55 protein-coding genes and 2 pseudogenes (1 of these 57 only partly in view) are annotated in these 56269 nt (G+C 62.2%); 42 read left to right on the top strand and 15 right to left on the bottom strand.

Annotated elements, in window-relative coordinates; all coding sequences use genetic code 11:
• Positions 1–13 precede the first annotated feature (13 nt).
• Positions 14–196, top strand: a pseudogene (locus AB7535_RS29270) (helix-turn-helix domain-containing protein); the annotation flags it as partial.
• A 526-nt stretch (positions 197–722) separates the two neighbouring features.
• Here AB7535_RS29270 and AB7535_RS29265 read toward each other — a convergent pair.
• Positions 723–1670: pseudogene (locus AB7535_RS29265) on the bottom strand (IS110 family transposase); the annotation flags it as partial.
• 419 nt (positions 1671–2089) lie between these two features.
• Here AB7535_RS29265 and AB7535_RS29260 point away from each other — a divergent pair.
• Complete coding sequence (locus AB7535_RS29260) at positions 2090–2299, top strand: hypothetical protein (RefSeq protein WP_439037414.1); 210 nt, start codon at positions 2090–2092, stop codon at positions 2297–2299.
• A gap of 268 nt (positions 2300–2567) precedes the next feature.
• Here AB7535_RS29260 and AB7535_RS29255 read toward each other — a convergent pair whose 3' ends face one another.
• Positions 2568–2798 carry a hypothetical protein gene (locus tag AB7535_RS29255; RefSeq protein ID WP_071913253.1) on the bottom strand — a complete coding sequence of 77 codons (231 nt, stop codon included), beginning with the start codon at positions 2796–2798 and terminating at the stop codon, positions 2568–2570.
• A gap of 1157 nt (positions 2799–3955) precedes the next feature.
• Between AB7535_RS29255 and AB7535_RS29250 the strand changes: the two genes are divergently transcribed.
• The 4 genes from AB7535_RS29250 to AB7535_RS29235 all read left to right on the top strand — a co-directional run bounded on the left by AB7535_RS29250 (position 3956) and on the right by AB7535_RS29235 (position 6838).
• A complete protein-coding gene (locus AB7535_RS29250) occupies positions 3956–4330 on the top strand; it encodes a hypothetical protein (protein ID WP_439037413.1) in 375 nt (124 codons plus the stop codon).
• 130 nt (positions 4331–4460) lie between these two features.
• Complete coding sequence (locus AB7535_RS29245; RefSeq protein ID WP_439037412.1) at positions 4461–4913, top strand: hypothetical protein; 453 nt, start codon at positions 4461–4463, stop codon at positions 4911–4913.
• A gap of 109 nt (positions 4914–5022) precedes the next feature.
• Entirely contained in the window at positions 5023–5997 is a 975-nt protein-coding gene (locus AB7535_RS29240; RefSeq protein WP_439037411.1) for a potassium channel family protein, read from the top strand.
• 160 nt (positions 5998–6157) lie between these two features.
• Positions 6158–6838 carry a helix-turn-helix domain-containing protein gene (locus AB7535_RS29235; protein ID WP_439037410.1) on the top strand — a complete coding sequence of 227 codons (681 nt, stop codon included), beginning with the start codon at positions 6158–6160 and terminating at the stop codon, positions 6836–6838.
• Positions 6839–7023: 185 nt separating this feature from the next.
• On the opposite strand, the gene AB7535_RS29230 is transcribed toward AB7535_RS29235, so the two are convergent.
• On the bottom strand, positions 7024–7416 hold the full coding sequence (locus AB7535_RS29230) for a hypothetical protein (protein WP_439037409.1): 393 nt from the start codon (positions 7414–7416) through the stop codon (positions 7024–7026).
• A 702-nt stretch (positions 7417–8118) separates the two neighbouring features.
• On the bottom strand, positions 8119–9630 hold the full coding sequence (locus AB7535_RS29225) for a phospholipase D family protein (protein ID WP_439037408.1): 1512 nt from the start codon (positions 9628–9630) through the stop codon (positions 8119–8121).
• A 396-nt stretch (positions 9631–10026) separates the two neighbouring features.
• Between AB7535_RS29225 and ppk2 the strand changes: the two genes are divergently transcribed.
• The 4 genes from ppk2 to lpxD all read left to right on the top strand — a co-directional run bounded on the left by ppk2 (position 10027) and on the right by lpxD (position 17224).
• Positions 10027–10860: a polyphosphate kinase 2 gene (gene ppk2 / locus AB7535_RS29220; RefSeq protein ID WP_439037407.1), complete on the top strand. Its 834-nt coding sequence runs from the start codon at positions 10027–10029 to the stop codon at positions 10858–10860.
• Positions 10861–11303: 443 nt separating this feature from the next.
• Positions 11304–11567 (top strand): hypothetical protein, encoded by a 264-nt coding sequence (locus AB7535_RS29215; RefSeq protein ID WP_167768340.1) that lies wholly within the window; start codon positions 11304–11306, stop codon positions 11565–11567.
• A gap of 1818 nt (positions 11568–13385) precedes the next feature.
• On the top strand, positions 13386–15788 hold the full coding sequence (locus tag AB7535_RS29210) for an autotransporter family protein (RefSeq protein WP_439037406.1): 2403 nt from the start codon (positions 13386–13388) through the stop codon (positions 15786–15788).
• 425 nt (positions 15789–16213) lie between these two features.
• A complete protein-coding gene (lpxD, locus tag AB7535_RS29205) occupies positions 16214–17224 on the top strand; it encodes a UDP-3-O-(3-hydroxymyristoyl)glucosamine N-acyltransferase (RefSeq protein ID WP_439037745.1) in 1011 nt (336 codons plus the stop codon).
• 1048 nt (positions 17225–18272) lie between these two features.
• Here the strand turns inward: lpxD and AB7535_RS29200 are convergent.
• The 3 genes from AB7535_RS29200 to AB7535_RS29190 form a co-directional block, all read right to left on the bottom strand.
• Complete coding sequence (locus tag AB7535_RS29200) at positions 18273–19115, bottom strand: Crp/Fnr family transcriptional regulator (RefSeq protein ID WP_439037405.1); 843 nt, start codon at positions 19113–19115, stop codon at positions 18273–18275.
• A gap of 584 nt (positions 19116–19699) precedes the next feature.
• Positions 19700–19924 (bottom strand): hypothetical protein, encoded by a 225-nt coding sequence (locus tag AB7535_RS29195; protein WP_439037404.1) that lies wholly within the window; start codon positions 19922–19924, stop codon positions 19700–19702.
• A gap of 927 nt (positions 19925–20851) precedes the next feature.
• Positions 20852–21139, bottom strand: a complete 288-nt coding sequence (locus AB7535_RS29190) for a hypothetical protein (protein ID WP_439037403.1) — start codon at positions 21137–21139, stop codon at positions 20852–20854.
• Between the two features lie 381 nt (positions 21140–21520).
• Here AB7535_RS29190 and AB7535_RS29185 point away from each other — a divergent pair, with 381 nt between their 5' ends.
• Together AB7535_RS29185 and AB7535_RS29180 are read left to right on the top strand one after the other, a co-directional pair.
• Positions 21521–21715 (top strand): hypothetical protein, encoded by a 195-nt coding sequence (locus AB7535_RS29185; protein ID WP_439037402.1) that lies wholly within the window; start codon positions 21521–21523, stop codon positions 21713–21715.
• Positions 21716–21961: 246 nt separating this feature from the next.
• Positions 21962–22237 carry a DUF3303 domain-containing protein gene (locus AB7535_RS29180; RefSeq protein WP_439037401.1) on the top strand — a complete coding sequence of 92 codons (276 nt, stop codon included), beginning with the start codon at positions 21962–21964 and terminating at the stop codon, positions 22235–22237.
• Positions 22238–22470: 233 nt separating this feature from the next.
• Here the strand turns inward: AB7535_RS29180 and AB7535_RS29175 are convergent, their stop codons facing one another.
• The gene (locus tag AB7535_RS29175) at positions 22471–23226 is read right to left on the bottom strand and encodes an outer membrane protein (protein WP_439037400.1); all 756 of its coding nucleotides are present in this window, start codon (positions 23224–23226) and stop codon (positions 22471–22473) included.
• 204 nt (positions 23227–23430) lie between these two features.
• The gene (locus tag AB7535_RS29170; RefSeq protein WP_439037744.1) at positions 23431–23763 is read right to left on the bottom strand and encodes a DUF1488 family protein; all 333 of its coding nucleotides are present in this window, start codon (positions 23761–23763) and stop codon (positions 23431–23433) included.
• Positions 23764–24069: 306 nt separating this feature from the next.
• On the opposite strand from AB7535_RS29170, the gene AB7535_RS29165 reads away from it, so the two are divergent.
• Positions 24070–24255: a hypothetical protein gene (locus AB7535_RS29165; RefSeq protein ID WP_439037759.1), complete on the top strand. Its 186-nt coding sequence runs from the start codon at positions 24070–24072 to the stop codon at positions 24253–24255.
• 71 nt (positions 24256–24326) lie between these two features.
• Here AB7535_RS29165 and AB7535_RS29160 read toward each other — a convergent pair whose 3' ends face one another.
• Complete coding sequence (locus AB7535_RS29160; RefSeq protein WP_439037399.1) at positions 24327–24671, bottom strand: hypothetical protein; 345 nt, start codon at positions 24669–24671, stop codon at positions 24327–24329.
• A gap of 118 nt (positions 24672–24789) precedes the next feature.
• Between AB7535_RS29160 and AB7535_RS29155 the strand changes: the two genes are divergently transcribed.
• From AB7535_RS29155 to AB7535_RS29145, 3 genes are all read left to right on the top strand, one after another.
• Positions 24790–24981 (top strand): hypothetical protein, encoded by a 192-nt coding sequence (locus AB7535_RS29155; RefSeq protein ID WP_085401624.1) that lies wholly within the window; start codon positions 24790–24792, stop codon positions 24979–24981.
• 316 nt (positions 24982–25297) lie between these two features.
• Positions 25298–25486, top strand: coding sequence for a hypothetical protein (locus AB7535_RS29150; protein ID WP_439037398.1), 189 nt, complete (start codon positions 25298–25300; stop codon positions 25484–25486).
• Positions 25483–25662 carry a hypothetical protein gene (locus AB7535_RS29145; protein ID WP_439037397.1) on the top strand — a complete coding sequence of 60 codons (180 nt, stop codon included), beginning with the start codon at positions 25483–25485 and terminating at the stop codon, positions 25660–25662. The genes AB7535_RS29150 and AB7535_RS29145 overlap by 4 nt, the downstream gene beginning before the upstream one ends.
• 1006 nt (positions 25663–26668) lie before the next feature.
• Here AB7535_RS29145 and AB7535_RS29140 read toward each other — a convergent pair.
• The 5 genes from AB7535_RS29140 to AB7535_RS29120 all read right to left on the bottom strand — a co-directional run bounded on the left by AB7535_RS29140 (position 26669) and on the right by AB7535_RS29120 (position 33409).
• Positions 26669–28075, bottom strand: coding sequence for a tyrosine-type recombinase/integrase (locus AB7535_RS29140; RefSeq protein ID WP_439037396.1), 1407 nt, complete (start codon positions 28073–28075; stop codon positions 26669–26671).
• Between the two features lie 951 nt (positions 28076–29026).
• The gene (locus AB7535_RS29135) at positions 29027–29662 is read right to left on the bottom strand and encodes a MarR family winged helix-turn-helix transcriptional regulator (protein ID WP_231143362.1); all 636 of its coding nucleotides are present in this window, start codon (positions 29660–29662) and stop codon (positions 29027–29029) included.
• 852 nt (positions 29663–30514) lie between these two features.
• A complete protein-coding gene (gene fliI, locus AB7535_RS29130; RefSeq protein ID WP_063981292.1) occupies positions 30515–31840 on the bottom strand; it encodes a flagellar protein export ATPase FliI in 1326 nt (441 codons plus the stop codon).
• A 36-nt stretch (positions 31841–31876) separates the two neighbouring features.
• On the bottom strand, positions 31877–32605 hold the full coding sequence (gene flgF / locus AB7535_RS29125) for a flagellar basal-body rod protein FlgF (RefSeq protein WP_231143361.1): 729 nt from the start codon (positions 32603–32605) through the stop codon (positions 31877–31879).
• A 3-nt stretch (positions 32606–32608) separates the two neighbouring features.
• A complete protein-coding gene (locus AB7535_RS29120) occupies positions 32609–33409 on the bottom strand; it encodes a DUF1217 domain-containing protein (protein WP_071909951.1) in 801 nt (266 codons plus the stop codon).
• Positions 33410–33551: 142 nt separating this feature from the next.
• Here AB7535_RS29120 and motA point away from each other — a divergent pair, with 142 nt between their 5' ends.
• The 26 genes from motA to AB7535_RS28990 form a co-directional block, all read left to right on the top strand.
• Entirely contained in the window at positions 33552–34448 is an 897-nt protein-coding gene (gene motA / locus AB7535_RS29115) for a flagellar motor stator protein MotA (protein ID WP_063981295.1), read from the top strand.
• Positions 34445–35386, top strand: a complete 942-nt coding sequence (locus AB7535_RS29110) for a flagellar motor switch protein FliM (RefSeq protein WP_231143360.1) — start codon at positions 34445–34447, stop codon at positions 35384–35386. The genes motA and AB7535_RS29110 overlap by 4 nt, the downstream gene beginning before the upstream one ends.
• Positions 35367–35681 carry a hypothetical protein gene (locus AB7535_RS29105; protein WP_063981296.1) on the top strand — a complete coding sequence of 105 codons (315 nt, stop codon included), beginning with the start codon at positions 35367–35369 and terminating at the stop codon, positions 35679–35681. The genes AB7535_RS29110 and AB7535_RS29105 overlap by 20 nt, the downstream gene beginning before the upstream one ends.
• 76 nt (positions 35682–35757) lie before the next feature.
• Positions 35758–36132, top strand: a complete 375-nt coding sequence (fliN, locus tag AB7535_RS29100; RefSeq protein WP_014492655.1) for a flagellar motor switch protein FliN — start codon at positions 35758–35760, stop codon at positions 36130–36132.
• 2 nt (positions 36133–36134) lie between these two features.
• Positions 36135–37175 (top strand): flagellar motor switch protein FliG, encoded by a 1041-nt coding sequence (locus AB7535_RS29095; protein WP_014492656.1) that lies wholly within the window; start codon positions 36135–36137, stop codon positions 37173–37175.
• Positions 37176–37188: 13 nt separating this feature from the next.
• Positions 37189–38274 (top strand): flagellar biosynthesis protein FlhB, encoded by a 1086-nt coding sequence (gene flhB / locus AB7535_RS29090; RefSeq protein WP_014492657.1) that lies wholly within the window; start codon positions 37189–37191, stop codon positions 38272–38274.
• Between the two features lie 85 nt (positions 38275–38359).
• Positions 38360–38740 carry a flagellar basal body rod protein FlgB gene (gene flgB / locus AB7535_RS29085; protein ID WP_014492658.1) on the top strand — a complete coding sequence of 127 codons (381 nt, stop codon included), beginning with the start codon at positions 38360–38362 and terminating at the stop codon, positions 38738–38740.
• An 11-nt stretch (positions 38741–38751) separates the two neighbouring features.
• Positions 38752–39168, top strand: a complete 417-nt coding sequence (flgC, locus tag AB7535_RS29080; protein WP_014492659.1) for a flagellar basal body rod protein FlgC — start codon at positions 38752–38754, stop codon at positions 39166–39168.
• Positions 39169–39170: 2 nt separating this feature from the next.
• The gene (locus AB7535_RS29075) at positions 39171–39500 is read left to right on the top strand and encodes a flagellar hook-basal body complex protein FliE (RefSeq protein ID WP_231143359.1); all 330 of its coding nucleotides are present in this window, start codon (positions 39171–39173) and stop codon (positions 39498–39500) included.
• A gap of 17 nt (positions 39501–39517) precedes the next feature.
• Entirely contained in the window at positions 39518–40306 is a 789-nt protein-coding gene (gene flgG / locus AB7535_RS29070; RefSeq protein ID WP_063981298.1) for a flagellar basal-body rod protein FlgG, read from the top strand.
• A gap of 35 nt (positions 40307–40341) precedes the next feature.
• Positions 40342–40797, top strand: coding sequence for a flagellar basal body P-ring formation chaperone FlgA (gene flgA, locus AB7535_RS29065; protein ID WP_063986113.1), 456 nt, complete (start codon positions 40342–40344; stop codon positions 40795–40797).
• On the top strand, positions 40794–41924 hold the full coding sequence (gene flgI, locus AB7535_RS29060) for a flagellar basal body P-ring protein FlgI (RefSeq protein ID WP_135216095.1): 1131 nt from the start codon (positions 40794–40796) through the stop codon (positions 41922–41924). The genes flgA and flgI overlap by 4 nt, the downstream gene beginning before the upstream one ends.
• A gap of 67 nt (positions 41925–41991) precedes the next feature.
• Entirely contained in the window at positions 41992–42756 is a 765-nt protein-coding gene (locus AB7535_RS29055; protein ID WP_439037395.1) for a MotE family protein, read from the top strand.
• Positions 42757–43452: a flagellar basal body L-ring protein FlgH gene (gene flgH / locus AB7535_RS29050; protein WP_028153467.1), complete on the top strand. Its 696-nt coding sequence runs from the start codon at positions 42757–42759 to the stop codon at positions 43450–43452.
• Between the two features lie 42 nt (positions 43453–43494).
• Entirely contained in the window at positions 43495–43938 is a 444-nt protein-coding gene (locus AB7535_RS29045) for a flagellar basal body-associated FliL family protein (protein WP_014492666.1), read from the top strand.
• Positions 43935–44675: a flagellar type III secretion system pore protein FliP gene (fliP, locus tag AB7535_RS29040; RefSeq protein ID WP_071909955.1), complete on the top strand. Its 741-nt coding sequence runs from the start codon at positions 43935–43937 to the stop codon at positions 44673–44675. The genes AB7535_RS29045 and fliP overlap by 4 nt, the downstream gene beginning before the upstream one ends.
• Positions 44676–44936: 261 nt before the next feature.
• On the top strand, positions 44937–45842 hold the full coding sequence (locus tag AB7535_RS29035; RefSeq protein ID WP_231143357.1) for a flagellin N-terminal helical domain-containing protein: 906 nt from the start codon (positions 44937–44939) through the stop codon (positions 45840–45842).
• A 268-nt stretch (positions 45843–46110) separates the two neighbouring features.
• On the top strand, positions 46111–47022 hold the full coding sequence (locus AB7535_RS29030) for a flagellin N-terminal helical domain-containing protein (RefSeq protein ID WP_071909959.1): 912 nt from the start codon (positions 46111–46113) through the stop codon (positions 47020–47022).
• Positions 47023–47295: 273 nt separating this feature from the next.
• Positions 47296–48204, top strand: a complete 909-nt coding sequence (locus tag AB7535_RS29025) for a flagellin N-terminal helical domain-containing protein (protein ID WP_063981304.1) — start codon at positions 47296–47298, stop codon at positions 48202–48204.
• 308 nt (positions 48205–48512) lie between these two features.
• The gene (gene fliF, locus AB7535_RS29020; protein ID WP_063981305.1) at positions 48513–50141 is read left to right on the top strand and encodes a flagellar basal-body MS-ring/collar protein FliF; all 1629 of its coding nucleotides are present in this window, start codon (positions 48513–48515) and stop codon (positions 50139–50141) included.
• Positions 50138–50833: a hypothetical protein gene (locus AB7535_RS29015; protein WP_439037394.1), complete on the top strand. Its 696-nt coding sequence runs from the start codon at positions 50138–50140 to the stop codon at positions 50831–50833. Before fliF ends, AB7535_RS29015 begins: the two co-directional genes overlap by 4 nt.
• 6 nt (positions 50834–50839) lie before the next feature.
• Positions 50840–52180 (top strand): MotB family protein, encoded by a 1341-nt coding sequence (locus AB7535_RS29010; RefSeq protein WP_231143355.1) that lies wholly within the window; start codon positions 50840–50842, stop codon positions 52178–52180.
• Positions 52177–53361, top strand: a complete 1185-nt coding sequence (locus AB7535_RS29005) for a chemotaxis protein (RefSeq protein WP_231143354.1) — start codon at positions 52177–52179, stop codon at positions 53359–53361. Before AB7535_RS29010 ends, AB7535_RS29005 begins: the two co-directional genes overlap by 4 nt.
• Positions 53358–54683: a flagellar hook-length control protein FliK gene (fliK, locus tag AB7535_RS29000; RefSeq protein WP_231143353.1), complete on the top strand. Its 1326-nt coding sequence runs from the start codon at positions 53358–53360 to the stop codon at positions 54681–54683. Before AB7535_RS29005 ends, fliK begins: the two co-directional genes overlap by 4 nt.
• On the top strand, positions 54634–55215 hold the full coding sequence (locus AB7535_RS28995) for a transglycosylase SLT domain-containing protein (protein ID WP_231143352.1): 582 nt from the start codon (positions 54634–54636) through the stop codon (positions 55213–55215). The genes fliK and AB7535_RS28995 overlap by 50 nt, the downstream gene beginning before the upstream one ends.
• Before the next feature lie 97 nt (positions 55216–55312).
• Positions 55313–56269: the 5' portion of a flagellar hook protein FlgE gene (locus AB7535_RS28990; protein ID WP_063981311.1), read on the top strand. Its footprint extends 276 nt past the window's final position; 957 of the gene's 1233 nt are visible here — the first part of the coding sequence; the start codon lies at positions 55313–55315; its stop codon lies beyond the right edge, outside the window.

The following is a 56269-nucleotide window of genomic DNA, read 5'->3' as shown; positions in this document are numbered from 1 at the left end:
CGCGGAGTTCTAGACCAACCTTCGCCGCGAGCGCCAGCTTGAAGGGATCGCCAGCGCCGAGGTGCGCGGCGTCTACAAGGGGCGCAAGGCGAGCAATCGATGCCGCGAAGATCAGGAAGATGAAGGCCGACGGCGTGGGCCGTCTGCGATTGCAAAGACGTTGAAGATCGGCCGAGCGTCAGTTTATCGCGCACTCGCGGTGAACCGCTCAGGCGTGCAGTCCACGGAGCTTGTTTCCCGCCCCCAAGGGGGAGGGAAAAATCCCTTGGAAAGCATGCTTATTTTCGGCAGAGCCCCTCACAAAGCCGACCGCCAAAACAATCTCAACTTATGTGCTTTGGGGCACGGCAGCTTCCTTGGTCTGCAACCGCTAAGGTGCGAAGAGGCACGCTCCGTCCGGCATGACGGGCGACCGAAATAATTGCGACTGGGGAGCGATTATTTTTCGACCCGCCACTAACGTTGGCTGCTGGCCAGTGTGAGGGCCTGCCAGCGGGTGGTCACGATGTCTGTTTATGAGGGTGGAGCAGAAGTCCTCAGTCATCGCCCAAACCGACGCGAATGACCGTGCGCCCCGAGGGCGCGAACTATCAGTGAGGGAGGATCTCACCCGGATAATTGTCGATTGGTCCGGAAGCTGGCAGGCGACACGGCCGGGCAACTGGCTGGGTCGGAGCCCTGCGACGAAGGCGGCCTTGGGCCGCTGAGCGATCCGATGGGCCGTGGTGCAACCGCCTCTTGGCGGCTTCGATCCAGGATTTGAGCCCGTAACGTTCCCAGTTCTTTATCCTGACCAGCACAACCCATGCCGCCTGCACGAACAGCACGCGCAGGTAGCGATTGCCGTGCCTCGAGATTTTGCCGAGGATCGTGCGGTCTCCCGTCGAGATCTGCTTGGGTACCAGTCCGAGCCAGGCGCCGAAGTCGCGGCCTTTGGAGAAGACGTCTCCAGTGCCGATCGCGGCCACCATGGCGCTCGAAATGATCGGCCCGATGCCAGGCACCGTCATCAGGCGCGAACATGCCTGATCTTGACCGGCCAGTGCTTCGATCTCGCCGGATAGGCCATCGATGCGCTGATCCAGCCGGCGCCAGTCGACTGCCAACTCCTCGATGCCACGCATCATGCGTGGCGACAGGGCATCGGTGCGCGTTGCAAGGATGGTGGGCAGTTCCGTGCGCAGAAAGCCGATCCCCTGGCGCACGGCGATCCCGCGTTCCAGCATGAAGGCGCGAATCTGGTTGATGATGCCGGTGCGTTGCGACACCAGCCGCTCGCGCACCCGATGCAGCGCCTGCAGATCCAGTTGCTCCGCGGTCTTGGTCGCCACGAACTTCATCGTCGGGCGCTGCACGGCTTCGGTAATCGCTTCGGCATCATTGAAGTCGTTCTTCTGTCCCTTGCTATAGGGGCCAACATATTTGGCCGGCATCAACCTGGCATCGTGACCAAGCGATACGAGTTTGCGGCTCAGGTGATGGGCGCCGACGCAGGCTTCCATGCCGATCAGGCAAGGCGGCATATTGGCGAGCCGCGCTTCCACTTGGCCACGCGACCACTTTTGCCGCAGCACGATGCCGCCGCGCGCATCATGGCCCACGACGTGGAACGAGTTCTTGCCGATATCAATGCCGATCACGGTGATCGCGGTATTAGGTGGCTGAGACATGGCGTTGCTCCTTGTCTTTGGCGCCCCTTGCCAGCTTCGCTTGCTGGCGGGGCAGGAGCACGGCCGGACCATCCCATTACCGGAAGCCGCGCCTACTCGTGATGGCTGTTATTTCGCCGCGCAGCAACGGCGGCTGGCCGCAAGAAAATCAACCGGGGTGTATAAAAAAGAACATCCTGCGCGACCTTTTCGTGCCCCAATGCTGCAAGCTCCGATATGGAGCCGCAGAAAGAGACGATGCACTCCTAGGCGGCTTGGTTCTCTCTGCCGGAACAGGCCCTAAGGCGACCTCAGTTGGAGCCTCTCGCGCTCTATCCTGGCGGAATAGGGCGATCTCAGGCCGACAAAACAAATAGGCACACAGACCAGACAGCTTTTGTTGGTGACACGGCTATGGTGGACAATAGGGAGTAGGTGCAATGAGAGTCTCCTCGATTGTCGGACTGCTGTTTGCAGCAGTGATGTTGGCGATCGTTCCGGTCTCGCCGCAGGTGACACCGCGCGGCGTGGAGTTAAGCGTTGATCAAGCGCAGGCCGTCACGTACCGGCGCGCCCGCGTGACTGCGCGTCGTGTCGACCGTCGCGATTACCGCTATACGCGTCGCGCCGTGCGGCGTGGTGTTTATTAACGGAGCGCGATAGGCAAAGGGTGTTGGCGCGGGCAGAGAGCCAGACCGGTTCCAGTCGTCGCAACGCGCGAGGCATGCTATGACCCCTCTACCAGCGGGCGACGCGTTCCTTACGGTCGCCATTATGAGCGCCACTTTCCTGACAGAGGTCGCTCTTTTCATCCTGATTGGAATGATCTGAAAGGAGCGCAAGTGGCGGCGGCTCCCGTTAAAGTCTCCCCAGTTGGGCATAGCGGACAAGATTGGCGCAGGTTTGGTATCCGGGCGATCAGCGCGATCGAAAGCGCTTGACGCCGGTGGTATGATTTCCGCGATGTGGCCGTACTGACAGTCCCGATGCGTCGCCATGCATGCCCGAATTGATGTCGCCATGCATGCCCGAATAGATGGAGAAGGTGGGGTCCGCGGCTAATGCCGCGGCGGGTTCCCATGCCGAGGCGGGCGTCGCAAGGAGCGCGGAAAAGACGAGCGCCGCGCCCAAAAATTTGAAGCTGGTCATGCTATCCTCTTGTTACTGGCGTGCAACCGATGCGCGTGCTGTCCATTGACATGAATGACAGTTAGGCGTTGGCATTCCCCTCGCGCAGGGGTGGCGCAATCACGCTTCGTCGATCGGCGTGATGCTGATGTCGGCAATCGGCCGCGTTTCGCAAGCCGTTGAAAAATTCTCTCCGGACTGTGAATAGAATTTTAGCCGCCGATGGCGCGTACACGCGCAACGGCGCGTGACGAGCGCGGGCCGGAATTTGTGATCGATTCCTCCGCCGACCTCGCGCAGCGGTAAACGACCATGAACAAATATTTCAATTTAAGCCGCCGGTCGCTCCACCCATTTCCAAAGCAGACGCAAAAATGTCTTGGCTTCTGTATCCAATGGAGAAACTGAAATGACCAGATTCAAAGTTCTGTCGGCTGGGCTGATCGCCGCATCCATACTGACCACGCCCCTGATGGCTCGGGAATATCGGCACGTCGCGACGAGGTCCGATGTCAGCGCCCCGCGTGGCGCTCCTGATGGGCGCGACTGCGTCCGCGCTCCGGACGTCGGCGCATATGCGTCGGACCCCTACACCAGACCCCCGTGCGAACCCACGGCGTTTAATTGATCAGTCGGCGCCGCATCGGGCTGAACGGCCCAGGCAATGAACCCGGATCGATAACGGTGTGCCCCTTGGTACTGTAATGTGGGGAGCCTGCGAATAGTTCGGGCTGGGAGCCGATTTGTCACCAGCCCGAATTCTTTAAATGACCCCACGCTGCTGCTGCCGAGCATTCCAATTCGCTGGGGTGCATTGGTCCGGTTGTGGCCCTTTTGCGAAGTGGCTGCCGACACCGAGTACGTCCGATTAGCGGTGCAGACCGGAAGTGCGCGGGCCGTAGCCAAAACGGCGCTTTTGACCCAATCATGCTGGCCGCGAGGGCAAGGCCAACGCAAAGAGGACTGCGGATCCGGTCACTCATTATCTGTCACCTTGGCAACCAGACCCTAACGAAACCTGCGTCCCGTCGTCGGGCCGAGCTTGATCTATCTCAAGTCCCTGAGCGGCGATTGGCGTTGGTTGGCTTGCCCGATCGGACAGCCAGGTCCGATGTTCGGGGGCACACAGCGCGCAACGCACGCCGAATGAAGTTGTCGCGATCAGATGGATAGCCGCAATGGATTCGCTTTTGTCGGAGGAGAAAATGAAGCGAGCCGTCCTCATGACGACCATTGTCGCTCTCGGGGTGATCCAGGGGACACGCGCCGAGCCCCAGGCCGCCCAGTGTTCGTCCTTCTACATCTCGGAAATCAATCTCGTATCGACGGCCGACGGCGAGGCCGGGCACGTTCAGACCTTTGTGGGGTTTGGCCCCTCCAAGGAAGAGGCAGAGAAGAGCGCCCTGGGATGGTGCTCGCATATCAGGTTCGATCTTGAGACGTGTTTGAATTCGGATCGCCTGACCGCTCGCAACTCTCCGTCAGGCGGAGGTGACGCCGCACTTCATCTCAAGTACATGAAGGCAGTTGCGCGCATTACCGGCTGCAATTAGAGCGCGTTCGCGAGCGATCGAACGCGCTTGATCTATATCAAGCAGCTTGTGGCCATCTTGCAGCAGGTAACAGACGACGTAGCAGGACGAACCCAGGTCAATGTTTCGGGGGCGCACCGGAGCGACCGGCATGCCACTGGCGGCATATTTCTGGAAGGTCGGAGCAGTGTTGCTCGCACTGCTCTTTTTTGCAGATTATTGGCTGCCGAGGGCCCCGACCGTCGATCAGGCGGCTGCGGACCGGCCGGCCATACTTATCCACTCAGATCGCAAATGGCCCGAGAGTATTGTCTTCGATACCCGATCGCCGGTGATCGTCGCCGCTGCGCCCGTGGCCGAGGCGACCGAGGTCGCAACATCGTCGGATGTGGCCGAACCGCCCGTTACCGTCGCACAGAGCCCGGTGGCGAATTCTTTCGCGATGCTGCCGAAGCCGGATACACGTCCGCCTGAAACCGTCGATCGCAAGCGACAACGCAAGATGTTGCATGTTGCGGCTCGACCGCGGCGAAACGTCCAGCCGCAGCTGCTTCTGGCGGCACGACAAGGGCAGTTCGGCTGGTTCGGCTTCAGAACCTGGTGATCGGCGTCCGGATACGATCCGAACGCCGAGTCTCACGGCGCCTATTCGTGGACACCTGCGTTCAGCGCGCCGGGTTTGGCGGATCGTCGTCCTTGCAACGCAGACGCCGTTGATCCGCGTTCTGCCTACTCCGCAGGCGGCGGCTCCGCTCTCCGGAATTTATCTTCGCGAAGGTGCGGCAGATGTGCTGCCATTTTTATGTGCATTTTTGTATCGTGAGTGGTTGGTTGCTGCGGCGAATCACGCGACCACAAACATCCTTGATGTGGATCAACCAGCGCTCCTGCGCCGGCAAAATGCTGGACGCATTGCTATTGGCTGCGCAGGAAAGACCTCGCATGCCGAAGGCCGGGAGCTGGAAGCCAACAGGGGGAACGGTATGAAAGCAGAGCTTCTGCGAGAACGGATGCGCTTTAGCATCAACGATTGGCTGCTGACGCTACTCACAATTCTACTCGTATTGATCGTATTTGTCTTTGCGCCGCTTCAGGCGACCGGCCATTTTGTCCTCCACGCCGGGGCAATTACCATCTTGCTTGCTGTGATGGCGAGCATGGCGATTATCTCGAAGAGCAAGATCGCACTCGGGATGATGTTACTTGGGCTTATTGCGAACGTCATCGTGTTCTTGCAGCGCTATTACTACGCTTGGCCCTACAGCTTGCATCTCCTGGCGGCGTCATGGTTGCTGATCGCCATAGCACTTGGAGCTGTCGTTACGAGGGCCGTATTCGGTCCAGGCTACATCACCTATCACCGCGTCGTCGGCGCCGTCCTCGTATATCTGTTGATTGCCGTGGGATTTGCCTGCCTGTTCACGTTCCTCGGCTTGTCGGCCGCCGATGCATTCAAAGGCATCGAGTTCGTGGATGACCGATCGCTTGCAAGCAAGGTTTTCTATTTGAGCTTTGCCACGCTGACGACGACCGGATACGGCGACATCGTGCCCGTCCATCCATGGGCGAGGAGCCTCTGCAACATCGAAGCGGTTATCGGGCAACTGTATCCGGCGACATTGTTGGCGCGACTGGTCACGCTGGAGCTCGGGGAGCAAACTGAACACGTCCACCAACAATCACCGTAGGGCCGGTCTTAAGCTGCAGACCGATGCAGATTTCTGCGTCGCAGCGCCGCAAGCAAACGGGTCCAAACTCGGGCCCTGCTGTCCTTTGGTGCAATGAACTTTAGGACAATACCGAGAAGTCGCACTATCCCTGAAAATCTCGTCACCATGCGCGACCCGAATGAATCCAATCCTGATGCACATCACCTCAGCGTCGTTGCCTCATCCGCGCTCCCTTTGCGAACTGGGGATAACGACCGAAATCAATCTGAGCGAACTTACCTATCGGAAGTGCAGCGAGATCTACGGCGAGAAGGAACTCGCCGATTATGTCTATCAGGTCAAGTCAGGCGCAGTACGAAGCTTCAAGCTGCTTCCTGACGGCCGCCGGCAAATCGGCGCATTTCACATTTCCGGCGATATCTTCGGACTGGAGAATGGAAGCGTGCACCGCTCTACGGCAGAAGCCGTCGTGGACACGACGGTTCGCCTCATCCGGCGACAGAGTCTCGACGCAATTGCTGACAGTGACGGCGCGCTGGCCAAGCACCTGCTCCGCATGACCACCAGCAATCTGAAGCATGCGGAAGACCATATGCTGCGCCTTGGACGCAAAACCTCGATCGAGCGCGTCGCTGCCTTCATCCTTGAGATGGACAAGCGGCTCACCGACGCCGGCATTTTGGCACTGCCAATGTCACGGCGTGATATCGCGGACTACCTTGGACTCACGCTGGAAACCGTTTCGCGGGCGTTATCGCATCTGCGCGTGCTTGGCATCCTCGGCTTCATCGGTGCCACCCAGCGCCAGATCGTGCTGTTGGACCGGCAGCAACTCGCCGGCCTCGATCGTCAGAATTGACAGCCGGGTCGAAGCGAAGACCCTTTGGTGTTCTTAATTGAGAGGCCCCGGTGCCATGCCGGGGCCTCCATTCTGCGCGGAACTACGGTTCAATAGCGAGCGGTGACCGGTGACGGCGAGAACGGATATCGTTTTCAAATTGAAAGAGGCGGCCCTTGCGCCGCCTCTCCGTGGGGTCCGCGTTCCTACTGGCAGACGTACATGATTCCGTCACCGCCTTTGATCAGTGTGCCGGGCGTGCAACCAATGCCATTGAGCTTCGCATAGTCATCCCAACCATTGTAGCAGGTATAGGAAGCACGCCCAAAGACCCCCACAGTCGTGCCGTACCCGGACGTGCCGCCGGCACCACACCAGGGGCCGCCAGCGTAGTAGGCCCGCACTGCGTACCAAGGCAGACCGGACTGATCGGGTATGTAGTGATGATAGGGATACGGGCCGACATAGAGCCGCCTCGCTTGGGCGCTCTCAACCGACAGCGAAATCCCGCGCTGCTCAGACCAGTCAACGCTGAACAATGTTGCAAAGGCGATAGCCGAAGTTGCAATTGCAAAATTTCTAAAAACCATCTGCTTCATCGTTTTGCTCCTATCCTGTCTCGCCCCCCTTTGCATAAGGAGGCCCGTCCATAAGGAGGCCCGTCGGTTGATGCCGACATTGACAAAGATCAAGGGGCCTGACCTAGTTCGTGACCAAATTTCAACGTGAATCACGGAGTTTATGCACGCAACCGTGCACAAAGTCAGTCGAGAGATGTTGCTGCGTCGCGCTCTTTTGGTGTGTTTGCTCGGTGTTACGTCGAGGCCGAAGTGAGGCTGGCGGATCGCTTCGGGCGGCGCCTTAAAGAAGGTAACAGCGCCAATGTTATCGGAAGTCGGCAAAGATTTCGAAACGACAACCAAGTGAGCGATGTCGCCTCTTGGCCGATAGTGTTGAAAAAGTCTTCTTGGGGTGACGACCAAAATTTTTCAGGGCTGCGGATGCGTTTCGCACGCGGCGATATGAGGGACCACATCGTTTCACACAAAAACGACCATGGAGCTTCGTATGAGTGCTACGGAGTATTGCAGGGGCGGAGTCGGCTAAAAATCAGCTTTTGCGAGATTTTCAGCGTCGTTCAGTTTTCGACTTTTTGCCAACTTGGACATCGATCTGACCGAGCGATTCATCAATTCTCACGGGTCGAGGGCGCGCACCCAAATCCGCCCCCAGATATTCACCAGACTTTCTTCCCGAGACCATAGGACGCGTGTCTTGCGTAGGTCGCCGAGCGATCGGTGTCAGAGTTGCGAGTCGATCGGCAGCAGCTTCCACAGGTCGGCGACGAATCGTCGTCGAAAGCCGGTTTCGGGCTCGTCCCGGTAGCGCACCCTTTGGCCGTTTCTCTCCGTCTCCCAGACTATATCGCCTTTCGGGTCGAGGAAGACGCGGTAGCTATTTGCAGGCACTACGCCAGCCGCCATGTAAGCCGTCAGCCGTTTGGCAAGCTCCGGGCTCTCGATGTAAAGGCCGGCTTCGGTGTTGATTACGGCAGAGCGTGGATCGAGATTGAAGCTGCCGATGAACACGGCTTCGCCGTCGAAGGCCATGGCCTTTGCATGCAAGGCCGCTCGCGACCGCTCGGAAAGGATTGACCAGCCCGGCCGGAAGGCATCGGTATCCGGGCGCAGTTCGTATAGCTCCATGCCATTCTCGAGCAGCCGCCTTCGGGTCTTGGCATAGCCTGAATGCGCCGGCAGCATGTCGTTCGAAGCAAGCGAGTTGGTCAGCACGCGCACCCGAACATTGCGCTCCTGCAGGGCTTTGACGGTTGCCTGCGCTCGCGCGGGCAGGACGAAGTATGGTGATTCGACGAGCAGCTCCTCTTTCAACTGTGCGACCCGCCCGCGAATGAATTCGATGACGTCGTCGCTCTCCTTGCCGGGGGCGATGCTTTCCGGGTCGTCGGCGACAATCCGGCCATGTGCCCACGCGAGATTGTCGCGAAGCTCAGCGCCCTGCGCAGCGAGCTGGTCGAGCTCCTGGTCAATCGGATAAGGGTAGTCGGCCGCCGCGATCGCCTCACGCAAGCGAATCCGGATGGCATCGAGATCGGCAGCGTCATGGGCGCGGTCGACAATGGCCGCGATCGGCACCGTTGAGGGGCTATTCCAGTATCTGTCGAATACGCCCGACAAATCGCGGACGACAGGCCCAGCCGCCAACACATCCAGATCGCGATAGTTGGCGAAGGTGTTCACGCCATAGTAGATGTCACCGATATTGCGGCCGCCGACGATCGCTGCCGCATTGTCAGCGACCATCAGCTTGTTGTGCATGCGGCGATTGACCCGGCCGAAGTCGAAGATGAAGTCAAGAATTGACCAGCGCCGGTTAGTAAGCGGGTTGAACAGGCGGATCTCAACATTGGGGTGAGCATCGAGGCCGGCTTTGACGGAATCGCTGTCCTTGTAGAAGGGATCGTCGACGAGGAGCCGCACCCTCACCCCCCGATCGGCCGCCTTCATCACGTGCTCAACAATGATCCGGCCGGTGGTATCGCCGTCCCAGACATAATACTGCATGTCGAGGCCACGCTCGGCCAAGTCTGTCAGCGCCAGACGGGCGATAAAAGCCTCGCGCCCCTGGCTCAAGAGGCTGAAGCCGGAGAGGCCCGGATGCTGGTCGGCCGCCAGGCCGAAGAATTGGCCCAGCCTGGTTGACGCGGGGTCTTCGAATGCCGTCGATGGGGTTCGCGGATAGTCAGGCCGGGGGTCGGTGGTGCGGCCGGTGAGAACCTCTGCAAGCCACATCAGGGCCGTGCGTGGGAGTCCGCGACGGGCCGATGCCCGAGACTCGGCTGAACTCTTGGGACTGCTGGTTCGCTGCGTGTCGACGTCCATCCGGTGGCAGTCCGCAACATGGTAGGCGGTTCCGCGGCACATGGCGCTCTCCAACCCCACCGCCAGAAGGCAAACGCGGTAACAGCAATCCGTCAAGCGCAAACTGGCGACTAATTTGAGAATATTCGAGCATCCATATCATGATCGCTGCGCTCGCCAGCAAATATACGATGCTCTTGTAGATGGTTGCCTTCTCCGCGAAGGGCGGCTGATTGCAGTGAAGCATTGAGATAGATCAACAACACCACGGCGGATCGGCTCCGAGTGAAGGTGCGAATAGGCCTTTTCGCCGGGGAGGGTTGGTGGATGTTGAAAGGCAAGCAGAAGAAGCACGCGGCCGTAGAGGCGCTGGACGCGTCCGGCAAGATCAGCCGCAAGCAATTCGAGGAGGAACTCGCGAAGCTTCAGGTCGAGCTAACTCGGCTGCAGACTTGGGTCAAAGACAAGGGGGCGCGCGTCATTGTGGTTTTCGAGGGCCGGGACACGGCGGGTAAGGGTGGTGTGATCAGCCGGATCACCGAACGCACGAGCCCTCGCGTCTTCCGGCACGTGGCCTTGCCTACCCCCTCCGACCGCCAGAAGAGCCAAGTCTACATCCAGCGCTACATCGAGCAATTCCCAGCGGCGGGCGAGATCATCCTCTTCGACCGCTCGTGGTACAATCGGGCCGGGGTCGAACGAGTAATGGGCTTCTGCACGGACGAGCAGTACGAACGGTTCATGAAGATGGTTCCCGTGGTCGAGCAGGAGATGATCGTCAGCAACGGCATCATCCTGCGCAAGTACTTTCTCGACGTCAGCCAGGAGGAGCAGCGGCGCCGGTTCGAGGCCAGGATCAACGACCCGATGAAGCATTGGAAGCTGAGCCCGATGGACACTGAATCGGTGCGGCGCTGGTGGGATTACACGGCGGCCTACCAACGCATGATCGAGGCCACCCACACACCGTGGGCGCCATGGCACATCGTGCCGGCGGACGACAAGCGCCGCGCCCGGCTGAACCTGATCCGGCATCTGCTCGACAGCATCCCCTATAAGAAGGTCGATGTGGAGCTGCCGAAGATCCCCAAGGCGCAGCCGCGGCCCAAGGATGCTGCCGACGGTCTACGCGCAGGCCAGCTGATTCCCAGCCACTACTGATGTTGGAGCGTGTTGTGCCTGCCTGGTAGAGGTGGAAAAACGCTGCCGTTGCTGTCCAAGCTCAAAGCACCCGACCGAATTCGGAGAGTCGCCGTAAGATGTTTTTTCCACTTTGCTTGGTCCGTTCCGTAAGGCGGATCGACGCGCCAATGGGGCAAGTCGAATAGTCGCGCTATTTGCTCAGGTGCACGAGTCCGTTGATGGCCCATTTGCGAAGTGGCTGTCGACACCGAGTTCGTCCGATTATCGGGGTAGACCGGAAGTGCGCGGGCAAGTGCCAAGACCCGAAGCGGGCGCTCGGTCACATGGCCTTGGGCGCTAGGCAGACCTCCGTTGATCTAGGTCAACGTCAGCGATCCTTTGGCGCTCACGCTATGTTCAGCCGCACCTGAGGCGGCTCCCGTCATTTTTCAGTGACGCAAGCGCGAAGAGGGAGGTCTAACATGCATCCGAAGATGCGTCTTTCGATCAAGTCCGCGACTGTTGCCGGGATTGCTGCTAGCGCCCTGTTGGGGCTTGCAGGTGTCACTCTCAATCCAGCGCCAGCCCAGGCGGTCGTGTACTGCCAGTACGTTGAATATCCGGTGGGTTGCGTTGCCCGGGCAGGCGTCGTGCTGAGGCCTCGTCCGGTGGCGCGCGCTGCCGTCCGTCATAACGCCGGTGGCAATGCAAATGGCGGCGTCAATCGCGTTGGGGCGGGGCGGTAAGGACAGTTGCTTCAGATCTCGAGAGCCCTGTGGCAATGAGCATGTCGGTTCGTAATTGTTTTCAGACATGCCTCGCCTCGCCGACGATGTCCGTTGCTAGGGTCAACAGCGGACTTGGCGGCAAGTGCTAATCGGGTGCAAACGCTGCCAAGCGTTTGCCCGTCCATCGTCAAGGCGCATGCCTTTCGGTTGATTTAGATCAATACCCACTCTCCGGAATTTGGGCGACCTGCAAGAGGGCGGGAGACCGGGAGTTTGAGATATGGGTGAACGTTCGGAACCGATTGTCAGCCGTCGAAGCGCTCTTGCTCTTTGTGGATACGCAGCCGTGTTCGGGCTCGTGGCCACGCCTGCAATTCTGATGGTGTCAGATGCTGGCGCTCAGACCTCAACCGCACCGACCACGCCCGCAGCGCCTTCCACTGTGACACCGCAGTCGGGCACGGAGCGGCGTCAGGAAAGACGCACGGGGCGCACAGAGCGGCGCCAGGATCGACGAACGGGGCGAACAGAACGGCGTCAAGCGCGACGGACGGGGCGCACCGAGCGGCGCGAAGAGCGGCACGACGGTGCTGCCGAAGAGAAAAAGTAGCCGCGTCCATCAGCACGCCTCAAGAAACCAATTAGGAGCAAGAACATGAAAGTTTCGACGGTGCTCGGAGCGGCCCTCGGTGCAGCGATGTTGTGCTTGGCGCCCGTGTCGTTTCACTGGTCACCAGCCGGGACTATCGTTATCTCCGTCGACAAAGCTGACGCTCGTGTCGGTCGTCCGCTCACACCCGGCAGCGTCGCGGGGGTTAATAGGCGAGTGCATCGGCGCGCATATCGGCGCGGGTACTATGGAGCTGCTGTAGGCGCAGCTGCCGTCGGAGCAGCAGCTACGGGAGCGTACTATCACCGCCGACAATGCGGCTACTATCCATATCCACCGTGCTATTGAGAGCAAAGTGCACTGCCGCGCACCGTCGGGGGCGTTGCAGGGCGCGTCTGCGTCGGCATGATCAACCGAAGCCGGTGCCGCATTGTTGAAAGATGCAGCCGCCTCAATTGCGGCAAGGGACTCAGCTACTGATTCGCTCGGTAATCCAGCGTTCGTCGGCTTGTCCAACGATCCCTTAGAACTCACACCTGGATAGGCCAACGATGGGGGTGCAAGGGCGCTTGGTCCCCATCCCGGCGCCCTTGTACTGCCTACCCGCGAAATCTTATGGGCTAATTGTTTGATCCTAAGCCCCGCCGCGCAATCGTCGCAGGAGCACCTCCAACTCCGGCGTCCTGGGCATGTTCAGGTTTTTTATACCGCAGTCTGATGGGTCTGCGTTGCTACCATTACGTGGCGGCAGAGCATCAGCAACCTGAAAAATAGACCTTCACGCGCCGTCGCCACAGTTGCGGCAATAAGGCGAACGATTGTGAGTTCCGTGATTTGCACGCTCTGTTTGAGCGTCAAGATTTCGCTCGCGTCTCGGTAGGACGCCGATTGATTGGGGTTATATGGGGCATGAGCCACATCGACGGTCGTCCGTTACACCGTGGCGCGGCGCGGCGTCCGGGCCACGTGCGCGCCGCAAGTTTGTCCCCTCGATATTGCTGGCGGTGATCGCGCTTATCGCGGCGTCCACGGTTTCCACACACGCCCAGACCAGAAACTGGACCGGACGGCTGTCCTCGGAATGGTTCTCGACTGGCAACTGGGACTCCACCTTTCCCAGGCAGACGGACGACGCCAACATCAACACCGTGACTCCGAATGCGCCGGTAGTTGCGAGCCCGGGCGCACAAGCCCGAAACCTCTCTGTCGGTCAAAACGGGACAGGAATGCTCACGATCCTGACCGGCGGAACACTGGTCAATCAGTTCGGGACGATAGGCGATCTACCGGGAGGGGTGGGCACAGTGATCGTGTCCGGCGCGGGCTCCAGTTGGACGAATGTTAACGACGTGGTGGTCGGCGGCCTGGGCACGGGCACCCTGATCATTCAAGACGGCGGCACAGCTGAGAACGACACCACGGCGAGCAGTGCCGGCGGCTCGGTGGGAAAGTCTGCCGGCTCGACAGGTACGGTGATCGTGACTGGCCCGGGTTCCAGCTGGATCAACGGACCACAGGGCGGGCTCAATATCGGCAGTTTTGGCACCGGCACCCTCCTGGTCGCAAACGGCGGGAGGGTCATCGATATCACTCCCCTCGTCACCAATATCGGCAACGGTGCGGGCTCGCACGGTACCGTGACGGTGACCGGCGCTGGCTCCCTTTGGAGCGACATTGCGGGGATCAGGATTGGCAACTCGGGCACCGGCACGCTCACAATTGCGGACGGCGGCAACGTCATCGCGCCTGTTGTTACGATCGCGGCGAACGCCGGTGCGACTGGAATACTCAACATCGGCGCAGGCGCGGGCGCACCGGCGGCTGCACCCGGCACGCTCAATACACTGAGCGTCGCATTTGGCGCCGGCACGGGTACGATCAACTTCAATCACACATCCGCCGACTACGTGTTTGCGCCCGCGATCAGTGGCAACGGCACAGTCAATGTGCTCGCCGGCACCACGATATTCACAGGTGCCAATACCTACAGCGGAGCGACGAATGTCATCGCGGGCACCTTGACGGCCGGCGCGTCGAACACGTTCAGCCCGAATTCGGCAGTGACGCTCGCGAGCGGTGGAACGCTCGATCTCAACGGCTTCAACCAGACCGTCTTGAGTCTCACCAATGCTGGATTAGTGAACATGGGCACGGGCACCGCGCCGGGTACGCTCCTGACGACAACCAGCTACACGGGAGCTGGCGGAACGATCGCGTTGAACACCTTCCTGGGAGGCGACGGTTCGCCGTCGGACAAGCTCGTCATCAACGGTGGTACAGCAAGCGGCAATTCCTTCTTGCGCATCACCAATGCGGGCGGCCCCGGCGCCGAGACGGTGGCTAACGGCATCGCGGTGGTGCGGGCGATCAACGGCGGCATCACAACGCCGGGCGCCTTCGCACTCGCCGGCGAAGTGCGCGCAGGCGCCTTCGACTATGATCTCTTCCGGGGTGGCCTTGGCGGCAGCAGTCCCAACGATTGGTTCCTCCGCTCGACCTTCCTCGTCGGACCGCCAATCGAGCCACCGATCGAGCCGCCGCCGATCCTGCCGCCCGATCCGCCGCTGGGAACGCTGCCGCCGGGCCTCTATCCGATCATCGGGCCGGAGATCGCGACCTACGGCGTGGTCCAGCCGATCGCCCGGCAATTGGGGATGACGACGCTCGGCACCCTGCATGAGCGCGCCGGCGACACGCTGCTCAACGCGAATGCGGGCACGCCATGCCCCGCCGACGGCGGGATACCGGCGCGAGCGCCGACCGATTGCCTGAGTGCCGGCTGGGGCCGGGTCCTCGGCCAGCAGATCGACAACCATTACCGGGCGTTCGCCGATCCACGCGCCTCCGGCCAGGTGCTGGGCTTTCAGACCGGCCTCGATCTGTGGCGTGGCGAATGGATGCCGGGCCATCGCGATGCGGCGGGCCTTTATGTCGGATATGCCAATGCCAATGTCGATGTGAGCGGTCTCGCCACCAATGAGGCGGCGACCGGCTATGTGCTCCGTCACACCGGCGGTCTCAATCTCAATGCCTGGTCGGGCGGGGCCTATTGGACGCATTACGGCCCGAATGACTGGTACCTCGACGCGGTGGTGCAACTGACGCGCTATGAAGGCGCGGCTTCCACCCAATTTGCCAGACTTGGGACCACCGGCTTCGGCTTCGTCTCGTCGCTAGAGACGGGCTATCCGGTCCGGCTGCCGATGTTCGGATCGGGCTTCGTGCTGGAGCCGCAGGCGCAGATCGTCTGGCAGCACGTGTCGTTCGACGACGCCAATGACGGCCTGGGTGCGGTCGCGCTGGGCACCACGTCAGGCACCAGCGGGCGGATCGGCCTGCGTGGCCAATGGACCATCGCCGGCGCCAGCGGGCAGGTGTGGCAGCCTTATGTGCGCGCCAACCTCTGGCGTGACTGGGGGGCTCAGGCGACGACGGTGTATTCCGGGGTTGACCTCGTGCCGCTGCTGGAGCGGGCCACGCGCCTGCAACTGGGCGGTGGCGTAAGCGTGAGGATGAACGCCAATGTCAGCCTCTACGCCAATGCCGACTACCAGTTTGCCGTCGGCGACACCGACGGCGGCAAACGCGACGGCGTTCGCGGCGCCGCTGGTGTGAGATACACGTGGTGAAGTTGGCCTGGACTTTCGTCCAACATCAGACCAGAGACCCGATCATGCCTCTTCCGGCTGGCCATAAAGCCAGAGAGACGATGGAATATGCTGCTTGGGGGGCAACCCGTGCGATAGCTGGCCCTGACGAAGTTGGTGACCGCGCTGAGGCCTTCTACGTTCTCGCCAAGCCCGGGAAGCTCGGGGGGATGGAAAGATCGGCGAGGCGCACCGACGACAAGCAGAACCTCAGTGTCGGGCTATTGTCCTTTGTGCCAATGGAAGAGGCGGCGCGGGGGGTCACGGACGACGTTATGTAGCGCGAGACAAGGAGCTGAGCTCTTGATCTGTGTCAACGCGCCCCGTCAATCCGTGGTACCAGTCAAAAAGCTAACGCTGTAACTGAGCCGGTTCGTTAGCACGGAGCACGAATGGCCGAAGCAGTTTTGGGCGACGCCAGGTTCTTTCGCCGAAGTGGACCATATTCGCTCGCGGTTGTTGCGAATACGGCGCACGGGGTTGTGGATGAACTCGAACTGCTCCTCGAAGGCGTGGCGCCCCTGCAAACGGCTGGCCGCAATGAAGTGAGTTTTTTAGACAATAGGCGCTATGCGTCGGCACTCGGCCAGACCTCGGCAGGCGCTGTGATTGTGCATCCGGACATGGCAGCGCGAGTGCCAGCCGGGACAGTGGCAATCCTGACGACCGAACCATATGCGGCTTGGGCGCGCGTCGCTGCACTCTTCCATCCCCTGTTACCAAAATCTCCCGGAATCCACCCCTCCGCGATTGTCGCAGAGGGAGCGAGCGTCGATCCGTCTGCGGAAATTGGCCCGCTATCTGTCATCGAGGCCGGAGCAGAAATAGGAGCCGGCTGCCGGATTGGACCTTGCGTCGTCATAGGGGCCGGCGTGATTGTTGGCCGTGACTGTCGGATTGGCGCACACGCGAGCTTGAGCCACGCGATCTTGGGAGCACGCGTTTGCATTTATCCTGGCGCGCGGATCGGACAGGAGGGCTTTGGCTTCGCCCGCACCGCCGATGGTTTCCTAACGGTTCCGCAGCTTGGCCGCGTCATCCTTGAAGATGATGTCGAAGTCGGCGCCAACACGACGATTGATCGCGGATCGTCGCGCGACACAATGATCGGCGCTGGATCTCGGCTCGATAACCTGGTGCAGATCGGCCACAACGTCATTCTCGGCCGGTGTTGTGTCATCGTCGCGCAGGTCGGTATTTCGGGCTCGACGGTGCTTGAGGATTTCGTCCGGGTAGGGGGGCAGGCAGCGATGGCCGGCCATCTGAGGATCGGCCAACATGCGCAAATCGGTGCGCAGGCCGGCGTCATTTCGGACATTGCTCCATGCGCTAAAATGCTCGGAAGCCCTGCGCAGTCAAAGACGGAGTTCTTCCGGCAAATTGCCACGCTTAAGAAGATGGCAAAGAAAGACCGATAACGGCTCTTCCCGGTGCGGCAATCTCCACCAGGTGCGGCCGTCGTGCTGTATTCTGGTGACTGCCCGCCGCGCTAAATTGGCACAAACTGCATAGCGCAAAGTCACATAGCTGCATCGCGGCTTCCCCTGATTGTGTCGACTTCCAGACAAGTGTGATGATCGTCTCATCGCCATCGGTTACGACCGGGACACTGATGCGCGCAAGGGGACAACGTGCCTACAGCTGAACAATGCGGCGCTTATGCCGCCGAGTACAAACTACGTGCCGCTGATCCGAGGAATTCCGACCGTCGAGCGACCGTGCTGACGAACATCTCACGGAGCTGGGCAGCGCTTGCGAGCCAGCTTGAGAACCTTGCAGAGATCGCGAGGTCGGAAGGCATATGAGATGGTTTCGCGTCAAGGTGGGTTGGTCGGCGAGAAACTGGCCAAGAGCCGGAAGAACACCTACCTTACCTGGGAGGTGTGGGACGGCGAACGCACGATTTTTTTGTGAGAGGAAAACTCCTCATAGAGGAGCGCTAAGGCCCACTTCGCGAAAGTTGACCGTCGTCATGGCCCGCGCGTGACCTCCGTTAAAATTGGCCTTGATCGGTAGCGTGTGCCACCGAGCCACTCGTAGCAATGGAGCAGCTCCATGCTTAAACGGCGCCGACGTGTGCACCAATCCCAACCACTGGAACAACGCCTCACCCAAGAGGCGCACGATCTGCGCGAGGCCGCGAAGGCGCTTCCGCCGTGCGCCGAGCGCGAGGCACTGCTGCGCAAAGCCAGGCAGGACGAGAGGGCCTCCCATATGGCGGAGTGGCTTTCGTCGGCCGGGCTAAGGGCGCCGACCTAAATGCGCAGCTATATATGAGTCCGAGTCTGGCCCATCGCTTCCGTTCATGCGGTGCAATTAAATGTCGGTTGAAAGGGGTAGACCGGAAGTTTGCGGCTGAGCGCCAAAGCGACGCTTGTGCCCCCGAGCGGACGTCGTTGCCTCGCGAGACCTGCACCGCGTCGGGACAGTTCTGTCGCCAATAGTGGAGCAATCAAGAGCCAAGTTTCAAGCCGAGCCATCCGCGGCTGGGGTCTGTCGCGCCGCTTTCTCTTGCGCGAGAGTTGCTTCCAGCCGCGAGATGTTTTCCTTGAGGCGCTCGTTGTTCTCCAGCAGACGCCGACTGGTGAGGAGGAGGATGTAGTAGCCGAATTGCTGATTACTTTGAAAGTAGATTTCAAGCAACCTTTCATAAGTTATAGTCAGGACTTGTCCGTCTTCTATGCACTCGACCGTTCCGCTTCGTCGGTTATCGGGCGCAAGGAAGCCAAGTTCTCCCATGAGACGCCCTGGCGGAATCTCGACGCCGATTTCTTTGACGAGAAACTTCCCGGTGACGGTGAGAAACATTTCGGCCGCCGCATCACCCTTCCTAAACAATCGGTCGCCATGGCGATATCTGCGTTCGGTCATGAACGGTCTGAGCCATTCCATCGACATGTCACCCTGCATCGCGTTACGTGCCTTCTTAACGAGCCTGAGCAGTTGACGGAGACGAACGGCATTGACCGGCAGCAACAGCAGATAAAGCAGAAAGGTGGCGACACTTCCGGAAAGCGCGCCAGAGGTTACGAAGAATGCACAGCCGACCATATTCGCGACCCCTAGCGGCACCATTCTCTGCATCAGCAAGGTAGCGACAAAGAAGATTGCGCCGACCAGGGCAAACATGTTGGCGAGCGTGATGTTGGCCAACACAATTTCCAGCAGCCGATCAAACAGTGCGTCGTAGGTGATGTTGTTGGGATCAAGCCCCATTTGAACGAGAATCTTTGCAATCCTGAGATTATCTGCTGCCGTATCAAGGATGCGGTTTAGCATCGTGGAAAGATCTGCACTGATGGGCTCCATCGGATCGCCTCTCACAAAGCGGTCAGCATCCCCCGAATATATCCCGGATACTGATGATCGAGGGGCGATATTGAAGGCGCTTTGTTGCGGCGCATGAGTTCGAAAGTGGGCCCTTAGCTGTCCTCCAGCTCAAACGCCGAAATGTCGGTTTTAGAACTGAGAGCGGATTTAGGTGAAACGGCGCGGCGCAGCCCGTTGCTGAAACTAAATAGAGACAATTGAGTCGCCCCTCAGTCTGTCGGACTATTTCATTCCTCGAATGTCGCCTGCTGGCCGATTCCGTTGAAAAAGGCCGGAAGTAGTTCGTTGTTGTGCGAGCGCCGATGCGGCCGAAGGGCTCCACCAGTTCTTATGCGAGCCTTGGGGATTGGCATTGGGATCAGCTTGGCCATTTAGCGGAGGTTCTGGGCGGCGGCTGCGAGGATGAACTCGCGCGCGCCTTAGTCGCAAGCGCTCGAGCTTGAGAATGGCGTCGCAGCCTAGCAAGAACGCGAACCACGGGTCGGGTCATTCATCGCCTTCAGCCTGAACCGGTGACTTCTGAGCGCTCTGAACGTTCTGGCTCAGCGACGCCAGCGCGGTGTTCAGCTCATCAGAGAGGGCGCGAGGTCCTTAATGTCCTCGAAGGCTTGGGCGACCCGCTCATTCGCTGATTTCTCGAACGGTTCGAAGCCTTCAGAGATGCGCGTTCCTGCTCCAAAGACGGTGGAAGCGGCCATCGGCCCGAGCAGGAGGATTGCGCCTCCGATGATGCCGATCTTGCGAATGCGAGCGGTCGGCGGCGGTCGCACGAGGCGGTCATTGCTCATTGTCTCTACCTCACGGCGTACAGTCCGTGCATCATGCCGATCGTTGCGAGCAAACGGTAGATCGGGCGTCTGCCATTAGGAGGTACTCAAGCCGAGGCGCGCTCTCGTCGAGTTGCACGCGAACGCCAAGCACCGTCGATCTGGGCGCAAGATGATCGACGCCATCGTCGCGGCCAAGAAGAGCTCGTGCTGGCCCCCTTGAAGATCGGCGACAAGAGGGAGATCGACAGAGCGGCTTGGCTCAAGCCGCGCGGCATCAGACTGACGTCCACTTCGCGCTTCATCAGGAAAAGCTCTTCCCGCGCTGAGCGTCGACCTACACCAGCGCGAGGCTGCGGTAAAATGACTGATCGGGGTCCAACGAACGTTCACAAGCGAACTGCGTTGAAGATTAGGCGAGGCTGGCCTTGCTCGGCGCTCACAAGCGCCAAGCACCTCGACTTCACCATCCAACGGCTCTGCTAGCCACAGGGGGGCAACGGGACTATCATTTCATCTATAGGACAACAGCACTGGCTTGATTAGCATCGCGCCGGTGATGACATTATATGCCATCGGGGACACGTTGGCCCCGACACACAGGCAACGCATTGACAGCCTCATTCGGATGAAGGTTGTGTGTCCTGCGGCTAGCAGGCTTGGCCCACGTTCGAGCACCGCTCGGCGCGGCAAACCTCTACGCAAACGCAGCGCAACGGCACAAGCCGCCGAGGGAAACCTTGGCGGCTTTTGCGTGGGGACAAATTGGACTAGCCTGTTGAGCTGCGCGGCTTATCGGAGGACGCGAATGTGAACTCTACCCTTAAGATCCAAAAGTCAGAGGCAACCCTGATCGAACAGATCAAGGCCGAGATCAAAAAGCGTTCAGAGGCGAAGGCCAAGCGGATGCTGCTCAAGCGGCCCAAAAGGCTGGCCAAAACGCTGCGGCTAGTCGATCAGCTCGTCGGTGTCACCCGCGTCTTTGAAGAGCGTCTTCAGCAGCCGCCATAGTTCGCGGTGCCCGCTGGTTTGGCCGTCTTGCTTGAGGTAATCCGCGATATCCATTGTGGTGGTTTGCATCTCGATCGTCCCGTCGACGCGTGCATCGAAATGAGCTACCTCGCGCTCGACATGCAAACTCTTGGTGTCCGTATCGAAGACTAGCGCACAACGATCCGCGTGGGTGACTTCCGGGCCTCTGACTCGACGGCACAACTCGCGTCTTAGGAGGGCCATGTTTTGCTCCCGACGGACGGTTTCCGACAGTAAACAACGCTCCTCGGGTCAGTAAAGTTCGAACTGGACTGGTTTGTCGGCCTGGAATTTCGTCGATCCGTCGTTCCAATCATGAATTCTTGTCCACCGCTCCAGGGAGAGCGCATCACTTCGACCCTGATCTTCTTGTAGTCGATCTCGGTCTCCGTCCCTTCGGCAAAGCTCCGAACATGCTTCACCGCATCAATAACTAAGAAAGAGTGCTGCCCTTGGCTAGTCCGCTCCTGGGTCGATCAGCAGACAGATACCGTCGCGGATGCGCTGAACGTTCCCAATGGTGTATCGTCACCCGTTGCAGACGACAGCCGGTCTGCTCTCGATGATCTGCCGCAGGCGCGCGAGTTGGCGCTGCTCATCAGTAAGAGCGAGGATGCCGTCGAGACATTCATCTCTCATTGCGACATCGCCGCGCGCGACTTGCTGATGCCGAATAGCGATGTCGTCATGGCGTCGTCTTCCGCATCAAGCGCACACTGGATGCCGCGAGATCGACAAGATCATTTGGGACGTGGAGACGCGCAAGGCGTCGGCGGCTAAGCGCCGGCGCCGCGCTGAGTGGCGCAGGGCCGAGCTGGCGGCCGAGCGCTTTCGAGCCAATGTGTCACGACGATGCCGTAGGCTTGCCACGGTCTCCACCGGCGTGGAGTACGCCGGGACCATTTGTTTAGGCTATGGAATGACCGATCAAACCCATCTGCTCGCTATTGTTATTCGCTACGTCGGCGCTATCGTGCACAAGCGGCGAAGCCGCGATATCTAACAAGTAATTGAAGGGAGACTCGCATGAAATTCATCAGTAGCTGGTCTGTACCTCAAGGCACTTTCAATGCAGCGGTCGCGCGTTTCTTAGAAACTGGTGGTGCACCGCCCGAGGGTGTCAAAATGTTGGGACGTTGGCATGGCATGGACGGTAAGGGATTTGCGATTTCTGAGTCGAATGATCCGAAGGCGATGTATCGTTGGGTCGCCCAATGGGCCGACCTACTCCCGCTGACGGTCACTCCTTGCCTGGAGGACGGAGACGCCGGCGAAGTCATGGCGTCGCTACCGAGGCATTGACCTTGAATCGAAAATCACAGCCTCCGCGGCCAATAATGCGGCCGCGGTGGCATCCAATCCGTACGCTTCCCTCCACGACGATGTCTGCTTATTCGGATAGACCGGAAGAGACCGGCGGAGCACCAAAACGGCGCTTGTGACCCACCTCAGACATTGCATAATGACCGAGAGCAACTCATAGAACGCAAAAAAGCCCCGGCGAGCCGGGGCTTTGGTTTGCGCAGATGGAGCGATCAGTATCTAGCCGCGATCGGAGCCCCGTAACCACCAAAGCGATAGTTGAAGCGAACGGTGACCATGTCCACGTCCTGCGTGATCCGGTCGTTCACAAAGGCGGCAAGTCGCGGATCAGCGACCGTGAACGAATTATTCCGGTGCCCCATGAACAAATGGTCGTATTCGACGCCCACCGACCAATTCGGGGTGAAGCCATACTCGTATCCAACACCAATGACACCACCCCAGCGGGTAGCGCTTTGCGCGGCGAGCTCGGTGCCGAAGGCATTATCGATGACGCTTAAGCGGTTGTCTGTCACCGCCGCGCCGCCCTTCACGTAGAACAGCGACGCATTCCAGGCGTAGCCGATCTGGCCGGTGAAGAGGCCGATGGCACTGGTTTTGGTGCGAGTGGAGAGCGAAGCATCGATCAGGCTGACGCGCTGGTTGCTGAGATCCGCCCAATCGCCCTGGGCTTCCAGGCCAAACACCCACTGGCTGGCCTGCCAGCGATAACCGAGCTGGCCACCGATGACGCCACCGGACCGATCGCGGCAGCCGGAAGCGACGGCTACGCCAGCCGCGTCAAGGAAATCCACGCAGTTGTGGTTCTGCGCCCAGCCACCGTTGCCGCCGATGTAGAACCCACTCCAATTGTAGATCACCGGAAGCGGGGCGGGCGGCGGTGCCTTTACGGCCATGTCTGCAGCCGTGGCGGGAGCAACCATCCCGATAGCAAGCAAACCAACGGCCCCCATCAAAAACTTCTTCATCGCTCAATCCCCTTTGTGTGCTTCGTTAAAACGACCGCTTCTTCGGCAGGAGCGCCACTTTCAAAGGCAAGTTAGACGCGATTTCTCGCGAGGGGTGTATCCGATGGGCAACAGCCAGGCTCAAAATGAGCGCTCCGCTTAAGTTGATGATTTATTTACCCGTTTGGAAAGGCCGTCATTCAGCGGCAAATCGGCGAATAGGCGCTATTTGATCGTTCGTCGAGACCTTAACCTCACCGAAGAATGGCGTCTGCCGAAACGGCTGCTCGGAATGTGTTTGGAAAAAATAGTGACCAACCTCGTTCCCACATTTGATGTTTGGTCGAACAGTGCGGACGCTATAGCTTCGATAAGCCCGCGATTGACCTCAAATTCTGCCCGCAAGTCCCCCGTTAAGCCCCTCCGACGATCAGCCAAGTCACTAAGCGCGGCAATGCTAATTTGGCATTGCACAATTTGCTGCCCGTCCCTCATCGTGAACTTGAACGCCATCACGTCGGCATCAAACCCAACGGCCTTTCCTCGCGTTAGCGGCATGAACCAGCCTCCTTGCCCAACGGTCCGTTGAAGCGGACGAGGTGGGTCCGCCATCTGAGCGTCTGGACCTCGCTGTCTTCGGGACAGCTGGCGCGCTATGAGAACTCCGTCGAATGACGCAGCAGGCTTTAAGCTGATTACCCCTCGCAAAATGGCGGACGGCAAGGCAATTGCCAACGAAAAACATTTGAGGCTTTTGGGACCATCGGTCGCGCCGGTGGTTCTTTTTCGTTTGGGCGGCTCTGAAAGGCGCGGGTTAGCCGCTACGGCGGCGGCAAAGAGGAAACCGAGAAGGCACTGCTCGCGGTGTTTCAGATCACAAACAAAGGCATTGTTCACGTCACCAAGGATATTCAGGACAATCCAGATCACGGCAGGCTGATTGAAGTCGCAAGCCGTCGCGTCCCGTCGCTGGTTGTCAGCTATCTGTATACGCCGCTTGGTTTGCCCGCTCCGAACTACAAACTCACCCACCGGGTGCGCGAGAGCTAGGCCATCACGTTTTGTGCGCCTGTACGTCGATTGCCCTGCCGCCGGATTTGTTTCACCAGCGCCGCCGGTCGTCAACGATCAGCATATTTTGCAATTTTTGATTTTTGAGGTTCACTCGCGAATTCTCGTTTTTGAAAGGCCGCGAGATGCCGCGTGATCTGTTCGAGGCTACCATGCGCGGTTGGGCGCGGCTCAATGATCGCCAGCGCGAGCGGTTTTTCCAAGCGGGCTTGCGGGCGGCGCTCCGGCTTGAGCGGCAAGAATTCCGCGCTTGGCTCATGCGGCGGCTGATCGAACCCCCGCTCGCCGCGCCAGTCGATCTGTCCAGCTTCGCCATCTCGAAGACCGACATCGAGCTTCTCATGCGATCGGCGCGCGAAGCACCGCTCAAATAAGCGTCCGAAGTTTCCCGGCAATCTTTCTTCTGCCGCGCAACCGTAGAGCTCGCACCCTGGGAAATTTCCCAAGTGTCCGGCCCAGTCGCTGGGCGCTACATCTTCCGCCCATTGGATCGCTTGGGTGGGACGTCGCGGGATGGAAGAACTGATGGCCCAGCTCGATAAGTTTCGGGCGGAGGCAGAGTATTGCGGCCGACTGGCGAGAACTGCGCCAGACAGGCAGACGCGCGCCCTATTCGAACGGCTTGCCGAACGGCTCCGGGACATGATCCAGGAAATCGAGACGACGATCGCCGCGCGAACCAAGCTGAGTGGTCGCTGGGAATAGTTCGTCCGCACCTCCGCAACGCAATCGGGATAACATCCGGGTTAAATATCTTCACGACGTGCCGTCGCGCGGTCCCCCCAATTCTTTCCCTCTCTCGGAGGACCCCAGTCCCAGTCAGTCTTTTGGGACGTCTCTCGCGGCAAGCGGCGCGCGGACCTCGACCGTTAGGTCTGATCTGCCTTCACATCGCGTGGAACCCGGAACAGACTTGCTCGAAGGGTGTTGGTCCTGCATCGCCGCCCGGTCCTTGGCTCTTATCGGTGATGTGAACGCCGGTTGCGCTCCCGCCTTCCTCTGGAATGGAAAGGAGCGCGCCATGAGCGAACGGCGTCGTTTCAAGCAACAATTGTCTCTCGAAGATCGGCTCGTGGTGTTCGCCAAGACGGCCCGCGCAGTTGCCGCGCTGCTTCCGCCTGGGGCAGAAAAAGACGAAATGCTCCGCAAGGCGCTACAGGCCGATACTATGGCCGGGCTCACCATGCAGCCGCGCGAAGCAACCCCATGAAGGATTATCAAGCGTCTCTCGAAAAGCTTCGGAAAGATGCTGCTGAGGCCGCGCTAATCCGCGATCTTGCCACTGTCCCGACCAAGCGGGAAAAGTTGGCCCTGCATCTGACCAGCCTTGCCGATCAGGTTGAGCTTGCGATGATCGAAGCTTCCAAGACGGCAGAGCGGGCGTAACGCCCTCAGCGCCTTGAGTTCACACGGGCAGCGGCTCGCCCCGCCAGCGCCACCATTGCCAGCCGCCGCGCGCATCGCCTGATTTGGTTGTTAACAATTCGGCGATCTGAGCAATATTGACCAGCGGCGGCGGAACTCGAAGCGCATGCTGAAGCCATCACCGCCCCGCCATCGGCATCCATCGGTGACTGAGAGATCGGTAACGCTCCCGCCCAACTAGGGGAGAGCATTATGCCCACGACGCACTCCGACGTACTCTTCAGTCGCGCTGAGACCGGAATTATACCCTGTCCGCGTTGCAGCGAGCCCATGAGGCTGACTTGCATCACGCCCGCTGCGGAAGGCTACGATCTAAGGACCTTTGATTGCGAAATGTGCGATAGATCGAAATCCTTCGTGGTCAAAATCTAACTCGGCGACAGCCTAATCCACCCTTCGCGCGCAAATCGCTTCATCGCGACCGACGATGACAACAGCGCCTTCACGGCGCGGACAGGCGCGGCATCACGCTATCACTGCGCTCCAACTCCAACGGAGCAGATGTCTGCTCCATCGTGATGGGGACAGCGGCACCGTACATAGGTTCATGCAAAGCACCCCAATAAGTCGAGCGCACCACCATCGCCAAACGGCTCGCGCATCACGTCGATGTCGATCGCGTTACACAACGCGCAGGGACGCCCCGTGGTGCGCGTCTGCCCCGTCGCGCATTCCAGAGACGCCCGCGAGCTTTGGGCGCATCAGCGCGCGTCCCTGCAAGGGAATTGCCCGGAAATTACAACTACAGCGCAGGGCTAAGACAGGGTGCAAGCAACCGATGCAGGGCCGCGCATCGCAGAATTATGCACAGCTATCGGTCGCTCAGCGGATCGCGACACAAATGACGACACTAAAGCCACATCGCATTGATTTATAAGGGTTTTTTGCACATATACTTTTCATGCGCAGGGAAAGTAGGTCGGTCGCGAGAGCGTGATCGGGCTCAGAGTCGGTTGGAATGATGCAATCAGGCGGCGAGCCGTGGCCCCTCCCGCTCGAGGGGGGCCGCGACAGGCGTGCCGATGATCCGCCGTAGCTCGGCCGCCACGCCGTCCAACACCGCGCGCTTCTCTCTCATCCGCTTGGAGTGGTTGTAGACCTTGCCGGTGACGCTCGGCACGACGACCTCGGCCTTCTTGCTCGCTGCATGATCCAGACACTTCGCGATCCACGCATCGTCGAAACCGAGATCGCCGGCCAGGGTAGCGGCTGTTCGGCGGAGGTCGTGTGGCGTGAACGGCTTGAGGCCGAGCAACTCGCAAAGGCCGGCTGTCTTGGTCTTGTCCTTGTTCTTCTCGTGCTTGGTGCCGCGCAGCGCGTCGGCCATCGCTTTGCGATGGACCGGCTGGCCCTTGTACATCGGGCTCTCGAAAACAAACTGCTGATCATGGGAGGCCAGCGCTTCCTTGATGATCTCGACGGCCAGATCAGACAACGGCTGCTGGATCACCCGCCGCTTCTTGACCCGCTTGAGGGGGACGTCGAAGCGCGGATGCTCGCCGTCGAGGTCGAACAGCTCGTCCCGATGCGCGCCGAGCAATTCGCGTGACCGCAGCATCGTGACTAGCTCGAACTTGAGAGCGAGCCGCGTCCGGCGGTCGTAGGGGAGGTCGTCGCGGTCCAGCCCATGCCAGAACGTCCTGATCTCGTCCTCGGACAGGACCCGAGTACGGGGATGCTCGGGGTCCAGCTTCGGCAAATTAACGCATGGACTGGCGGTGACGTAGTCGCGGCCTGCCTCAGCGGCCCAGTTGAACAGGCCTGAGGCCGCCTTGCGCATATGGCGCGCGTTGCTGACAGAGGGCTTACCGAACTTGCCTGCGACGATGTCGTTCGACAGCGTCGCGATGTCGTGCTTGGTGACCTCCATTGCCAACTTATTGCCGAGGCGGGGGCGGATGAAGCGGTCGAGGTGGCTCGCGGTGTTCTCCCAGCTTTCCAGCCGTGGTCGCATCTCGCCGTCCGGCTTCTTGACCAGCGTCTTCATCCATTTGATGCGCTCGTCGATGATCTCGGCGACAGTCTTGCCGCGGTTAACCTTCGTAGCTTTCTGGTCGTGGAACGTCTCGGCGAGCGCCTCGCCGCCCATGGCCTTAAGGCCGTAGACCTTGCTACGGGCGTCCTCAACCGTGAAAGTCTCCGGGTTATAGACGCCGAGCCAGCCGGTGCGCTGCTTGCCGGTCCGCTTGTCGGTGAACTTGAAGGAGAAGGTGGCTACGCCCGCCGTGGTGATGCTGAGGTACAGGCCAGGGCACTTGCGGTCGTAGTACTTCGTCCGTTTGGTGACCCGCTTCTCGCACAGGCGGTCGGTTAGGATGACGCTGCTGTTGCGGCCCCGCTTGCCGGCGGGGGAGGGGACAGTGGTAGTATCCATGTGGTTTCGGCTCCTAAGGCTTGGGACCAAAGGGCTCGGCTTTGGGGCTTTCAGTTTGTCGTGCGGACGCTGAAAGGCTTAGGGCCGGGCCCTTATTTTGGTGAAGCCCGCTGAAACAGCCCGCATCAGGCTAGTTGAAAAAGCCTAATTTTAAAGGGTTTTGTTAGTTTCGGCGTGTTTCACCGAATGCCAAAGTATAGACGTGTGGTCCTGGCCGTCGTTGCTACGGTCAAGTGCTTTGCGAATGCGGCAGTCGCGTCAACCGGCGCGGTGTCGGTGACTTTCGCAAGCGTGAGGGAGACCAGAAGGAATTCGGCTCCCGGGAGAGCACGGCATAAGCCGTCCAACCACTGCGCAGGGAAGGCCGAGTGATTGGCACCACCTGTATGCTGCTGTGCGGTTTCCTTGCGCTACCTTTCGCGCAGCGGACCGCGGGTGCGAGGTCAGCACCCGGCCTTCCCTGCGCCCTCTTGGCTTCGAGGGTGGAACGACGAAGCAAAGCTCGGGCGAGATGCGCCGCGAGAGCGAGAAGGCGCGTCTGCAGCACTCGCTGTCATCGCCCGGCTTGACCGGGCGATCCAGCATTCCAGAGACGGCTGTGATTGAGCCGAGAGGCCGCGGCGTACTGGATTCCCCGCTTGCCGCCTACGCTAAAGCTTCGGCGGCCCTGGACCTCAGCCCCGGCGAAGCCTTGGCGTAGCCGGGTCGTGGGGAATGACGGTGGTACTTGGAGGACGACGCCGATTCCTCATACTCCGTCATTGCTTTGCTGCGCTCGCAACGACGTGGAGGGAGCGTGCGCCACTATGCTCCGTGCTTGGTCAGCGCGTCCGGGAGACCGGAGGAAACGAGCGTGTTTCAAAGAACGATACCGCTGAGAAACTTTACGCAAGCGCCGGCGATCGCATCCGCCCGAAACTTGCGCGTTCCATCACGTCGCGAACTCCCGCGTCATCCCTGGCTCGCCATGCGCGCGCGGTCGAGATGCCCCTCGATCTTCGGGCGGTCGCGGGTGCGCTCGAAGCTGGTGCAGAGGAGCTCGGTCTCCTCGAGGGAAACCGGGGCGCGGTACAGCCGGCACATGAATTCGGCGCTCGCGCGTCCCTTGCCCGTGCCGGGACTGCGTTCGGCGAGAAACATGCAGTCGCGGCAGATGCTGGCATCGAGCCGCTGATGGGCCGCGTCGAGATGATTGAGGATCTCGCGCAGCGAGTCGCGCAGCCTGATGCATTCGTCGGTGCCGAGAGACGTGACCGCGTTCACCACGTGATTGATCGGGTCGTGCTGGCTCAGGCATTTCTCGCCTTGCGCGGTGACGTGCAGCACGACGGACCGCTTGTCCTCGTGCGACGGCTTTCGCACCAGGAAGGACTTGGCTTCCAGCGTCTTCACGATCTGCGATGCGGTGGCGCGGGTCGCGCCGATGAAGCCGGCCAGCGCGGACGGCGTGCGCGAGAACCTGTTGGCGCGGTGAAGAAAGCGCAGCGCCATCCATTCCCGGTCGCGCAACCCGTGCTGATTGCCTTCGAAATACCAGGCTCTGGCCGCCTGAACCAGCAGCTCGACGGCCTCGCGTGCCAACGGCATAAATTCCTACCTTGCCCCGGATATCACGTCTGCGGCGCCCCGGAGCCGCCTTCCGTCGTTGCGCACCAGTCCTTCGCGAGAAGCCGTACCAACCACAATCGACACATACGCAGGCGCAGGCCCCGCCTCTCGCGCGAAAGCACGGACCGTTCTGCCGCCGATCTCGACAGATGGACCCTGCGAGATACGGCGCGAGAAGCTGTGTCGATGATGGTGTGCCAATCGTGGCGTCGTCGAACGAAAGCCCGAGTTGCCGTCACAGCCGGACGATGGATCGGTATTGTTCAACCGTAGCCCCTGAGGTTCAAGTCACACGCAGACGTTTCTTGTATTCCATCGAAACGATGAATGAGCTTCTCAACAAAATCAAGTAGAGACGCTCCTGAAGACTGGCTGTCGCTCGAAGCGATTGTAACGTTCAAGACAATCTCGTTCGTCAGGACACATCATGGTGATCGCAATACGCAGTGTAACAAGCTACTTGCACGCAAATGTGCGACGGTTTGATTGCACGCCTGCTGCTGTTCGCCGTTGATGCAAATTGATGGAAGCTTGTGCATGACGGTGACGCGCAGCGGCGCGTCATCCACAACTTGTGCGATCCGTCACAGAATCGGCAATGGAACTCGTAGGGATTGCACGCAGCGGTTGTTGTGATAATGACAGCGAGACGGGTTCGCCGGATCGCTTTCGCCTCGGCGGCGCGATCTCCACCGAACGGCCGATGCTAGCGCGCGACGGAAAGCGGCAGTCGGCGACGGGTGCGCATGCGCCGGAGGCGCAGCGGTATGCGTGATCGACTGTCGCGATAATGAGCAGGTCGACGACGACGGGCGCGCCGGCCGCGCCCGGCTAGTCGCCCTTGAGCATGTCTCGCAGCTCGCGGAATGGATCGGCGCTCGGCCCTGCCGAGGCGTCCTGCCGCATGGCGCTGTAGATCTTCGGGACCATGTCGACGGCCTGGTCGAGACCCGAATCACGCCCCGTCTGATATCCGCCCATCAGGCGAAGATCGCGCGTGTCCTCGTATTTGGCGATCATGGTGCGCAGCTTGCTCACCAATTCGCGCTCCTCGGGGTCCCAGACGTTGTGGGCGAGGCGGGAGACCGAGGCCAGAACGTCGACGGCGGGATAGCGCGCCTGGTCGGCAATGTGCCTCGAGAGCACGATGTGGCCGTCGAGGGTGCTGCGGATGGTGTCGGCGATCGGCTCGTTGTGATCGTCGCCATCGACCAGCACGGAGAAAATGCCGGTAATCGTCCCGGATCCCTCCTCGCCGGGGCCGGCGCGCTCCAGCAGGCGGGGCAGGTCGGTGAAGACCGTCGGTGCGTAACCGCGTGCGACCGCAGGCTCGCCGGCGGCGAGGGCGACCTCGCGGGCGGCATGGGCGAAACGGGTGATCGAATCGACCACCAGCAGGACCGATTCGCCCCGGTCGCGGAAATATTCGGCGACCGCCATGGCGGTCTTCGGTGCCAGCCGCCGCATCATCGGGCTTTCATCTCCCGTCGATACGATGGTGATGGCGCGGCTGCGGTTGGCGCCGAGCACGTCCTCGATGAATTCGCGCACCTCGCGGCCGCGTTCGCCGACGAGCGCCAGCACGACGGTGTCAAAGCCCTGGCTGCGGGCCAGCATCGCCAGCAGCGTCGATTTGCCGACACCGGAGCCGGCAAAGATGCCGACGCGCTGGCCGGCGCAGATTGGGGCGAACAGGTCGATGACGCGCACGCCGGTGTGCAGCGGCTTGTGGACGCGCGCCCGCTTCATGGCCGCCGGCGCCTCGGCTTCCGCCGAGACGGTGCGCGATCCCGGGGTGAGGGGACCTTGTCCGTCGAGCGGCGCGCCGAGCGCGTTGATGACGCGGCCCTTCCAGCTCGGATCGGGCGCGAAGGACAGTGGCGGCATCCGGTAGGCAACCGAGCCGAGGCCGCCGGCGAACTGCCGGTCGAACGGCTTGGCGATGATGCCCTCGCTGTCGATCCGCACCACCTCGCCGATCTGGGGCTTGCCGCCGGAGTTGACGCCGATCAGTTCACCAAGCCTGACGAAGCGCGACAGGCCGGAGACGCGGAAATGCGTCGGAGCGATCTCGGAGATCGCGCCGCTTACGCTGGCCAGGGGAGTGCTCTGCTGAAGCTCCAGCAGCGCCCACTCGAGTTGCCGAAGAGCGTTCAAGGAAACCGTCCACCCTCAATGCGCATGCAGCGCAGTCTATTTGCCCGGCTCGCCCAGCGTCCGGATTGCGTTCTGGAGCGAGCTCTCGGTGCCCTCGATCATCGAATTGGTGCCGTCGAAGGCGCGCGAAGCCGCGATCAGCTTCGTCAATTCCATCATCGGATTGGCGCTGGAGCCCTCGACATAGCCCTGCTTGAAGCCGTCGCGGGAGAAATCGGCGATGGCGGTCGCGGGCCGATCCGGCGTGACGCCGGAATTGCCGTAGCGCTCGAGACTGGCATCGGCGGGAATGTTGAACAGGCCGATGGAGCCGATCTCGTTGTTGTCCTGGGTGATCGCGCCGCTGCGGGCGATCGCGATCGGTCCGCCGTTCGGGTCGAGCGTGATCTGCGCGCCGCCGGCATCGATCACGGGGAAGCCGGACACCGTCTGAAGATCGCCGTTGGGGGCGATCTGGAGGCGGCCGTCGCGCGTATAGACCGTGCCGTTCGGGCCGGCGAAGGCGATCCAGCCCTGTCCGACCACGGCGACGTCGAGCGGGTTGCCGCTCTCGGTGATGCTGCCCATCTCGCGCGAGATGATGTTGTCGCCGGGCGAGGAGAAGGCGACCGGGTTCGCGCCGGCCTTCGACAGCACGGTCTCGAACTTCACGACGTCGGTGCGGAATGCCGCCGTGTTGACGTTGGCGACGTTGTTGGCGATCGTCTGGAGGCGCTTTTCGAGGGCGACCTGCGCCGACAATCCCACATAGAGGGCCGATTGCATGACTTACTTTCCGAACCGGATGGACTGAAGCTTCGTGAGCATGTCGGTATCCAGGCCGGCCATCGACGACGCGCCGCCGATCAGGACCAGCGCGGAGTTGGTCGAGTTGCCATTGTTGATGTCGTTCTGGGCCTGGGTCGCATCCCACATCGCGGCGAAGCGCTGCACGAACTTGGTGACCTTGGCCGGGTCCTGGAAATCGGTGAGGTCGATCTTGCTCGTGATCAACTTGGCCTGGGCGTCGATGTCTGCCGCGCTTATGGTCGACGGCAGGCCGAGCGCGGTCTGGACCACCTGCGTCATCGCCTTGTCGGCGAGGATCTGGTAGGAGGTGCTGATGGTGGAGGCCTTGCGGGTGAAATAGAGCGCCAGCCGCAGACCCTCGTTCTGGTCGCCGGCCTTCTCCTCCATCGTCTGCGTGACGTATTGGGTCGCCGTACCGGTCGTGGCGGCGGCGGTCTGGGTCGCTTTGTCGCCGAGGGCGGCGAAATTGAAGGCGGCGGCGAACTGCCGGTAGCGGGTGTCGGTCAGCTTGTTGGCGAAGCTCTTGGAGTCGGAGACACCCTCGGTCAGCACCTTGCGCATGAACGCCTTGGCATAGGTCATGTCGCTGAGACCAAAGGCCTTCATCGCGTAGGAGTAGAGGCGATAGTCCTTCAGGAAGTCGTCGATCGTCTTCACATTGCCGATGTGGCTGAGAAAATAATCGGTGTCGCGGCTGACGTCCGGCTGGGCCGCGACCTGCGTCAGCGATTTGCCCATGTCCTTGGTCAGTCTGGTGTAGTCCGCGATCGTGGATAGCATGGCACGCGCCCCTCTGGCCGCCGTTGCGACTTCGTCTCAAGCTGCCGCGAATTGCTTGCGCGGGGCTGGCGACCACGAAGCCAGCCTCGCGCAAGCGTCGCCGACTAGATATTCCCGATGGGATCGGCGATGGAGTGGCGCGTTGCTCAGTTTCGTGGGGATTTTCATCACGGTAGCGGCACTGCTCGGCGGATTTGCCGCCATGGGCGGGCATCTGGCCGTGCTCATGCAGCCGTGGGAATTCGTGATCATCCTGGGCACCGCGATCGGCACCTTCATCGTCGCCAATCCGTGGAAAACGGTCGTTGATACCGGCGTGGCCTGCATGCAGGCCATCACCGGCGCGGTGCCGAGTGAGCGCTATTACCTCGATCTGCTCGGAGCGCTCCATGCCCTGATGCGGGAGCTGCGGGGCAAAGGCCGCAACGAGGTCGAGGCGCATATCGACGATCCCGCGTCCTCGGAGATCTTCAAGGCGTTCCCGAGCGTCCTCGGGGACCCGCCGTTGCTGCAGTTCATCTGCGACTATGTCCGCCTCATCATCATGGGCAATGCGCGCACGCACGAGATCGAAGCGCTGATGGACGAAGAGATCCACACCATCGTGAAGGCCAAGCTGGCGCCCTACAATTCGATGGTGGTCGTGTCCGAGGCGCTGCCGGCGCTCGGCATCGTCGCCGCCGTGCTCGGCGTCATCAAGGCCATGGGCGCGCTCGACCAGTCGCCGAAGCTCCTTGGCGGCTTCATCGGCGCGGCGCTCGTCGGCACCTTTGCCGGCATCTTCCTGTCCTACGGCGTCCTCTCGCCCTTCGCGATCAAGATCAAGATGACGCGAGAGAAGCGCTGCCGGCCCTACATCATCGTCAAGCAGACGCTGCTGGCGTTCATGAACGGCGCCATGCCGCAGATCGCCGTCGAGCACGGTCGCAAGATGATCGCGAGCGGCGAACGGCCGTCGATCGACGTGGTCGAGAACGAGACGATCGCGGGTCCCAAGGCCGTCGCGACCGAGGCTGAACCGAAGGCTGCCCGCGCATGATGACGCAAGACCTCGACGTCGATCAGCGGAAGCAGCTGCCGAACTACCTGCTGGACGCCGCCGGCATATCGATCGAACGCATGCCGATGCTCAATGTGATCTTTGATCGCATGGCGGCATCGTGCACCGACAGCCTGCAGCCGATGGCCGGAACGCCGTGCTATTTCTCGGTCAATGGCATCACCAACGACCCGCTCGGCGACATCATCAAGGATTACGAGGGCAACGCGGTTGCCGCCGTGCTCTATGCCGAGCAGTGGGACTCGCGCGTCATCATCATGCTGGATCGCGACTTCGTCTTCACCATGGTCGAGGCGATGTTCGGCTCTGACGGCGCCGAACCGCCGCTCGACGTCGAACGCACCTTCTCGAACATCGAGATCCGGCTGGTCCAGGCACTGTTTGAGCGGTTCGCCAAGGCGCTGCAGGGCGCCTTCGCCGGCACCTCCAATGTCACCTTCCGTGTCGAGCGAGTCGAGACGGCGATGGCGTCGCTCGCGATTGGGCGCGCCAGCAATATGTCGATCTGCGCGAACATGATGGTGCAGGCGCTCTATCGCGGCGGCCAGATGTTCCTGATCATTCCGCACTCCGCGCTCAATCCGCTCAGGCAGAAGCTCGCCCACGTCGTCGTCAGCGACGGCCGCGCGGCTGATCCGCGCTGGCGCGAGCAGATGGAGAGCGAGGTTCACCGTACCGAAGTGACGCTGAGCGCGGTGCTCGACGAGAAGATGATTTCCCTCGAGGACGTCGTGCAATTCAAGGTGGGGCAGGTTCTGGAGCTCGAGGCCACGCCGCGCACGCTGGCCCGGCTCGAGAGCAACAACCAGGTGCTGTTCTGGTGTCAGATCGGCCAGCTCGATGGCTATTACGCCATGCAGGTGGCCGATCCCGTCGATCAGAAGCGGGAGTTCGTCGATGATATCCTATCTCGTTGATGCCGTGCTGCTGATCGCGCTGGCGTTCACCAGCATGAGGGTGACCCGGATGCACCGCGAATTGGCGCGGCTGCGCAGCTACCAGGGCGAGTTCTCGACCATCGTCCACGAGACGGCGGGCGCCTTCGACACCGTTATCACCGCCGCGCATGATTCCACCGCAAATCTCGGCCGGCTCGCCAATGTGCTGAGCACGAAGATAGATCAGGCCCACGAGGCGATCGCGGCGCTCGATGCGCGGAGTGGGCTCCAACCGGCCTCAACGGTGAGCGGCGCCGAAGCGAACAAGCATTGAATTCGGGACTTGCAGAACACGTGCGATCGGACCGTCGCGGCGCTCCGGGAGCGGAAATACCAAGAGGCAATACCAAATGGCGCAATCTTTCGAATATGAGTCTGCATCGGCATCGGGAGAGACCGATGCGTCTCCGCTGGAGCGGCTGGCGGAGATCGCCGCGCGCACGGCAGAGGAAACCGGCAAATTCGCCAATGTCGATGCCATCCTGCGCATTCCCGTCACGATGCAGGTGGTGCTGGGATCAGCGACCATTCCGGTCGCGAACCTGATGAAGCTCGGCCGCGGCGCGGTGGTTCCGCTCGATCACCGCGTCGGCGAGCCGGTCGACGTCGTGGTCAATGGCCGCGTCGTTGCCCGCGGCGAAGTGGTCGTCGTCGAAGAGGACAATTCCCGCTTCGGCGTCTCGCTCACGGAGATCGTCGGACCGCTGGGGCAGGGTGATACCTGATCATGGCGGCACAGGTCGGCGTCGCTCCTATCAAGCAGCGAGGCGTTGCCACGCTGGGCGGAACGGAAAAGGTCGCGGCACTCCTGCTGGCCATGGGCCGGCAGGCGGCCGCGAGCGTGCTCTCGCAGTTCGAGCCGCAGGATATCCGCATCGTCACCAAGGCCGCGGCCGAGCTGCGGCCGATCACCGCGCAGGAGCTCGAGTCGATCGTCGAGGAGTTCGCCCAGCAATTCTCGATGGGCGCCAACATTCTCGGCACCATCGGCGGTCTTGAAGCCGTGCTCGGCGACGTGCTGCCTGCCGACCAGGTCTCGGCAATCATGTCGGACCTGCTCGGCAATTCGAGCCGGTCGGTGTGGGACCGCGTCTCGTCGGTGTCGGAAAACTCGCTGGCGACGTACCTCTCCAAGGAGCATCCGCAAACCGCGGCGCTGATCCTGTCCAAGGTCAAGCCGTCCTGCGCCGCCAAGGTGATGAGCCAACTGCCGTCGAGCCTGCGCAACGAGCTGATGCGGCGCGTCCTCAGCCTCAAGCCGATCGTCGACGACGCCATGAAAGTCCTCGAGAAGACCTTGCACGAGGACCTGACGCTCAATTTCGCTCGCAACCTCGGCGCCGACACCTACGCGCGCGTCGCGGACATCATCAACAAGATGGAGCGCGGCCATATCGAGGACATGCTGAAGAGCTTGTCGGAGAAGCGTCCGAAGTCGGCCGAAGTTCTGAAGGAACTGCTGTTCACCTTCGACGACGTGGTCAATTTGACCCCGAAGGCGCGCACCATGATCTTCGACCAGGTGCCGACCGATCGCATCGTTATCGCGCTGAAAGGCACGGACAAGCATTTCCGCGAACTCATCCTGTCCTCGGTTGCCTCGCGCGTCCGCCGCGTCGTCGAGCACGAACTCGCCATCGGCGAGCCGTCGAACCAGCGCGACGTGCTGGAGGCGCGCCGCGTCATCACCGACCTTGCACTCGACCTGGCGGAAAAGGGCGAAATCGAGCTCAACCCCGAGCAGGAGGATGAGCTGGTCTTCCGCTGACCGCTGAACGGGCATGGCAGAAACATCCGATCAGGAGAGCAAGACAGAAGAGCCGACCGAGAAGAAAGTCCGCGATTCGCTCGAACAGGGCAAAATCCCGGTCTCTCGGGAGGCTTCTATCTTTGCCTCGATGGCTGCGCTGATGGTGATCCAGGCGTTCCTGATCGGCCAGGGCGTACAGCAATTGACGCCGACGCTGAAGAGCCTGCTCGACGATCCCGAAGGCTTCCCTCTCAGCAACGGCGCGGACGCGCGCAACCTGCTCACGGTGGTGGGGCTCGAGGCGCTGCGATTCCTGGTGCCGCTGGTCGTCATTCTGGCGGTGTTCGGCCTCGCCGCATCGTTGCTGCAGAATGCGCCGCGCCTGGTGCTGGAGCGCATCAAGCCGCAGCTGTCGCGAATCTCCCCGATCAGCGGCTGGAGCCGGCTGTTCGGAACGCAGGGCCTCGTCGAATTCGCCAAGTCGCTGTTCAAGCTCGTCTCGGTGACGGTCGTCGTCGTGTTCGTGCTGCGCTCGTCCGAAGCCAGGGCGTTCGAGGCGATGTACACGGATCCGGTCGCGCTGCCGGAGATGATTCTCAACATCGCGATGCGGATCGTCTCGGCGATCTGCATCGCCACCATCGTCCTGGTCGCGATCGATCTCGCCTGGGCGCGCTTTCACTGGCGGCGCGAGCTGCGCATGACCAAGCAGGAGATCAAGGACGAACACAAGCAGGCGGAAGGCGATCCCCTGATCAAGGCGCGCCTGCGCTCGCTGGCGCGCGACCGTTCGCGCCAACGCATGATCGCATCCGCTTCGCGCGCAACGCTGGTGATCGCCAACCCGACGCACTTCGCGATCGCGCTGCGCTACAAGCGCGAGGAAAACGCAGCGCCCATGGTCGTCGCCAAGGGCATGGACGTGATCGCGCTGAAGATCCGCGAAGTCGCGGAGCAGAATCGGATCCCGGTGATCGAGAACAAGGCGCTGGCGCGCGCGCTCTATGAGGCGGTTCAGGTCGACCAGGTGATTCCGGCGGAATTCTTCCGGCCGGTCGCCGAGATCATCTACTTCCTGCAGTCCAAGCAGGCGCCGAGGACCGAGAAGGTTCAGTAGATTTCCGAGCATAGCGTCGGCTGCATCAGCCTGACGAAAGCTTGCGGCCCTAAACTTAATCTTAAGAAATCAGCATGGGGCCGTCGTGGGACCGCTTTATCTCTTCGAACTCGCATCGTCGCAGGCGCGGTACCTCGAGCTCCGCCAGTCGACCATCGCGACCAACGTCGCCAACGCCAATACGCCGGGCTTCAAGGCGCGCGACGTCGAGCCCTTCAACAAGGTGCTCGACGCCACGCCGGTCAGGCTCGCGACGACGTCGCCCTCGCACATGCAATTGTCCGCGGCCGAGACCGATACGCGGAAGACCGCGAAGAAGGACAGCTGGGAAGTGGTTCATTCCGGCAACTCCGTCAGCCTCGAGCAGGAAATGATCAAGGGCAGCGACGTCAGTCGCGACTACTCGATGAACTCGGCGGTCGTGCGGTCGTTCCACCGCATGCTGCTGTCGAGCGCGAAGAGCTGAGGTGAATTGACATGCTGGACTCACTGCAAGCGTCATTGACGGTCGCGAGCTCCGGGCTCGAAGCGCAGTCGACGCGCATGCGCATCGTTTCGGAAAACCTTGCCAACGCGACCTCGACGGGGCGCACGGCCGGCGCCGATCCGTATCAGCGCAAGACCATCACCTTCGATGCCGCCATGGACCGCGCCTCGGGCGCGCAGCTTGCGAAGGTCAAGGAGATCGGGGTCGACACCACGCCGTACCGCGTGGAGTACGAGCCGGGACATCCCGCCGCCGACAAGGCCGGTTACGTCAAGCTGCCGAACGTCAACATGATGATCGAGATGGCCGACATGCGGGAAGTCAACCGGTCCTATGAAGCCAATCTCCAGGTCGTGAAACAGGTGCGGTCGATGCTGGGCATGACCATCGACCTGCTGAGGAGCTAGCAATGCTTGAGGCAATTTCATCCACCGCGATTTCCGCCGGGCAAGCGGCGAGCCGCGCGACCGAGACGCAGGCCATCGCGCCGGTGGCGCCGACCGCCATTCAGTCCACCGACGATGTCGGATTCGAATCGGTGATGAAGCAGGTGACGACGGACGCGATCGGGACGCTGAAGGCGGGCGAAGCGGCGTCGATCTCGGCGATGCAGGGCAAGGAATCGACCCGGAAGGTCGTGGAGGCGCTGATGTCGGCCGAGCAGGCCTTGCAGACCGCGGTCGCGGTTCGCGACAAGGTCGTGCAGGCCTACCAAGAAGTCGTCCGGATGTCGATTTGATCTGAGGGAATGAAACTGTGAAATCGCTCGCCATTGCGGCCACGGGCATGAACGCCCAGCAGACCAACATCGAAGTCATCGCGAACAACATCGCCAACATCAATTCGACGTCGTACAAGCGTGCGCGCGCGGAATTCACCGATCTGTTCTACCAGATGGACCGCATGCAGGGCGTCGCGAACGTCAATGGCTCCTCGCCGATCCCGGAAGGCTCCAATCTCGGTCTCGGCGTCAAGTCGACGGCCATCCGCAAGCTGCACATCCAGGGCGCGCTCACGCAGACCGGCAACCCCTACGACCTCGCGATCAACGGCCGTGGCTGGTTTCAGGTGCTCGGCCCGAACAACGAGGTGCAATACACCCGCGCCGGCTCGTTCAGCCCCAACGCCAACGGCCAGCTCGTCACCACCGACGGCTATCTGCTGGATCCCGCAATCACGATACCGCAGGGAACGGTTCAGGTCGTCGTCAACCAGACCGGACAGGTGTTTGCCAAGCTGGATACGGAAGTGAACCCGCGGCAGATCGGCCAGCTCAACCTCGCCAATTTCGCCAACGAAGCGGGCCTCGAGCCGCTCGGCAGCAACCTCTATCGCGAGACCACGGCGTCCGGCACGCCGGTCGTCGGGCTGCCGGGCGATTCCGGATACGGCAAGATCAATCAGCAATATCTCGAAGCCTCGAACGTCGACCCGGTCAAGGAAATCACCGAGTTGATCTCGGCGCAGCGCGCCTATGAAATGAACGCCAAGGTCATCCAGGCCTCGGATGAAATGGCCCAGACGGTCTCGAAGGGCATGCGCTAGTTCCGGTGTTCTCGATGTCGAACAGGGTGGGCTTGATGGTGCGCGGGTTGGCCGCCGTGCTGCTGGTTCTCGTCTCGGCGCGCCTCGCTGCGGCCGAGGAGAAGCGGCTTCCCGTGCCGGCCGTGTCGATCCGCGCCGGCGAGCTGATCCGGGACGACATGATCACGGAACGCGCCTTCGCGCCGAACGTGCTCGGCGTTGCCATGTTCATCGAAGGACGCCAGATCCTGGTCGGACGCATGGCACGGCGCGCGCTGCTGCCGGGCCAGCCGATTCCGACCAATTCGGTGGAAGATCCCTGGACGATTGCCCGCGGCGCCATGGTCAAGGTCGTGGTGGAAGACAGCGGCCTGTCGATCGTCACCTACGGCGCGGCGATGCAGTCGGGCGCGACCGGCGCGCTCATCCCGGTACGAAACACCGACACCGGCGTGATCATCAGAGGCGTCGTCCAGCCGGACGGCACCGTCAAGGTCGTGGATGGATCATGACCAGATTCTTGCTTGCGCTCGTCCTGCTCGTTTCCGCCGCCAGCGCCCAGGCGGCCGTCCGCATCAAGGACATCGCGGACATCAAGGGATTGCGCGAAAACCAGATCGTCGGTTACGGCCTCGTCATCGGCCTGAACGGCACCGGCGACACGCTCCGCAACGCTCCGTTCACGGAGCAGTCCCTGCAATCGATGCTCGAGAACATGGGCATCAACGTCAGGAACGAGACCACGAGCACCAACAATCCCCCGCGTCCGACGACGCTGCGCACACGCAACGTCGCAGCCGTTATGGTGACCGCGGATTTGGCGCCCTCGATCGGAGCGGGCGAGCGCATGGACGTGACCGTATCGTCGCTCGGCGATGCGACCTCGCTGCTCGGCGGCACGCTGGTGATGACGTCGCTGCGGGCGGCGGACGGCGCGGTCTATGCGGTGGCGCAAGGCGCGGTTACGGTCGCCGGTTACAGTGTGGGAGGGCAGGCGCAGAACGTCAGTCAGGGCACGCCGACGGCGGGCCGCATCCCGAACGGTGCGCTGGTCGAGCGCGAGGTGCAGGGAAGCCTCCACGAGATGGAGTTCCTGGTGCTGGAGCTCAAGAACCCTGATTTCGTCACCGCGACACGCATTCTCGACGCCATCAACGGTTACGCCGGTGGCCGCTACCGCGCGCAGATCGCCTTCGAGCGCGACTACCGCACCATCGTGCTGTCGAAGCCGCGCCATATCGGCCCCGTCCGCTTCCTCGCCGAAATCGGCGAGCTGACTGTCGAGCCGGACACGCCGGCGCGCGTGGTGATCAACGAGCGGACCGGTACGGTGGTGATCGGGCGCGACGTGCGCATATCGACCGTCGCCGTGACGCATGGCAACCTGACGGTTCGTGTCACCGAGCTTCCCGTGGTGTCGCAGCCGGCGCCGTTCTCGCGAGGGCAGACGGTGGTCGTTCCCCAGACCGTGGTCGAGGCCAACGAGGCCGGATCGCAGGTGGCGATCCTGAGCGGCGTCGACCTCCAGCGCCTGGTGCGCGGGCTGAACCAGATCGGCCTGAAGCCGTCGGGCATCATCGCGATCCTTCAGGCGATCAAAACGGCCGGCGCACTCCAGGCCGACGTCATCGTGCAATGATGCACAAGCGTCGTGCAAGCTTGGTCGCTCAATGCTCAGGTCTCGACCGAGAATCGCACGCGGCCCGATGCTGAAGCTGGATCACAAAGCCAAACTCCTCCTCCTGGTCGCGGCCTGCGCGTTCGGATGCGCTTCGCCCGTTCTGGCGCTGGATGAGGCCAAGCCGTCGAAGCCGCTCAACCTGCTGTCCTTCGCACGTGCCCGCGCGCCTGGTCCGCAGAAGCCGTCGGCCCCGTCGATACCGGGCGACAATGCGTCGTTCCGGGCGACGGCGTGGGCCGCCGAAGATTCCGGACCTGCGATCACGGGGGCCGTGCCGGCTCCCGAGAAGCCTGCGCCGGCACCCGCAGTCGCGCCCGTGCGCCCGGCCAAGCCGGGCAGCGTCACGGCGCCGTCGAAGCCCGCACCGGCACAGGCTGCGGTACCTGCGGACAATGAGGTCGCCCTGTTCTGCAGCAATGTCGCCGACCCCGCCGTTGATGCGCGGCTGGCCTGGCAGCTCAGGGAACTGGAGAAGGCCGAGACCCAGCTCCGGGAGCGGATCGCCGAGGTCGAGGCCAAGCGCGCCGAATACGAGAAGTGGATGGCGCTGCGTGACGACTTCCTGAAGAAGGCCGAAGCGAGCGTCGTCGAGATCTATTCGCGCATGAAGCCGGATGCCGCGGCGACCCAGATCGCCGGGATGGCGGACGAGACCGCCGCCGCCGTGCTTGCAAAACTCAGTCCGAGGAGCTCGAGCGCGATCTTCAACGAGATGGAGACGGCACGCGCGGCGCACCTTGCCGATCTGCTCGGCGGAATGCGTCGCGTGGATGACGGAAAGACCAAATAGATGAAGAATCTGATCCTCATCCTGCCGCTCCTGATGCTGACCGGGTGCATCGGCGATCCCGCGGAAGTGCTGACCGGTCCGCGACTGTCGCCGGTCGGCACCGGCCTGAGGACACAGGCCGATCCGATTCCGGTGACGCCCCGCATGCGTACGCCCGTCAGCTATCGCTCGACCTGGGACGACGGCACGGATCTCTATCGCGATCCCCGTGCCCGGCGCACCGGCGACGTCGTGACCGTCATCATCTCGATGCAGGACAAGGCCAAGCTCGACAACAAGACTGATCGTTCGCGCGATTCGCAAATCAAGTTCGGGCTGGATTGGCTGATGGACGTCGCCGGATGGCAGGACAAGGGCTCGACCAGCGCCAATCTGAACACCAACACCCAGATCAAGGGGAACGGTCAGATCGATCGTACCGAAGACATCAAGCTGTCGATTGCCGCCATCGTCACCGACGTGTTGCCCAACGGCAATATGATGATCAGCGGCTCGCAGGAGTTCAAGGTCAATACCGAGATGCGCGTGCTCAACGTCGGCGGCATCGTGCGTCCGCGCGATATCTCGCGCACCAACACGATCTCCTACGAGAAGATCGCCGAGGCACGCGTGGCCTATGGCGGTCGCGGAAATCTGTCTGACGTGCAGCAGCCTGGATGGGGACATCGGATCTATGACGCCGTGGCACCATTCTGAGAATCGCGCCGACCGCGCCGCGCCGCGAGGGCAGGGGACGTGATGCGCCTGATTGCGGCCATTGTGGTGCTGACCCTGATCGCGATCGGTGCGGGCGCGGTTGCCGGCCTGCATCTGTTCGCGGCCGCGGAGCGCGTCGCCGACGCAAAGAAGACCGCCACGCCGCCGCCCCTTGCCACGAGCTACGCCGGCAGTGCACGGCTGAGAAAGCTGTCCCCGATCGTGACCAATCTCGCCGCGCCGGCCAACAACTGGGCCCGTGTCGAAGCCTCCATGGTGACCGATAGCATGAGCGACGAGGATGCCGGCATCCTGGCCGCCCATATCAGCGAGGACATCGTGACCTATCTGCGGTCGGCATCGGTTGGCCAGTTCGAGGGATCGCGCGGGCTTCAGCATCTGCGCGACGACCTGACGGAGCGCGCCAATATCCGCTCGTCGGGCAAGATCCGCGAATTGATCATTGAGACCCTGGTGATTCAGTGAGAGTGAGAGTCCTGCTGCTCGCGTTGGTTCTGGTCGTGCTGCCCGAGGTGGCGCTGGCCCAGATTCCGGACCTCAACTCGCTGCTGCCGCCGGGCAACGGCTCCACCAGCGGCCGCATCATCCAGCTGATGGCGGTGATCACGGTGATGTCGGTGGCGCCGGGACTGCTGATCATGGTGACGAGCTTCACGCGATTTGCGGTGGCGCTGTCGTTCCTGCGCTCCGGTCTCGGCCTTCAGACCACGCCGGCCAATCTGGTGCTGATCAGCCTCGCACTGTTCATGACCTTCTACGTGATGGCGCCGACCTTCGACCGCGCCTGGGAAACCGGCGTCCAGCCGCTGATGAAGAACGAGATCTCGGAGGAGGAAGCCTATCTGAAGATCACCGATCCGTTCCGCGAGTTCATGCTGGCCCATGTCCGCGACAAGGATCTCCAGACCTTCGAGGCACTCGCCGCGGAGAGCTTCCGCAAGAAATTCGACGACAAGCGCATCGACATGCGCGTCATCATTCCGGCCTTCATGATCTCCGAGCTCAGGCGCTCGTTCGAGATCGGATTCCTCATCATCCTGCCGTTCCTCGTCATCGACATGATCGTGGCGACGCTGACCATGTCGATGGGCATGATGATGATGCCGCCGACGATCATCGCGCTGCCGTTCAAGATGCTGTTCTTCGTGTTGATCGACGGCTGGAACCTGCTGGCCTCCGGACTGGTGCGGTCGTTCTCGTAGCGACCGCGATCGCCGGCCGGTTATGGTTAGCGAAAAGTGCCGGTCTATGGTTAGCAGAGGGTAATGTTAACTATATGATATTACAGCGAAATTCAAGCCGATCTTAATCTCGGCGCAAGATTCGACGTGCTAGCAATGCGGCACGGCGGGTTGGACCCCACCCACATCAGTCCAAAGGCATGATGCCGCCCCTCCGTACCGGTGAAAGCCCGGTATGTCCCCTCGTGAAAATGTAACGCGTACATCAAAGGGACATTCGCAATGTCAAGCCTGCTTACGAACTCGACCGCCATGACCGCGCTCCAGACCCTGCGGTCTGTCAGCTCGCAACTCTCCACCACGCAGAACCGGATCTCGACCGGCCAGCGCGTGGCCACTGCTTCCGACAACGCTGCCTACTGGTCGATCGCGACGTCGATGCGCGCCGACAACGCCGCGCTCTCCGCCGTCTCCGACTCGCTCGGTCTGTCGGCTGCGACGGTCGACACCGAATATACCGCTCTGACCACGGTTATCGGCAACAAGGACTCCGGCCTGACCAAGCTGCAGGCGCTGCTGGTCGAAGCCAAGACCGCTGGTATCGACCGCACCAAGATCCAGGCGGACGTCACCCAGATCCAGCAGCAGATGAAGGCGACAGCCAGTGCGGCGACCTTCAACGGCGTGAACTGGCTGAGCACGACCGCCACCACCCCGGCGACCGTGAACCTGGTGTCGTCGTTCTCCCGCGTCGGCAGCACGCCGACCACGGGCTCGATCACCCTGACCACCGCCAACTACTCGCTCTACACCGCGACCCAGGGCGGCTTCCTGGACAAGGTGAGCGGCGCGGCGTCGATCGACACGCTCAGCATCTCCGCGCTGACCGACTCCGCGGCTGACCAGACCACGCTCGACGGCTATATCACGCAGGTCACCGCTGCGATCAACTCGGTGGCTTCGGCCGCCGCCGACCTCGGCGCCGTCAAGACCCGTATCTCGACCAACACGGACTTCGTGAAGTCGCTGATGGACTCGGTTGATCGCGGTATCGGCCAGCTCGTCGACGCCGACATGAACCAGGAGTCCACCCGCCTGGCGGCCCTCCAGGTCCAGCAGCAGCTCGGCGTGCAGGCGCTCTCGATCGCCAACAACAGCAGCCAGAGCATCCTGTCGCTGTTCCGCTAAGCCTTAGACCATCTGGGGAGGGCCGCGCTTCTCGCGAAGCGCGGCCCTTTCGTTTGGTGTGTTGCCGCGCGCACGCCGCAAATTCGGCTGCCCTGTTGCAGTCCGGGCACAGAGCCACAAGCCTCGCACAAGCTTCGCGCGCTATCGTCGCCGCTACGACAGGTTGGGCCTGCTTTTTCGCCGCCCAAAGGCATGACGCCGCCCTGTCGTACCGGTGCAAGCCCGGTATGTCCCCAAAAACAGTTCAATCTTCAAAGGGACATCAAAAATGGGTTCAAGTCTGCTCACCAACTCGTCTGCAATGACTGCGCTGCAGACCCTCCGCAATGTCAGCTCGCAGCTCGCGACCACGCAGAACCGGATCTCGACCGGCCAGCGCGTGGCCACTGCTTCCGACAACGCTGCCTACTGGTCGATCGCGACGTCGATGCGCGCCGACAACGCCGCGCTCTCCGCCGTCTCCGACTCGCTCGGTCTGTCGGCTGCGACCGTCGACACCGAATACACCGCTCTGACCGCGGTTGTCGGCGACAAGACCGGCGGCCTGACCAAGCTCCAGGCGCTGCTGGTCGAAGCCAAGACTGCTGGTATCGACCGCACCAAGATCCAGGCCGACATCACCCAGATCCAGCAGCAGATGAAGGGTACCGCCAATGCGGCGACCTTCAACGGCGTGAACTGGCTGAGCACGACCGCGACCACGCCGGCGACCTTCAACCTGGTGTCGTCGTTCTCGCGCGTCGGCGGCACGCCGACGATCGGATCCATCAGCCTGACGATCGCCAACTACTCGCTCTACACCGCGACCCAGGGCGGCATCCTGGACAAGGTGAGCGGCGCTGCATCGATCGACACGATCAGCATCGCGGCGCTGACCGACTCGACGGCTGACATGACCACGCTCGATGGCTACATCGCGCAGGTCACGGCCGGGATCAACTCGGTGGCCTCGGCCGCCGCCGACCTCGGCGCCGTCAAGAACCGCATCTCGACCAACACGGAATTCGTCAAGACCCTGATGGACTCGGTGGACCGCGGTGTTGGTCAGCTCGTCGACGCCGACATGAATGCGGAATCGACCCGCCTTCAGGCCCTGCAGACCCAGCAGCAGCTCGGCGTTCAGGCGCTCTCGATCGCCAACCAGAACAGCCAGAGCATCCTGTCGCTGTTCCGCGGCTAAGCCTCAAAACCATCCGGGAAGGCCGCGCTTCTCGCGAAGCGCGGCCTTTTCATTTGGCGTACGCTCGTCACGCGTCGTGACCTCCTGGCTCACCGTGTTGCGGTCCAGCCACGTCGCCACAAGCCTCGCACAAACTTCGCGCGCTATCGTCGCCGCTACGACAGGTTGGGCCCGCTCTTCGGCCGCCCAAAGGCATGATGCCGCCCCGCCGTACCGGTGCAAGCCCGGTATGTCCCCAAAATCAATTCAATCCGTTTCAAAGGGACGTCAAGAATGGCCTCGAGCCTGCTTACCAACTCCGCTGCAATGACCGCGCTCCAGACCCTCCGGAGCGTCAGCTCGCAGCTCGCGACCACGCAGAACCGGATCTCGACCGGCCAGCGCGTGGCCACTGCTTCCGACAACGCCGCCTACTGGTCGATCGCGACGTCGATGCGCGCCGACAACGCCGCGCTCTCCGCCGTCTCCGACTCGCTCGGTCTGTCGGCTGCGACCGTCGACACCGAATACACCGCTCTGACCGCGGTTGTCGGCGACAAGACCGGCGGCCTGACCAAGCTGCAGGCGCTGCTGGTCGAAGCCAAGACCGCTGGTATCGACCGCACCAAGATCCAGGCCGACATCACCCAGATCCAGCAGCAGATGAAGGGTACCGCCGATGCGGCAACCTTCAACGGCGTGAACTGGCTGAGCACGACCGCCGCCACCCCGGCGACCTTCAACCTGGTGTCGTCGTTCTCGCGCGTCGGCGGCACGCCGACGATCGGGTCCATCACCCTGACGATCGCCAACTACTCGCTCTATACCGCGACCCAGACCGGTATCCTGGACAAGGTGAGCGGCCCGGCGTCGGTCAACACGATCAACATCTCCGCGCTGACCGACTCGACGGCTGACCAGACCACGCTCGATGGGTACATCACGCAGCTCACCACTGCGATCAACTCGGTGTCCTCGGCCGCCGCCGACCTCGGCGCCGTCAAGAACCGCATCTCGACCAACACGGAGTTCGTCAAGACCCTGATGGACTCGGTGGATCGCGGTGTCGGTCAACTCGTCGACGCCGACATGAATGCTGAATCGACCCGCCTTCAGGCCCTTCAGACTCAGCAGCAGCTCGGCGTTCAGGCGCTCTCGATTGCCAACCAGAACAGCCAGAGCATCCTGTCGCTGTTCAAGTAAGCTTCGGCTTTGGAAACAACCGTGCTCCCCCGGGAGCACGGTCCCTGCCATGACCGGCGGGTTTGGCGGCACAAGATGTGCCCGTAATGGAAGTTCTTCCGACGCCAGACGTCATGCAACACGCCGCAGCCGATTGCGCTGCCATGCGCCCGTGCGCCCGCTTGTTGCTGCTGAGTTGATCGCGTCGTCCAGGATTCTTGTAAAATTGCAACGCCTCGCCCGCGAACTGACACATTCGCCTCCTCGCGCAACCTTCAGACAAGGTTGGCAGCGGAGTGTCCCATACGTTCGCATTTGTACGAGGTCACATGCTGCTCAGTCGTGCGCAGGTACAGCAACTGCTCAACAATCTGCTGGAGCTTGGGCCGCGACGCCTGATGGCCTTGGGACTGATCGGCTTTGCCGTTCTCGTCACCGTCGTCGGCGGCGCCTATTATCTGAGCCGGCCTGAGTTCGAAACGCTCTATACAGGCCTGAATCGCGAAGACGTGACGCGCATCGGCGCCGCGCTGCGCGAGCAGAATATCACATTCGACGTCAATACGGCCGGCGACGCCATCTCGGTGCGCCCGAGCCAGACCATGCAGGCGCGGATGCTGCTTGCCGAGAAGGGGCTGCCGACCAGCGCCAATTCCGGCTACGAGCTGTTCGACAAGATCGGCTCGCTCGGCCTGACCTCGTTCATGCAGGAAGTCACCAAGCTGCGGGCGCTGGAAGGCGAGATCGCGCGCACCGTGCAGTTGATGAAGGGCGTCAAGGCGGCGCGGGTGCATATCGTGATGCCGGTGCGCGGCTCGTTCCGGGCGACGCAGCAGCCGCCGTCGGCGTCGGTCGTGCTGCGCACCGACGGCGCGATCGAGGCGCGCACGGCGCAGTCGATCCGCCACCTCGTCGCGGCGGCCATTCCCGGCATGAGCCGCGACAAGGTGACGGTGCTGGATGCCGACGGTTCGATGCTGCTGGCCGAAGAGGACGAGGCTAGCGCGGCCCCGACCAAGATGGCGAGCCTCCAGAAGACGGTCGGCGGGATGGTGCAGGAGAACATCCGCAAGGCGTTGACGCCATATCTCGGTCTGGACAATTTCGAGGTGAGCGTCGCGCCGCAGCTCTCCACCGACAAGCGGCAGACCAACGAGACGGTCTACGACCCGGAGAGCCGCGCCGAGCGTTCGGTCCGGAACGTGCGCGAGAAGGAATCGTCGCAGAATGCGGACCGTTCGACGCCGACCACGGTGCAGCAGAACCTGCCGGACCAGCAGGTGAATAGCGGCGGCACGAAGAATTCCAGCGAGGACAAGACCCGCCGCGAGGACGTCACCAATTTCGAAGTGTCGTCCAAGACGACGACGACGGTGAGCGACGGTTACCTGGTCAAGAAACTCTTCATCGCCGTGCTGGTCAACCGCGCGCGGCTCGTCGCCGATCTCGGCGACAAGAGCAACCAGGCGATCGTCGACAGCAAGCTCGCCGAGATCAGCCAGCTCGCGGCGACGGCAGGCGGACTGGACAAGCAGCGGGGCGACCAGATCCAGGTCACGGCCGTCGACTTCATCGAAGGCTCGCGCGAACTGGCGCCGGTGCCGCCGATCAGCTTCGTCGAGATGATCAACAAGCAGCTCGGCAGCGTCATCAATGCGGTCACCATCCTGGCCGTTGCCTCGATGCTGGTCTGGTTCGGCCTTCGCCCCGCGGTCAACGGCATTCTGACGCATCGCGCAGCGCAGGAGCAGACCGAGGCGGCCGAGGCCGCCGAGCTCGAAGCTGCAACGGCGCTTGCACTGGCCGACAGTCAGGACCCCGAGCTCAACCTCGTCGAGGATCTCGAAGGCAAGATGCAGCGGACGCCGCAGAAGCGGCTGGAGCAGATCGTCCGGCTCGATCAGATGCAGGCGGCAGCAATCCTTAAAGACTGGATGCGACGCGAGGAGGCAGCATGAACGCGGCTATCGGAAAACTCCTGACGCAGTTCGACGCGAATGGGCGGGCCAAGTCTCCACCGCCGCCTCCGCCCCCCAAGATCCAGGATGTGCTGACAAGGCCGATGGAGGTGCGGCGCGAGCCCCAGCCGCCGCGTCAGGCCCAATCGCAGCCGCAGCTTCAGTCGCCGCTTCCGGCGCCCGAGGCCGAAGCCCCGCCGGTCAATCTTCTCGAGGATGCCTATCGTCGCGGCCATGCCGCCGGTGTCGCGGAAGGCGATGCCAGGATTGCCGAGGAGCGCGTTCGCAGCGCGATCTGGCTCGGCGAGGAGCGGGCCAAATGGTCCGACCAGCAGGCGGCCACGATCGTGGGCGGCTTCGAGACGGCCTGCCGCGAGATCGAAACCAACATCGCAAGCTCGGTTGCGCGGATATTGCTGCCTTTCCTCGCCGATGCCGTCCGTGACAAGGCGATCGGATCGCTGGTCGAGCAGATCGCAGCGCTGACCGGCAATTCGCCGGTGCCGGTGTTCAAGATCACCGGCCCGGGCGAATTGCTCGATCTGGTGCGCTCGCAGCTCCAGACGGCCCGGCGAACCGGGATTGAATACGAAGCCGCCGAGACTTTCGAGGTCCGCGTTGTCGCCGACCAGACCGTGATCGAGACGCAGATTGCGGCGTGGAGCGAACGTCTGAACGAGGCGCGCCGGTAGTCTGCCATGGAAGAAGTCAAGCACGAGCTGGTGATCATCCGCAGGCGCAGCGCCTTCGCCGAGGAGGCGCATCACGGTGGCGTCTGGAAGATCGCGTATGCGGACTTCATGACCGCGATGATGGCGTTCTTTCTGGTCATGTGGCTGCTCAATGCGCTCAACCAGGACCAGAAGCAGGTGGTCGCGAGCTATTTCAACCCGATCAAGCTCGCGGAGAACGCACCCGCCCCGAAGGGCCTCAAGGATCTCAGCAAGAAGGAGCCGACGCAGTTCGAAGGCCAGGACGGCAAGCGTCAGCCGGCCGGGCCGAACGAAGAACGTCGCGGAGACTCGCCGACGGCGGAGAAGCCTGCCTCCTTCGAAGAGAAGGTTCTGTTCCGCGATCCCTATGCGACGCTTGCCGAGATCGCCAACAGCGCGAACCAGGCCTCGGGCCAGCGCCGTGCCGGCGCGCTGACCTCCGCCGAAGAGGACGGCCTCAAGGGCGGCGATGCCTACCGCGATCCCTTCGATCCCGGCTATTGGAAGTTGACGCCGCAGACGTCCAAGGATGCGGATCACTTCGTCGACAGCGAGCCAAAGCCGAACGCGTCCGCGCGCGACAACGCGTCCGCGACAGGTCAGGGCGAGCCGCAGGCGCAACGTGCCAAGCAGGACGATGCCGGCGGAAGCGTGGCGCCGAACGCGGACGCGTCGTCCGCAAGCCTGTCGCCCCTGCTGCCGCCGGGGCCTGCGCCTTCGCAGGCTCAACGCGATGGCAGTGCCCAGGCAAATGCGCCGCAACCGGGCGCCCAGGCTGGCGCTCAAGCCAATGCCGCCGCGCAGCCACGCCCCGGCGATCAAGCAAAGAATTCCGAATCGCGCGATGTGGCACAGACCCAGCAGCCGACCGTCAAGCAGCTTCAGTCTGCTATTGCGGATGCGCTGTCGGACATCAAGGCCGGTGCGGGCCCGGTTGCCGAGGTGCGTCAGGTCGAGGAGGGCCTTCTGATCAGCCTGACCGACGATGCGAGCTTCGGGATGTTCGCGGTCGGCTCGGCCGAGCCGCGGCCTGAGCTGATCCGCGTGATCGACAAGATCGGGCCGCTGCTGACGAAGCGCCAGGGCATGATCATCGTCCGCGGCCACACCGACAATCGGCCTTACAAGTCCGAGAATTACGACAATTGGCGGCTGTCGACCGCGCGCGCGCAGATGGCTTACTACATGCTGGTTCGGTCCGGCGTCGATGCGCAGCGGATCGAGCATGTCGAAGGCTACGCCGATCGGCGGCCGAAACTGACGAACGATCCTGCTGCCGCCCAGAACCGCCGGATCGAGATCCTGATCCGGGAGAAGCGCCCTTGATCAGGCCGCTCCTGCGCGCCGCGCTGCTGCTGCCGTTCACGACGGTATGCGCGTTTGCCGATCCGGCACCGTCCCCGGCACCAACCTCGGGCGAGCCCTATGAGCTCGTGCGCACCTTGCAGGCGGTGCAGGATGGCATTGCCCGCGGCGACACCGCGGCGCATGGCAGCCACATCGCGCTGACCCGGCAGGTCGGTGAAAAGTTCCTCGCCGCCGATCCGAGCGTGTGGAGCAACGCGCAGAACGGCCAGGCCGTCATCATCTATTTGCTCAGCGGCGGCGGGCCGCAGGTCGTCCGAAAGCTGCCGCGCGACAAGCTGAACGTCGACGAGCGGCTATTCAATGGTGCGCTGGCCTATGTCGAAGGCCGCCAGGACGAAGCGCGCGAACTGCTCAAGGACGTCAAGCCGCGCACGTTGCCAACGGGCCTGGGCGGACAGGTCGCGCTGGTCCAGGGCGCGCTGTTCGCGCGCGCCGAGGCATCGCTCGCGATCGAGCGTCTGGACGACGCGCGACTGCTGTTGCCGGGCACGCTGGTGGAGGAGGCGGCGCTGCGGCGCGAGATCCTGCTGGTCGGGCAGGCCGAGGATTTCGACAAGTTCGAGTTCCTGACGCTCGCCTATATCCGCCATTACCGCAACTCGGTCTATGCCGGGGACTTCTGGCAGCGCTTCGCCTCCGGCCTGACGCAATCGAGCATTGCTCTGGACGAGCGCCGGTTTGCGCGGATCGTCACTCTGCTGGAGCAGATCGACCGCGCGAGCCGCCTCAAGCTTTATCTCGTGATCGCGCGCACCGCGATGGTGCATGGACGGCTGGCGGTGACCCGGCTTGCAGGCGAGCGTGCGCTGACGCTCAGCGCCGACGCGTCGGAGGATCGCGAGCGCGCGCATTTCTTCCGCGGCGTCTCGCGGGCGCTCACTGACGAGTATGACGGCGGTGTCGCCGAGTTGAAGGCCCTCGACCGCTCGAAGTTGCCCGAGCGCGACGTTCCGTTGCTGAATGCGACGTTGCAGCTCGCACTCGATGTCCGCAAGCCGTTCGCGGGCGGATCCACCGCCGCCGCCGACAAGCCTCCGGTCACGCCGGCGCGTCTCGATCTCGCCGCGTCGACCGAGACGCTTGCGCGCGCGCGGAAGCAGCTCGGCGAACTCGAACGCCTTACCAGGGATCGCCCATGACGAAGCTCAGTGGAACCTCCGGACAGGTCTTTTCGGGTCTCGCCGAAAGCCTCAACGTGCGCGGCGCATCGCGCTCGGGAAAATCCGCCGGAACGAAATCGCCGGCAGATTCGTCGTTCAACGATCTGCTGCACACCGTCTCGAATCTCGCGAAGCGGGCGCTCAACGACGAGGGCGGCAACACGAGCGCGAAGGCCGGATCGCTGCGCACGCACCTCGCGCGCCCGGCCGACAAGGACAAGACGGTGCGGGAACGCACCGAGGCGGATGACGAGCCCGAATCCATTCGCAAATCGTCCGACGAGAAAACTGAAAAATCGCCGGAGACGCAAACTCCGGTCGACCACAGCGCGAAGACCGATGTTTCGGCCCGATCCAGCATTCCGGTGGTCGTCGAACAGCAGTTCGCCGCCGTGCCGGCCGCGAAGCCGCAACTGCAATCGCCGGCGGCCGACAAGAAGGACGCGCCTGCGCGCGACGAGCGCTCTGCCACGACGAAGCGTGAGGTCCAGGGCATGGCGAAGGTCACCTCTGCCGAGCCCGCGCCGCCCGCTGCCGCTTCAACGGGCACGCGCTCGCAGGCCGCGCCTTCGCAGGCGGCGGCAGCCGCGCAGCAAGGCAGCGATGCGTCCTCGAAGCCAATGCCCGCGACGCAAGGCTTCGAGGCCGTCACGGCCAATGTCGAACGCGCCGTCAAAGCCTCGGCGCGGGACGCATTGCCCGAAGCGACCAAGGTCACCGTGGTCCAGCAGGAGACCCATCTGCCGCCGGCGCAGTTCAGCGCTCCGCAGCAGATCGCCAACGCAGTCGTCGCCGAGCTGAAGGAGTCGCCGGCTCCGACGGCGTCCACCGCCCCCGATCTCGCGACGTCGCGGACCAATGCGCCTGAGCCGCTGAAGATCCTGACGATCAATCTCGAACCGCCGGCACTCGGCAACGTCACGGTACGCCTTCGCCTCGTCGGCTCGGAGGTTTCCGTTCACCTCGCGGCCGCGCGCAAGGACACCAGCCTGATGCTGGATCAGCAGCGCGAGTCGATCCGCGATCTCATGCAGTCGGCGGGCTATGTCGCCGACGTCGCGCCCGTGCAGCACGGCTCGCTGGACGGATTCCAGAGCGGCTCCGGCCAGCCGCAGCCGCAGCTCTCCGGCCAGCAACAGCCATCGTCGCAGTCGCAAGGCACGTTCGGCGGCGCCGGCACGTCGTCCGGGCAATCGGACGGCGGTGCGAAGCAGGCCCGGCAGGAGCGCCAGTCCAACGAGGAGACGCGTCATGACCAGGACGTGGGGCCGCATATTCGCCGCGGCCCTGTTTATCTGTAGCGCGGGCGCCGCGGCAGCGGCGACCAACAACGCGCGCCCGTGCGAGCGCGAGATGGCGCGCGCGTCCCAGCAGCATGGGATCCCGCTCGGCATTCTCTATGCGGTCGGCCTCACCGAGACCGGACGGCGCGGTTCGCTCCACCCTTACGCGCTCGGCGCCGACGGCCAGACCGTGTTCGCCAAGGACATGAACGACGCGATCGCGAATTTCGAGACGATGCGCAGCAAGGGCATCAAGCTGATCGACCTCGGCTGCATGCAGATCAACCATTATTATCACGGCGACAAGTTCACGTCGGTGCGCGCGATGTTCGATCCCGCGAAGAACGTCGAATACGCCGCACGCTTCCTGAAAGAGCTGAAGCAGCGCGAGGGCAGCTGGACCATGGCGGTCGCGCGCTACAACGCAGGCCCCAACAATCAGCCCGCGCAGAAGCGCTACGTCTGTCACATCGTCGCGCATCTCGTCTCCAGCGGCTTCGGCGCGTGGACCGACAAGGCGCGCTCGTTCTGTCAGCCGAAGACAACGTGACCGCTACAACCTGAAAGTTGTGCACGGATCCTAATCATCAGCTCCGCGCAAGCAAGAACCCGCATTGTAGATACAACCTGACAAAGGAGCCTACTTCATGAGCCTGTATGGTGTTATGCGCACCGGCGTTTCCGGAATGAGCGCGCAGTCCAACAAGCTGTCGACGGTTTCGGACAACATCGCGAACGTCAACACGACCGGTTACAAGCGGGCTTCGACGGAATTCTCGTCACTGATCCTGAAGAGCGGCTCGGGCAATTACGACTCCGGCGCCGTCGAGACGACGGTTCGCTACGCCATCAGCGACGCGGGACACACGCAGTTCACCACGTCGACCACGGACCTCGCCGTGCAGGGCAACGGCTTCTTCGTGGTGTCGAACGCCGCCAACACGCAGCAATATCTGACGCGCGCCGGCTCGTTCGTGCCGGACGCCCAGGGCAATCTGGTCAACGCGGCCGGCTACTACCTCCTGGGCCAGCCTGGTAAGGTGACCAATTTCTCGCAGAACAGCCTGTCCGGCATGCAGATCGTCAACATTGCCCAGGTTTCGCAAGTGCCTGTGCCGTCGACGGCGGGAACGCTCACGACCGGCAATCTGGATCCGAAAGCGGCTGTGATCGCCGGTCCGCCCGGGCCGGCGTCATATTCGTCGAAGAGCTCGATCGTGGCCTACAACAATATCGGCCAGGCCGTTACGCTCGACGTCTACATGTCCCACACGGCGACGGCCGCCGGCTCTGACACCTGGCAGCTTCAGGCTTACAACTCCGCGACAGGTGCGTCGGTCGGTGCCGCCACCACTTTCACCTTCGATACGACCGCAGCCGGCAAAGGCACGCTGGCCGCGGCGAGCCCGACGACTCTCGCCCTCACCGTTCCCGGCGGTGCGGCGATGAGCCTGGACCTGTCGAACATGACGCAGGTCGGAACCGACTTCAGCTTCAAGGCGACTGTCAATGGCAGCGTTCCATCGGCCATCGACAAAGTCGATGTCGACGATTCGGGCTTCGTGACGGCGATCCTCAAGAACGGTCAGCAGCTGACGCTCTAC

The organism is Bradyrhizobium sp. 956_D2_N1_4, from assembly GCF_052076025.1.
Lineage (GTDB): Bacteria > Pseudomonadota > Alphaproteobacteria > Rhizobiales > Xanthobacteraceae > Bradyrhizobium > Bradyrhizobium barranii.
This window is presented reverse-complemented; position numbering and strand designations above follow the sequence as displayed.

Excerpts from the sequence above, each read along its gene's own strand:
- AB7535_RS29260 (WP_439037414.1), top strand. The coding sequence starts at position 2,090 with ATGAGAGTCTCCTCGATTGTCGGACTGCTGTTTGCAGCAGTGATGTTG.
- AB7535_RS29255 (WP_071913253.1), bottom strand. The coding sequence starts at position 2,798 with ATGACCAGCTTCAAATTTTTGGGCGCGGCGCTCGTCTTTTCCGCGCTC.
- AB7535_RS29250 (WP_439037413.1), top strand. The coding sequence starts at position 3,956 with ATGGATTCGCTTTTGTCGGAGGAGAAAATGAAGCGAGCCGTCCTCATG.
- AB7535_RS29245 (WP_439037412.1), top strand. The coding sequence starts at position 4,461 with ATGCCACTGGCGGCATATTTCTGGAAGGTCGGAGCAGTGTTGCTCGCA.
- AB7535_RS29235 (WP_439037410.1), top strand. The coding sequence starts at position 6,158 with ATGAATCCAATCCTGATGCACATCACCTCAGCGTCGTTGCCTCATCCG.
- AB7535_RS29230 (WP_439037409.1), bottom strand. The coding sequence starts at position 7,416 with ATGAAGCAGATGGTTTTTAGAAATTTTGCAATTGCAACTTCGGCTATC.
- AB7535_RS29225 (WP_439037408.1), bottom strand. The coding sequence starts at position 9,630 with ATGTGGCTTGCAGAGGTTCTCACCGGCCGCACCACCGACCCCCGGCCT.
- ppk2 (WP_439037407.1), top strand. The coding sequence starts at position 10,027 with ATGTTGAAAGGCAAGCAGAAGAAGCACGCGGCCGTAGAGGCGCTGGAC.
- AB7535_RS29215 (WP_167768340.1), top strand. The coding sequence starts at position 11,304 with ATGCATCCGAAGATGCGTCTTTCGATCAAGTCCGCGACTGTTGCCGGG.
- AB7535_RS29210 (WP_439037406.1), top strand. The coding sequence starts at position 13,386 with ATGCTCACGATCCTGACCGGCGGAACACTGGTCAATCAGTTCGGGACG.
- AB7535_RS29200 (WP_439037405.1), bottom strand. The coding sequence starts at position 19,115 with ATGGAGCCCATCAGTGCAGATCTTTCCACGATGCTAAACCGCATCCTT.
- AB7535_RS29195 (WP_439037404.1), bottom strand. The coding sequence starts at position 19,924 with ATGAGCAATGACCGCCTCGTGCGACCGCCGCCGACCGCTCGCATTCGC.
- AB7535_RS29190 (WP_439037403.1), bottom strand. The coding sequence starts at position 21,139 with ATGGCCCTCCTAAGACGCGAGTTGTGCCGTCGAGTCAGAGGCCCGGAA.
- AB7535_RS29180 (WP_439037401.1), top strand. The coding sequence starts at position 21,962 with ATGAAATTCATCAGTAGCTGGTCTGTACCTCAAGGCACTTTCAATGCA.
- AB7535_RS29175 (WP_439037400.1), bottom strand. The coding sequence starts at position 23,226 with ATGAAGAAGTTTTTGATGGGGGCCGTTGGTTTGCTTGCTATCGGGATG.
- AB7535_RS29170 (WP_439037744.1), bottom strand. The coding sequence starts at position 23,763 with ATGCCGCTAACGCGAGGAAAGGCCGTTGGGTTTGATGCCGACGTGATG.
- AB7535_RS29155 (WP_085401624.1), top strand. The coding sequence starts at position 24,790 with ATGGAAGAACTGATGGCCCAGCTCGATAAGTTTCGGGCGGAGGCAGAG.
- AB7535_RS29150 (WP_439037398.1), top strand. The coding sequence starts at position 25,298 with ATGAGCGAACGGCGTCGTTTCAAGCAACAATTGTCTCTCGAAGATCGG.
- AB7535_RS29145 (WP_439037397.1), top strand. The coding sequence starts at position 25,483 with ATGAAGGATTATCAAGCGTCTCTCGAAAAGCTTCGGAAAGATGCTGCT.
- AB7535_RS29140 (WP_439037396.1), bottom strand. The coding sequence starts at position 28,075 with ATGGATACTACCACTGTCCCCTCCCCCGCCGGCAAGCGGGGCCGCAAC.
- AB7535_RS29135 (WP_231143362.1), bottom strand. The coding sequence starts at position 29,662 with ATGCCGTTGGCACGCGAGGCCGTCGAGCTGCTGGTTCAGGCGGCCAGA.
- flgF (WP_231143361.1), bottom strand. The coding sequence starts at position 32,605 with ATGCAATCGGCCCTCTATGTGGGATTGTCGGCGCAGGTCGCCCTCGAA.
- AB7535_RS29120 (WP_071909951.1), bottom strand. The coding sequence starts at position 33,409 with ATGCTATCCACGATCGCGGACTACACCAGACTGACCAAGGACATGGGC.
- AB7535_RS29110 (WP_231143360.1), top strand. The coding sequence starts at position 34,445 with ATGATGACGCAAGACCTCGACGTCGATCAGCGGAAGCAGCTGCCGAAC.
- AB7535_RS29105 (WP_063981296.1), top strand. The coding sequence starts at position 35,367 with ATGATATCCTATCTCGTTGATGCCGTGCTGCTGATCGCGCTGGCGTTC.
- fliN (WP_014492655.1), top strand. The coding sequence starts at position 35,758 with ATGGCGCAATCTTTCGAATATGAGTCTGCATCGGCATCGGGAGAGACC.
- AB7535_RS29095 (WP_014492656.1), top strand. The coding sequence starts at position 36,135 with ATGGCGGCACAGGTCGGCGTCGCTCCTATCAAGCAGCGAGGCGTTGCC.
- flhB (WP_014492657.1), top strand. The coding sequence starts at position 37,189 with ATGGCAGAAACATCCGATCAGGAGAGCAAGACAGAAGAGCCGACCGAG.
- flgC (WP_014492659.1), top strand. The coding sequence starts at position 38,752 with ATGCTGGACTCACTGCAAGCGTCATTGACGGTCGCGAGCTCCGGGCTC.
- AB7535_RS29075 (WP_231143359.1), top strand. The coding sequence starts at position 39,171 with ATGCTTGAGGCAATTTCATCCACCGCGATTTCCGCCGGGCAAGCGGCG.
- flgA (WP_063986113.1), top strand. The coding sequence starts at position 40,342 with ATGGTGCGCGGGTTGGCCGCCGTGCTGCTGGTTCTCGTCTCGGCGCGC.
- flgI (WP_135216095.1), top strand. The coding sequence starts at position 40,794 with ATGACCAGATTCTTGCTTGCGCTCGTCCTGCTCGTTTCCGCCGCCAGC.
- AB7535_RS29055 (WP_439037395.1), top strand. The coding sequence starts at position 41,992 with ATGCTGAAGCTGGATCACAAAGCCAAACTCCTCCTCCTGGTCGCGGCC.
- flgH (WP_028153467.1), top strand. The coding sequence starts at position 42,757 with ATGAAGAATCTGATCCTCATCCTGCCGCTCCTGATGCTGACCGGGTGC.
- AB7535_RS29045 (WP_014492666.1), top strand. The coding sequence starts at position 43,495 with ATGCGCCTGATTGCGGCCATTGTGGTGCTGACCCTGATCGCGATCGGT.
- AB7535_RS29035 (WP_231143357.1), top strand. The coding sequence starts at position 44,937 with ATGTCAAGCCTGCTTACGAACTCGACCGCCATGACCGCGCTCCAGACC.
- AB7535_RS29030 (WP_071909959.1), top strand. The coding sequence starts at position 46,111 with ATGGGTTCAAGTCTGCTCACCAACTCGTCTGCAATGACTGCGCTGCAG.
- AB7535_RS29025 (WP_063981304.1), top strand. The coding sequence starts at position 47,296 with ATGGCCTCGAGCCTGCTTACCAACTCCGCTGCAATGACCGCGCTCCAG.
- fliF (WP_063981305.1), top strand. The coding sequence starts at position 48,513 with ATGCTGCTCAGTCGTGCGCAGGTACAGCAACTGCTCAACAATCTGCTG.
- AB7535_RS29015 (WP_439037394.1), top strand. The coding sequence starts at position 50,138 with ATGAACGCGGCTATCGGAAAACTCCTGACGCAGTTCGACGCGAATGGG.
- AB7535_RS29010 (WP_231143355.1), top strand. The coding sequence starts at position 50,840 with ATGGAAGAAGTCAAGCACGAGCTGGTGATCATCCGCAGGCGCAGCGCC.
- fliK (WP_231143353.1), top strand. The coding sequence starts at position 53,358 with ATGACGAAGCTCAGTGGAACCTCCGGACAGGTCTTTTCGGGTCTCGCC.
- AB7535_RS28995 (WP_231143352.1), top strand. The coding sequence starts at position 54,634 with ATGACCAGGACGTGGGGCCGCATATTCGCCGCGGCCCTGTTTATCTGT.